This window comes from Streptomyces sp. NPDC051677 (assembly GCF_044453465.1).
Taxonomy (GTDB): Bacteria; Actinomycetota; Actinomycetes; order Streptomycetales; family Streptomycetaceae; genus Streptomyces.
This window is the reverse complement of record NZ_JBITCT010000065.1, coordinates 1-41,692: the sequence shown is the minus strand read 5'-3', so window position 1 is coordinate 41,692 and position 41,692 is coordinate 1. Positions and strand designations below refer to the sequence as shown.

The following is a 41,692-nucleotide window of genomic DNA, read 5'->3' as shown; positions in this document are numbered from 1 at the left end:
CAGGCGTGGGACGAGATCAAACTCGGCGGCCTGGGTCTGACGACGGCCGAGGTCAGCCGCCACCTCCCGAAGGAGAACCAGCCCGGTGCCGCCCCCGGCCCCCCCCCCCCCCCCCCCCCCCCCCCCCCCCCCCCCCCCCCCCCCCGCCCCTCCCCCTTTTCCTCCTCTTCCTTCCAGGTGCTTGCGTAAGTCAAGCAAGCTATTTATAGTTGCCTGAGTTAAGCAATCCAGCTCGCCCACCATGGAAGGACCCGCCGTGAAGTCGCTGACCTCCCCCACGCCGGACGCGGCGACCACCGGCCCCCTGGCCTCCTTCTTCCGCTTCGTGGTCTTCGGCGGCGGCACGGGCATCCTCTCCAGCCTGACCGTCCCCCTGCTGGCGACGCTCATGCCGTGGACCCTGTCGAACGCGCTGATCACCATCGCCTCGACCGTCCTGTGTACCGAGCTCCACGCCCGCTACACCTTCCGCACCGGCGGCCCCGCGGGCTGGCGCCGCCACTGGCAGTCCGCGGGTTCGGCGGCTGCGGCCTACGCCGCGACCTCCGTGGCGGTCATCGTCCTCCACGCGCTCCAGCCGTCCCCCAGCATGCTCACCGAGCAGCTCGTCTACCTCTCCGCCTCGGGCCTGGCCGGCATAGCCCGCTTCCTGATCCTGCGCCTGCACGTCTTCGCCAAGCCCTCGACCCCGACCCCGACCCCTCTGCGACTCCCCACCCCCACCGCCACCGCCACCGCCCTCACAGCCTGAGGCGTCAGAACCACTGCCCCCACCCGAAGGTGAAGAAATAGGCCCGGCGGCCCGCTTCTCGGCCTCGGATGCCCCGAAGGCGCATGACCGGCAGAGTCGCCAGGAAGAGGGCGGCGAAGGCTCCGGACACGAGGGCCCCGGCGACCGGCCCCGCAATCAGACCCACGAGGACACTCGCGAAGACGACGATCCCCAGGCCGAGGTGCGCGTCGAACGGGTCGGCCCTGAACACCTCGCGCAGCTCCCCACGCATCGCGCGCATGTCGGAGTCGTACCGCTCCCGCGCCAATTCCTGATCGGCCGCGGGCCCCTCGGGCCACTGTTCCGCCATCACCACCCCGTCCGTTCGAACCAGCTCCGACCTCCGCCGCTCCGCTGCACTGACACGACTGGCACGACCGGCGAGTCCGTCGCAGCGTTCACCCGGCAGCGGGCGGCGGCGGCGCCGGAGCGGTGCCCAGTGGGGTCTCCGCGTGTGTCACGAAGTCGTCGACCAGGCGGTCGAAGAGCGTCGCCAGTTGATGCAGGTCGTCCGGGGTCCAGTCCGCCAGGGCGGCCTGCATGCCCCGCAGGCCCGCGTCACGGATGCGGTCGACGGCGATCCGACCGGCCTCGGTGAGGCGGATGAGCTGGGCCCGGCGGTCCTCCGGGTCCGGGATCCGGGCCACGAAGCCGGACTTCTCCAGCTGCGTCAGCTGGCGGGTGACGTGGGACGCCTCGACGGAGAGGCGGACGGCGAGCATGCCGGGGCGCAACTGCTCGTCGGCTGAGAGGTGGCGCAGGATCGCCACGGCGGCCCGGTCCAGGGGAAAGCCGACGAGGGACATCAGCCGTTCGTGCTGACGGGCGCGTCCGGCCAGGTATGTGATGCGGGTGAGAGCCCGCTCGATGGCGATCACGTCTGCGGGGACCGGCGGTGACGGCGGCGGTGGCGGTGGCAGTGGCGGCATTACCGCACAGTACAGATACTTGCCTGACTCAAGCAAGATCCCGTCAGCATGAGGCGCAAACGAACGAGTCCCACCCCGCCTGACACGGGATGGGACTCGTTCTCGATGGAGCGCCGGGCAGGCCTTGCACCTGCATTTCCCCGCAGGAAGCGGGGCGTCTTTCCTTGGACCACCAACGCAGAGGTCGTTCACCGTTTTTCTTTCCGGTGACCGGCTCAAGATCAAGCTTACCCCATCCGGGGGGTCCGATTGACCATGTACACCGTCAGGTCTCCACCGTCAGGTCTACGTCGGCAGGTCCACTTCGTCAGGCGACCTCGTCGACCTTCAGGTCCTGCCCGACGACGAGGGTGACGACCCCCGCCGCAGCCGAACTGTCCGCCGTGGGCTTCAGGTTGGGCAGCCTGGAGGCGATGACGGCGGCCTTGCCGTCGAGGCCCGCCGGGTAGGTCAGAGACGATTTGGCCACCGTCTGGGGCGCGTTGCCCGTGCCGGTGACGGTGTAGCCGGCGTCCTTCAGCTTCTCCGCGACGGCTGCGGCGCGCCCGGGGACGCCCGTGCCGTTGAGCACCTGGACGCGCACGCTGGAGGCGTACACCACGTTCTTCTTCGCCGCCTCCAACTGCGGCTTGGTGACCTCCTTGTCCTTGGCCAGGGAGGTGAACAGGTCGGCCGCCTGCGGGTACTGCCACACGACGTTGGCCTTGTCGGACGGTTTGTCGGCCTCGCGCCCGTAGTTGGGCACGGTGAGGAAGCTGAGACGGTCGCTCGGGATGCCCTTGAGCTCGTCGGCGAGTCCGTACAGCGGCTGGATGCCGGCGATGTCGGGGTCGGTCGTGAGGGACTTGGTGATCGCCTGCAGGAAGCCGTACATCGCGTTCGGGCTCGTGAGCTTCGACTTGGCCTTCTTCGCCAGGGCGTCCATGAACTCCTGCTGGCGCCCGATGCGCCCGATGTCGGAGTTGTCGCCGACGCCGTAGCGGGCGCGGACGTAGCCGAGCGCCTTCTCGCCCTTGACGTTCTGGCAGCCGGCCTCCATGTCCAGGCGGGCCTTCTCGGAGTGGATGGCCTGCTTCGGGCAGACCTCGATGCCCTCCAGCGCGTCGACCATGCCCTTGAAGCCGGAGAAGTCGACCGACATGAAGTGGTCGATGCGCAGACCCGTGTTGGACTCGACGGTCTTTATGGTGCAGGCGGCGGCCTCGCCGACCTTGCCGTTGCTGCCGCCGATCGCGAACGCCTCGTTGATCTTGAAGTGGTGCGGGGAGGACGAACTGCCGTCGCCCTTCTGGCAACTGGGTATCTCCACATACGAGTCACGCGGGAAGGACACCACCGAGGCCCACTTACGGTCGGCCGGTATGTGCAGCACCATCAGCGTGTCCGACTGCATGGTGGTCAGATCCTTGCCGTACTTGGCGTTCGCGCCGTCACGGCTGTCGGAACCGACGATCATGATGTTCTTGGAGCCGGGACTCAGGTTGACCGGCCGGTTGCCGCCCAACTTGTCGTCCACATCAGCCGAGTTGATGTTGTTGTTGAGGTCGTTGTAGATCCACGCGCCGACCCCGCCGATCCCGAGGACGACGACGGCCGTCACCCCGGCCCCCCACGCGAGGATCCGCCCGCGCCGGGTCAATCGGATACCGCCGGACCTGCCCGGTCCGGCCCCCTTGCCCCGGCCCGCGGGGCCGTTCCCCCGCATGTTCCCCCGGCCGGTCGCCTCCATGGGAGTACGTCCACGCCTTCTCGTTCCGCTCACCGGCGCTCGCCCTCCGCCTCGGCCGTTGTCACCCCGTACACCGTGCTCGGATCGTCGGCGTTGGTCACCGCCGAACGTCGGAACCCTACACGCGAGTAGGAATACGTCCGAAAAGCACAGGCGACTCAGGAGACGAGCGAAGCCACACAAGGGTTGCCCCGGCACGGCACCCGAGGGTTGCCTCCGCGCGCCCCCGAACCGCTCTCTCACGCCCACCGTTCGCCCCGCGCCGAAGGGCAGGTCAGGCAGGCGGGACGGCCAGGATCGAAGGAACACAGACCCCCATCCTTCGTCGAAAGGTTCGGCCGTGTCCGCCCCCACCCCCCTCGACCACTACGTCGCCAGCCTGGAGAAGAACCTCGCCGACGATGTGACAGAGGCTCTGTCACATCGTCACGTCGAGACCAGGGGTCGAGGTCAGCCCCCGAACGCCCCGTCCTTGACCGCCCCGACGAATGCCGCCCAGCCGGCCACCGGGACGAGAAGGGCGGGGCCGTGCGGGGTCTTGGAGTCGCGGACGGGGACGGCGGCGGGGTAGTTGTCGATGACCTCGACGCAGCTGTCCCCTTCCGGCCCGCTATAGCTGGACTTACGCCAGCCGTCGAGTCCGGGGGTGCCGGGTACGTACTGCTCAGCCTTCATGGTGACCGTATTCCTTCGCGGTTTCCCTCAGGAGATCCAATGACTCTTTACGAGGCAGGGCATCCCCCAAGGCGAGATGGTATGCGTCCTCGTATCGCCGGACCAGGGACGGGGAGTCCTCGACTCTTCCGGTGAACAATCCTTCCGTGTAGGCCACCGGAGGCTGGTCGTCGAACCACATGAGCGTAAGCATGCCCTTGAGCAGCATGTATCCGCCTGCGCCGAAGGGCATCACATGTACGCGGACGCGCCCGCTGTCACCGAGGTCGGCAATGTGGGTGAGCTGTGCGGCCATGACTCCGGGGCCGCCAAAGGCCCTTCGGATGACCGCCTCATCCAGCAGGACCCAGTATGTGGGCGTCACGGGGTCCAAAAGGATTCGGGCACGCTCCAGCCGTGTGACAACGACTCTGTCACGCTCTGATTCCCTCAGAGGAGGGAAGCCCAGGCTCAAAACCGCATTCGCGTACGCCTTGGTCTGCAACAGACCGGGCACGTAGGCCGGTGCGTACTCGCGGAGCATGACAGCCTGTTTCTCCAACCGGTGGGCCGTCTCGAAGTGTTCGGCGACAGGTCCGTCGTGGTTCTTCGGAAGGAAGCTGAACAGGACGTTCCCCGTGTTCAGGACGCTGTCCAGCCGTTTGGCGTCTTCCTCGGACGGGACTCGGCGGCCCGCCTCGATGTGGGCGATGTGCGTGCGGGTCATCACGGCGCGGTCCGCGAGCGCCTGTTGGGTCAGACCGGCGGACTCGCGCTGTTGCTTGAGCCAGTCACCGAAAGCGTTGGCCATGAGCTAACTCCCCTGTGTGACAAGGAATTTGTCACGCTGCGTGTACTGGAACTGTACGTTCTGACACCCGACGCTTGCCTCATGTACCTCCGCATTCGCGTCCCCCGACTTCTCGCGCCGTTGCTGCGGCGCTTCTCCCGGACCACACCGGCCCCTCCGCCACCACTGACTGCCCCGACCCCGACCCCGACTGCGACCCCGGTCCCGCCCTCGCCCACGCCCACGCCCGCGCCGCCTCCGATGGTGCTGGGCTTCGGCGTCGGGGCGTGCCTCGGCTATCGTCCGGGAGAGGCGGAATGACCCACCCCGCTCCTCGTCTGCTCCCCTGGACGACGCCCGAGGGGCAGCCCGCGTACCTCGTCGGCGACGGCACGGGGTATGTCTCGCGCATCGCCGACGACATGGAGCGCGTCCAGCTCGCGATGGCGGGCGAACTCCTCTGCCACGCGGCCGACCTGCTCGCCGACGGCTCATCCACCTCGGCCCAGCTCCGCTATCTGCTGGCCAGGATGTGCGAGTCCCTGACGGCCGTGCACCGCATCGCGGAGAGCCGGGGCGCACGCTGCGGCGAGGGCGCATGACGTCGTCCGACAGCCGGTCCGTGTCCGTCGAGTGCGCGCTGGCGGCGAAGCCCGGATACGAGGACGTGCACGCGTGGTGCCGTCAGGACAGGGACGTGCCGTTGCCGCACTCCACCGGGCTGCTGCTGGTGGCCCGCTGCCGCTGCCCCTGCCACCGCCGGGCCGGGGCGGCGGTCACCCGGTGACCGGCGGGCACACGTGAACGTGAGGGTCGCCGAGTCGCCGAGGTCCGACCGTCTCGCGCCACGTCGGCACGCTCACCAGCCGCACCTCGCGGCACCGGCAGACGAACACCTCCAGGTCGCCGTACCCGAAGAGGCGGGGCCGGCGATGGCAGCGTGGGACGGGCTCGTGGGGACGCCCGTCCCGCGTGATCGCCACCGCCGACGTCCTACCTGTTCACAGCGGGTTACGGCGCGTTGACCAGGTCCACCGGCGGGACCTTCACCGTGCGGGCTCCCTGGGCGCCGCCCAGGACGACCTTGCGCAGGGAGACGTTGTTCTTGGTGTTGGTCTCCTGCAGGCGGTTCGCCGGGTTGGCGATGACCTGGATGTAGTAGGTGCCGTTGGGCAGGTCGGTGATGTCGAACGACTGGCCGGGACGGTACTGGGTGTACGTGTCACCGGAGCCGACGTCGAGGACCTCGCGCACGGAGATGGAGTTCTGCTCGCCGCAGGCGGTCGACAGATCGGTGTTGTTCGGGTGCCAGTTGGCGTTCTTCACCGTGTAGTCGATCGCGTCCGTGTTGGCGAGGCAGAACGCCTCCTTGCCGCTCTTGACGATCTCGTGCTGGTCGGCGGCGAGCAGGCGGTAGCTGGCGAAGTCCGTGAAGTGCCAGTGCTCGTGGCCGACGCGCGGGTCCCACTCCATGGTGCCGGCGGGCGCGTAGCCGACCTGCTTGCCCTTGGCGTCGTAGAAGTACTGGTAGGAGTCCATCAGTTCGGCGCCGGGCTTGCGGAAGCCGTCCACGACGAGCGGGGCGGGTCCGGCGTTCCAGACGTTGGCGCTGAAGGCGAGGTAGTCCTTGCCCGCGACGTCGCCGTCCTCGCCGTCGGTGACCGCGATGTCCCAGGCCGGCAGCGAACGCAGGTCGGGCTTGGGCACGTTGGCGGGAGCGCCCGCCCGTCCGGTGGGCCGCTTGGCGGCGGCCTTCAGCGCCGGCGCGATCCGGGAGCCGTCGGTGTGACCGGCGCCGTCGCCCAGGTGGGCGAGACCGCGGGCCTCCAGGGCGTGGGAGAGCGCGGAGGGGGTGGGGGCGTCGGCGCCACGGGGGCCGTAGTGGTGACCGGCGGCCATGCCCGGCATGCCCTCCATGCCGTCCATGCCGGCCATGTCGTGCCCGCCGCCGTGGGCGCCGTGGGACGACATCGAGGAACGCAGGCCGACGCCACCGCCCTCGCCGCCGCCGCTGTCCTCGCGCACCGTCACCTTGACGGTCGGCTGGTCGTTCGGGATGCCGAAGAGATCCCGGTACTTCTTGGCGACCGACACCTTGGCCGTGTACTCGCCGACGGGCAGGTCCACCGGCTTGTCGTAGTCGACGGTGCTGGAGTTGGACGCCCAGCCCTTCTCGACGCCCCACACGGAGCCGAGCGTGAAGGGGTTGGTGGAGCAGCTCTCCGGATAGTGCGAGGTGGCCGGGGCGTCCGGACGAAGTCGCCCGGAGGCGTTGTTGGGACAGAAGGCGCCCTGTGTCTTCTGCACCTCCACCCCGGCCGCGTTCTTGATGGACACCTCCAGGAAGCCGGGCAGCCCGCTGAAGTCCTTGACGGTGCCCGCGGGCAGCGTCTTCGTCGTCGTCTTCGTCCCGTTGCGCAGGATCTGCTGGGCGACGACCGGGTCCTTGTACGACTTGCGGGTCACCTTGAGCTCCAGCGGAGCGTTGTCGACGGTGACGTACGTGCCGAGGTCGAGGTAGACCCCGGCGTTCCCCTCGTACCGCTCAAGGGTCACGGCCTTCGACGCGGCGATCAGCTTGAGCTTCGGCGTGCCGGGCGTGCTCTGCGGCGCGGCGCCGGCGCCGGGAGCGGCCCCGGAGACGGCTACGACGGTGAGCACGGCCCCCGCGGCGAACGCCGCACGCTGCATGCCCTTGCGATGGTGCTGTCTGGTCATCGGTTCCTCGTCTGCGAGTGCCCTGGTCAGGGGCATCGGACTGGACAGCCCACGGGCCCGACCACAGGTGAACGGACGCACCCCCGCGCGTCCCGGCCGAGACCGTGAGCATCCTGTGAGAGAGGTAAAAGGCGTGTACGGGTTGCCTGTTGAGGAGGAAAAGAGAGCAGGGAAGGCAGCGAGGGCGGGTCAGTGGTTGCGGAGATCGCGAATGAGCAGGTCGGCCGCCTCCAGCTTCCGCGCGCTGTCGGCCAGCGCGGCGGTGAGCGCGGCGATCTCCCGTGACAGCGCCGTCCGCACGGCCGCCAGCTCCGCCTCGGCCCGCTCCCGGGCCCGCTCCTCGAAGCGGCCCCATTCGTAGTTGGAGCGGTACTGCCAGGTGAGGATTTCCTTTTCCTCGTTGACCAGATCCAGTTTCTCCGCCGTCATGTCGTGGAGTTGCTGGCGCAGTGCGACCACCTGACCGTCCAGCATGTCGTGCTGCTGCTGCAGGTCCGCGAGCTTCTGCTTCAACTCGGCGTTGTCGTTGCGTTCCTTCGCGAGTAACGCCTCGAGATCCCGAATCCCCGCCTTGACCTTGGACCGCTCGCCCAGGCGCTCGCGGAATTCCTCCCGCGTCTGCTCCTCGAGCACTTCGATGTCCGCGATGATGGTCCGCAGGCCTTCTTTCGCGCCCTCCAGCTCGTGGCGCGGGGCGTCCTGGGCCGGGAGCTCGAAGTCGACGGGGAGACGCGACGGCACCCGGTGCGACTGCGGTTGCGGCTTCAGCTTCAGCTTCGGCTGCGGGTACGGCTGCGAGTGCGTCTGCCTCTGTAGTTGCGACAGGCGGGCCCACTCGTCGGACCAGACGGTCAGCCGTGGGTCGCCCAAGCTGATCGCCCGGGTTTCCTTTCCGTCCCCGCAGGCGACCAGAACGCGCACCAGCGCGACCAGGAATTCGCGCTGCGGCAGCCGCATTCCGGTCAGCGCCTCACTGACGCCGCTTTTCGTCAGCTCGAAGGAATGCGCACGTCTGGTGATCTCCGTCAGACTGGGGCGGCCGCACGCGATATGAAGATCGCTGAGTTCCTGTGCGAAAGCCACGAGCTCGTCGTCGAATGAACCGGTCACGTTCCCCCCTGCCGACGCGTGGCCCCAATGCTAGGACCCCGCTGTGCGACTCCGTACGGGTTCGGGCGACTCCGTGGCGACTCCGTACGGTGCGTGCGGCTCGCCGCGATGTCGGCCAGGGGGGAACGTGCGGTCAGCGCGGATCGCGTATCGGGATCCGCATCAGGGTCAGCGGCCGTACCTCCCCTTCAGGTGGCGCCAGAAGTCGCGCAGCATCCACTTGTCGAACTCGGTGATCTGGGTGGCGCTGCCGGCGTTCATGATGAAGCAGCACTGGCCGGTGGGGGTCCAGTCGTAGAAGTCGTCCAGGCCGAAGGTATGGCCGACTTCATGCAGGTAGATGTGGATGTTCTCCTGGTTCAGGGCGGACGTGAAGTACTCCTGGCCGACGCGCTGGCCCCAGTCGCCGCCGGCGCCGCCGCCGAAGCCCTTGGTGAGCCAGAGGGACTGGTCGTAGTGGCGGGCGGTGCCGCCGGGGCACTTGGAGTAGTTGCCGTCCTGGTGGAAGAAGCGGCCGCAGTCGGGGGCGCACTGCGGGGCGCCGGCGCCGTCGAGGACGCCGGAGTAGATGTCGACGGAGTTGTCGGTCCACTGGAGGGTGGAGCGGTTCTTCACGGCCCAGCCAACGATGTTGACCGGGACGGTGGTGTACGGCCAGTTGTTGTAGGCGCGGCCGTTCTCCAGTTGCGCGGCCATCCACTTGGCGAACTGCTTCTTCAGGGCCGCGTGGATCTGGTCGCGCAGGGCGGTGCTGACGGGTGCGTCGGACTCCCAGCGGACGCAGTAGTTGATGCTGCCCTTGTTGGCCATGACCTGGTCCCAGCCGTAGTTACGGAAGCCGTAGAGGTCGGGGTAGGTCGTCGAGACGTGGTTCCAGACCTCGTTCAGCGGCTGCACGAGGTTGGCGGGCGGGTTCCACTCGTCGGCGGCCTGGGCGCGGGGGGCCGCGACGCCGGTCGCATGGAAGAGGAGTGCGGCGAGCGCCGCGAGAACGGTGAGCAGTCGTGCGAGGGGCCGTGCCGGATGCCGCGCCGGATGGCGGGCGGGGTGTCGTGCAGGGTGCCGTGCGGGATGGCTGCGCATGGTGAACTCCTCGTGTGGGGAACGGGATTCACGTACTCCGTGTGTCTGCGCTCCGTGCACGTGTGGGTTGCCGCAGCCCGGCGGAAGGTTGCCGCGCGGGACACAGTCGCTTGCCGTCCCCGGTCCGGGTGGTTCGTCGGTGAGTTCGGGGTGCGGGAGGGAGTGGGGCGTCATTCTGAGCCGGTGCTTCACCCCCTTCGCGTTCTTCACGCCCTTCGCGCCCTTCGATTCCTTCGGGCCCTGCGCGCTCTTCGCGCTCTTCGCGCTCTGCGCGCCCTTCGGGTGGTGCTCGGTCCGTTCCTCGCCGCCCTTGTCGTGCTCGTCGGGCCCGCCTGTGTTCCCGTGGGGAGGGGAGTCGGGGCGCCCGGTGGGGCGTTCGGGGCGTATGTGGGGTTCGACGGCGACGGGGTGCGGCGGATCGCGGGGCTGGACGGGTGGCTGGGGGCTGCGACGCCTCGGGTCGGGCACGCGTATCTGCCGGGGGACCGGTGGAGCAACATCGAGGGCGCGCCCGGGTATCTGGAGTACTGGGCGCAGTGGCGGAGGCAGCGCGCCGACCGGATGTTCGTGCTGAACGTGCCGATGCTGGAGCGGACCGAGGAGCACGTGTCCGACGCGGTCGTGCGGGAGGAGCTGCGCAGGGGGGCCCGCGGCGACTACGACGGGCACTTCCGTGCGCTGGCCCGGCGGCTCGTGGCGCTCGGGGTGCCCGATGCGGTGCTGGTGGTGGGCTGGGAGATGAACGGGATCACGTACACCCATCGGTGCGGGCCCGATCCGGCGGCCTGGCGGCGGTACTGGGCGCGGATCGTCGACGCCATGCGGTCCGTGGGCGGGTCCGTGGGCGGTGGGCGGCAGCGGTTTCGGTTCGAGTTCACGCCCAGTCGGGGCCGGGACGCCGTGCCGTGGACCGCGTGCTATCCCGGCGACCGGTACGTCGACGTCGTCGGCATGGACGCCTACGACCAGCCCCACGGCATGTCCTTCGAGGAGCAGGTCGCCGAGCCGTACGGCCTCGCCGCCCACGTGCGGTTCGCGCGGGCGCACGGAAAGCCGGTGTCGTATCCCGAGTGGGGGCTGTACCGCAACGGCGACGACCCCGACTACATGCGCGGCATGCTCACCTGGTTCGCCGAGCACCGGCCGCTGTACCAGACCATCAGCGACTACTGCCCGCACGGGGTGTGGAGATGCGCCGACAATCCGCGGTCGTCCGCCGTCTATCGCTCCCTGATGGGCTCCGGGACGGGCGGGGCCGCGGGGCCGGGCGGGTGAAAGCCGACCGCTCTCCGGGCGCGTAACGGGCCCGGCCGCCCCACCCGCGCCGATCATCGCACGATGGGACGAGAACACCACGCGCGCCTGCGTGCCGCGACCGGGGCGGCCGCCTTCCTCGCCCTCGCCCTCCTCCTGCTCACCGCCGTGCCCGCCGGGGCCGGAGGCGGAAGCGCAGGTGGAGGGGGACGCGGAGGGGGAAGCGGAGGCGACGGGTCGGGTACGGCCGCCGACCGTGCCGTCCGCGCGCACGAGGCGGCGCGCGAGCGGGTCGACCGGCTGCGGGAGGCCGACACCTTCCCCACGCGGATCAAGGACGCCGAACGCCGTCGCAAGGCCCTGCGCGCCGACCTGTGGGACATGCTGCGGGCGACGGCGAAGGAGGTCGGTGACCCGGTCGCCGTCGATCCCTCCGGGCGGTACGGCCACTGCCCGTTCGGCGAGCCCAGCCGCTCACCCTCGCCCCCGCCCCCGCCCTCGCCCTCGTTCCCGCCCTCGTCCTCACCCTCCCCCGCGTCCTCGCCCGGGTCCTCGCCCGAGCAGCGTGTGCAGGACTGGACGGCCCCCACCCGGCGTTACTGGCTCTCCGCCGGGTTCGCCGCCAAGGGCTCCCGCTGGGCCCACCGTCACACCGGCCAGGACTTCGCGGTGCACTCCGGCACACCCGTCTACGCCGTCGGGGCCGGCACCGTCCGCGCGACGACCTGCGGCGACGGCTTCGGCAACCAGGTCCTGATCCGGCACGGCGACGGCTACTTCACGCAGTACGCCCACCTGTCCCGCATCGACGTGCGCAAGGGCGCGCGTGTGGCGGCCGGGCAGCGGATCGGCCTCTCCGGCGCGTCCGGCAACGTCACCGGCCCGCACCTCCACTTCGAGGTGCGGATCACCCCCTACATCGGCTCCGCGGTACCGCCCCTGCCCTGGCTGCGCCGCAAGGCCGTGGACGTCGCCGCGGCCTCGCTGGCCTCAACGGCCTCCGGAGCGTCCGCCGCCCCCTGATCGTGGGCCGCCCCGCAGGCGTCGTCGCGCAGGTGCAACCGGCGCAGGTCCTGGACCAGGGCCACCGGATAGTCGTGCTGCCCCCAGCGCTCGCGGTAGCCGTCCTCGCCGTGCCGTGCGAGGACGGCCTCCGCCGCCTCCAGCACGGCGTGGGCGAAGACCGGGCGGGGCTGCGTGGAGCGCCAGACGACCGTGCCCGCGGAGTCGGGCAGGTCGAGGCTCACCGCGACGTCGGGGAAGCGGTACACGGTCACCTCGACGTCGTCTGCCTCCTCGCTCCCGCCTCGGCGCAGCACCCAGCGCAGTTCCGTCGGTTCGACGTCGAAGAAGAAGCGGATCTCCCGCGCCGGGCCGTACAGCCCGCCCGTGGCCGCCACCAGGTCGGCCAGCGCGTCCGTGAGGTAGCCGCAGACGAGGCCCGCTTCCTGTCCGTCGGCGGCCGACAACCGGCAGCTCGCCCAGCCGTGCCCCGTCAGCTCCCAGTCGATGATCACCTGCTCATGCTACGGAGGAGGCGGCCAGCGCCCAGATCACGAACACGTCGATGGCGATCTGGATGAGCGCCCAGACCGGCGCGTACGGCAGGAACAGGAACTGCAGGATCAGGCTCAGGGAGGCCAGCACGATGCCGCTGATCCGCGCCCACCCGGCGCTTGCGGCCCCCTTGAGCAGCCCCCAGCCGGTGACCGCCGCCACGACGCCCACGATCAGCAGGAGCCAGCCCCAGACGGTCAGGCTCATCTCGTAGGCGTAGTCGCCCACCCGGGCGTAGACGTCGTCCTCGGAGATCCCGGCGACGCCCTGGAAGACGGCGAGGACTCCGCTCACGAACATGAGCACGCCCGCGAAGACGACCCCGCCGGCGGCCAGCCCGCCGCCGGCCGACGGCGACGGGCTCCGGCCGGGCGTGCCGGTGCCCTGGTGGGAGGGGTCCCAGACCGGGGGTACGTGCGAGTTCGACGGCGACGGCGACGGGTTGGAGTGTGTCTGGTCGCTGCTCATGGCGCTGCCCGTTCCTGTAGACGGCTGTCCCCCTGTCCTTCTGTCCTTCGTCGACCTTCGGTCCGGGTGGGGGCGGTCACCACGGGGGTGCGCCGTACGGGTGAGCCGGCATGCGGACGGGGCCGGGGCCCCCTTCACTGGAGGAGCCCGGGAAAACCATCACGAGGAGGAACGATGCCGCGCATCAAGGGCGTGCTGTCGCTGACCGCGACGGCGATCTGCTGCGCCGTCGCACTCACCGGCTGCTCGGACGAGAACACCCCCTCGTCGGTGTCGTCGGCGGCCAGCAAGGCCGCCTCCGCCGCCGAGTCGCTGGGCAGGGAGGCTACCGCGGCCGCCTCCTCCATCGCCTCCGGCTTCGCGTCCGACCTCTCCTCCGAGGCCTCGTCGGCGTTCGCTTCGGCGACGGCGGAGGTGGGCCGCGAGCTCGACTCGATCAAGGGCGGGGTGGACGTCAAGGGCGATGTGAAGCTCGGCACGCCGGGCGCCGACGGCGACCGCAGCACGGTCGAGGTCACCGTCACCAACACGGCCGACTCGACGAAGTCCTTCGCCGTCCAGGTCGACTTCGACGACTCCTCGGGCAAGCGGCTCGACACGGTCCTCGTCACCGTCTCGGACGTCCCGGCCGGCAAGACCGGCAAGGCCACCGCCCGCAGCAACCGCACGCTCTCCGGCGCGGTGAAGACGGAGGTGGCCCGGGCGGTGCGGTACTGAGGCCGGCGGGGGCTGCGCCGATGGTGACGGGGCTGGTGGCTCAGGCCATCCAGAAGAAGACAGCCGTCATCCGCTTCTCCTCCAGCGTCGTACCGCAGTAACCGGTCGCGGTGTGGATGAGGTTGGCGTTGTAGAGGAGCAGCCGGTTGTACTTGTGGGGCACGCGTACGTCCTCCTCGAAGGCGTCCGGCGCGACGAACCGGGTGCCGAGGGCTTCGACGAGGTTGTTGTGCGGGGCCTGGACGACGTTGCCGCCGAGCCGTCCGCCGGGCAGGGACTGCCGGTAGAAGCTGGTCCCGCAGTCCTTGGGCACGGACGGGTTGAGGTACAGCACGGCGGCGTACCGGCACAGCGCACGCGAGTCGGAGTGCGGCCGGGGCGTGCTCTCGCCCTCGCCGACCACCTGGATGCAGTTGTGGTTGAGGGTGCCGCCGCCGGGGGCCTGCTGCACCCACAGCTTCTGCGCGCCCGTCTCCTTCCTCACCAGCCGCTCCACCCGCCCGAGTTCGGCCGGCTCCAGCCCCGGCATGGTGCGCAGTCCGGGCCAGCTCTCCGAGGTGTACGGGTGTCCCTTGACCCAGTCGTCCTTGGCGAGACAGCGCTCGCGGATCCCGGCGATGTCGGCCTCGGGGAAGACGTCGTCGATCACCCAGTAGTCGCGGCCCTTGGTGGGCTTGCGGTAGGGCAGGACGGGGAGTGGACGCGTGGCGGCAGCCCTTGCGGGCTGGTGGGGCCGCTGTGGCATGGACATGCGGCGAATCTAGGCCGGGGGTTCACCAGGACTCGCCCGCGATTTGGTCCGGACTCTTCCGTGAACTGGTCAACCTTCCGTCAACCGGCAAGGGGAGAGCCCCCGTCCGCTGAAGCCGAAGCAGCCGGACGGAGGCTCTCAGGTTCACGCTCTCGCCCGCACCCTCACGGGAGGAAGACGACCGAGCGCAGTTTGAGGCGGTCCGTGGCGGGGCGGCCGTGGGGGCGCAGCGTCCAGGAGTCGCCCGAGCAGTCCGGCTCGGTGAAGACGACCGCGGTCTGGTCGGTGTCGTTGTGCGGGGCGAAGGCGGGCTCGGAGGCGTCCGGGTCCGCGACTTCGGCGAGCGTGACGCACTCACCGGTGGCCGGGTCGTGGAGGACGGCCGAGATCGGTTCCCCGTTCAGGCCGACGACCTGGTACCCGAAGTCGCCGGTCGCGGCGTGGGCGGGGGCGGCGAGGACGGCCGTGAGGGCGAGGGCGCCGCAGGCGGCGGCGACGGAGTGCCGGAGACGCACGAGGTTTCTCATTTCGCGAGGAGAGGCAGTTTCACCTGCACCTTCACCTCCGACGACGTCCCGTACGCGCGGATCAGAAGCGGGAAGGTTTCTCTGTCATCCGTTCGGACCAACGCCCTGCGCCCTCCCGGGGTCGCATCACACGGGTCCCCGCCAACCCCGACCCTTCGCACACTTTCTCCACTTCATACGCACAGAAACTCCCGGAATTGTGGCCTCCACCACAGCGCGCCCAGGGCGCGCCTGCTGAAGTGACCGGATGATCGGTCCCCTGCTGCGTCTTCTGCCGTTCTGGGTGCGCGAGCCCCTGCTCACGGTCTTCGGCGTCCTCTTCAGCGGCTTCCTCTTCTACGCGTCCGTCCGGGACGACGAGTGGAAGATGGCCGCCCTCGGCGCCGCCGTCGTCCTGTTCACCGCGATCCGCGTCCACTCCATGAACCGCGCCCTGCGAGCCCGCCGCCTCCTCAAGGACGCCGAGGGCGCATAGGGGACACCGCATGCCCACCTGGAGTGATCCACGGGAACCTGCCCACCTCTCAGGACACACCAGCTCAGGCATCGAACCATTCGGCGAGCATGACACCAACGCCAGTGATGGATACGAGGGGTGTTCGAGGTAGAAGCCGAGCGATACGTCCGCGCCCGAACCGAGCCTTTCTGCCACGGAGTCGATCAGCGCCGACCGGCGGACGGGGTCGCGTTCCCTCGCTGAGGCGAACCGAGGCGCGTACTCGGCCAATCGCTCCCCGAGCCACGCCGCTGCCTCCTTCGCCTCGCCCCACGTCCCGCGTACCAGCGAACGCGGCTTGATGAGCCAGTACGCCGTTTCCAGAGGCGGAAGGTCAGAGATGCGAAACTTCGCCGCCACTGCGCGGTAGCGCTGGATCAGTTCCGGCCCGCTTCCAGCCGAGGGCGGATCGGGATGCGGCGGTCGACGTAGGACCCGTCCGAAAACGAAGCCAAGGGCACCATCGTCCCAGGTCCATGCCGACTCCGGACTATTCCCGATCCAGAATGAATGATCTTGGAAATCCTCCAGGACGTCGGCTCAGCCCGGCAGTGCCTCGTCCCCCACCGACACCCTGCCCTCGCGCCGTACCTCGAAGTACGCGCCGAAGACGACTCCGCCGTCGGCCGCGCGGCGGTAGTCCGCGAGGGTGCGCAGGGGTTCCGGGCCCGCTCGGCGGGCGGTGGTCTGGTCGATCATCGTGACCGCGCAGCGGATCGTTCCCTCCGTGAAGGCGAGTTCGGCGCCGGCGATGTGGAGACTCGCCGCGCTGTTCTCGGCGTGCGGGGCGGCCCAGCCGTCCACCACCAGGTTGGGGCGGAAGCGGGTCATGGGGACGGGCGCGGCTCCGCGTTCGCGGATGCGGTGGTTCAGGGCGTCCAGGCTGGAGCGGGAGACCACGTGCAGGCGGTTGCTGTTGCCCGCCGGCGAGCGGACCAGGGTGCTCGGAGCACCGAGCACGTCGGTCAGCCAGGCGTTCACGGCCCCGATGTCCTCCGCCGCCTTCACCGGGTGGCTGCCCCGCGCCTTCAGGATCAGTTCGCCCGAGTCCGTCAACTCCGGCGTGATCAGGGCCAGTCGGGGGTCGCCCCCCTGCCAGCGCAGGTCGCCCTTCTCGTCGGCGATCGCGTAAGTGCGGTCGTGCAGCAGCCCTGTGTGCGTCAGGGTCGCCTCCGTGAGCGCCGTTCCCGCGCAGCCCTTCACCGGGTAGTACGTGATACCGACCAACCTCGCTGCCATCCCCCACGCCCCCTCGTCACGCCGTCGTCCGTCCCTCGTCGGTGAAATTTTTGCCGGGGACGGTGAGTCCGAAGCGGCTCGTGTTCGTATTTCTCTCTGTCCGACCCGCCGAGTGACGACACAGCGACGACACATCCACGGCACTTCGGCGGATTCCCCGACCGGGCAGGAGGAACGGTGCAACTTTCGCGGAACGCGATGGGAACTCTCTTCGTGGGCGGCGCGTTGACACTGACGCTCGGCGCTCTCGCGTACCCATCGATGCTCGGCCTGGACACGGTGTCCACGTCGACCGACCGGATCATCGCCAACACCCAGTGGGGGCCGTTGACGGAAGGCGACCGGTCCTTCGTGGTGTCCGTGCGGGCAGCCGGTCTGTGGGAGTACCCGGTGGGGCAGATCGGACTGCAGAAGGGCCAGAGCAAGGCCGTCCTCATCGCCAGCCAGCACCTGATCGACGGGCACGCGGCGCTGGACGAGAGCTGCCGCAAGATCGCGCCGATGCTGAACATCACGATCCCCAACGTGGCCAGTCCGCAGCAGGAGGGGTTCGTGAACACCCTCAAGGCGGACCAGGGCAAGCAGTTCGACGTCGACTTCGCCAACATCCTGCGCATGACGCACGGTTCGATCTTCAACACGATCGCCAAGATCCGGTCCACCACCAAGAACACCCTGATCCGCTCCCTGGCCGACCAGGCCAACGACACGGTCCTGGACCACATCACGGTGATGGAGAACACCGGCCTGGTCGACTTCGACACCACGCTGTTCAACCAGACGACCCCGCCGAAGCTGCCCAAGTCGGACATGACCCCCCCGGTCCCGCCCGCCGGCCAGCCGCTGATCGTCCTCACCCCGCCGCCGAACGCCACCTCCACCCCGTTGGACCTCAGCAAGGCCGTCAGCGGCCAGTAGCCCCCCGGACAGAGGCATTCACCAGTGGAGCGGGCGGCCGACGGGTATGTCGGCCGGCCCGCTCCGTTGCCTTACGGGCTCACCTGTCTCTTGTGAGGAGGCCTCGGCGTTCACGCTGGGGAGGAATCGCGTCCGGGTGTCGCGGCGCGGAGCGTCGCCGCATCCGGTTCAGGGCGCGGAGTGCCCGTACCGCTGTCGACGTCGCCGGGGTGATGCGAACGCGTGTGCCTATGGTCGCTGGTCGGGGTGATGGCCGTGGGATCGGGGTGCGTTTGTGCGCCTGTCGTACGTATGGTCCTTCGCAGGGTTCGGGACGGCACAAGTGTCCCGGCCGGGGACGTGAGGGGGCGAGATGGCGCAGGTGACGGCAGCTGCGGAGGCCGGGCATGCCCGATACACGTACCGGCTGCGCGTGTCGTCCGCTGCCCGCACCGCCCTGGCGGCGGAGTGGGACCGATGCCGTTGGGTGTGGAACGAATGCCTGGCCAAGTCCAGGGCCGTACACCTGCGCAACAAGTCCACCGGCGACAGGGCCACGTGCGGCCCGGCTCAGCTCGACAGGATGCTGACCGAGGCCCGCGCCTGTACGCCGTGGCTGCGTGAGGGATCGTCGGTCCCGCAGCAGCAGGTCATCCGCGACTTCGGCCGCTCCCGCGCCAAGGCGCACAAGGACGTCAAAGAGCGCCTTCCCATGGCACGCCGGGCCGGGATGCCGAAGTGGAAGACCAAACGCGAGGCACTGCCGACCCTCAACTACACCAAGCGCGGGTTTCGGTTGAAGGATGGCCATCTGCACTTGGCAGGCTGCATCGTCCTGACAGTGGTGTGGTCGCGAGAACTGCCGACTGAGCCGTCCTCGGTGCGTGTGTACCAGGACAGCGTCGGGCATTGGTACTGCTCGTTCGTCGTCCCCGCCCACGTCCAGCCCCTGCTGGAGACCGGCCGCGCACTCGGCGTCGACTGGGGCGTGAAGGAGACCGCGACCACCACGTCCGACGCGTACGACCTGCCGCACGCCGAGCACGGCAAGAAGGCCCAGACGAAGCTGACCCGGTACGACCGGATGATGGCCCGCCGCAAGCCGAAGAGGGGACAGCCCGGATCGAAGGGCTACCGCGAGGCGAAGAGGCTTCGGGCGAAGGCACACAAAAAGGTCGCGAGGCAGCGTGAGGACACCGGCCGCAAGTGGGCCAAGAAGGTCGTCCGCGACCACGACGCCATCGCTGTCGAGGACTTCCGTCCGAAGTTCCTCGCCAAGACCACCATGGCCCGCAAGGCCGCTGACGCCGCCATCGGCGCCACCAAAGCCGCTCTGATCGAGATGGGCCGCAAGCACGGGCGGGACATCCGCCTGGTCCACCCCGCGCACACCACGATGGACTGCGCGCACTGCGATGCGAGAGCCAAGCACGCACTGCCGCTGGGTGAGCGCACCTACACCTGCACCGCGTGCGGAAACATGTCCCCACGGGACAAGAACTCCGCGCGCGTGATGCTCGTCCGGGCTGGTCTCAACCCGGCTGGTGCTGATGGCGGGAGACCTCCTGGAGCGCTGCTCCAGGAGGCGGCCTGAGCCAGGAATCCCCTCCCCTTCAGGGAGGGGAGGATTCAATACCAGTTCGCAACGTCCGCGGGACGCGGCCGAGACCGGCCCGGGGGCGGGACCCTTTCCTAGGCCAGCCAGGCCGTCGTGTCCGGCCCCAGTCGTCCGGCGGCGTCCAGCGGCGCGCTGCTCAGCAGCACCTCCCCCGGCGGCAACGGCACCGGCGTGTCCGACAGGTTGGTCACGCAGCGCCAGCCGTCGCAGCGCGCGAAGGACAGCACGCCCGGCGGGGTTTCGAGCGCCCAGGTGAGCTCCTCGCCCTCCAGCAGCTTGCGGCGCAGCCGCAGGGCCGTGCGGTAGAGCTCCAGCGTGGAGCCCGCCACGCCGTCCTGCGCCTGGACGGCGTACCGCGCGAAGTACGGCGGCTGCGGCAGCCACGCGCCGGCCGCGCCGAAGCCGTACGACGGGCCGGTCGTCGTCCACGGCAGCGGCACCCGGCACCCGTCGCGGCCCTTGCTCGCGCGGCCCGTCTGCTCCCACAGCGGATCCTGCAGGACCTCCACGGGCAGGTCGGCGACCTCGGGCAGGCCCAGCTCCTCGCCCTGGTAGACGTACGACGATCCCGGCAGCGCCAGCATCAGCAGCGTCGCCGCGCGGGCCCGGCGCAGGCCGGCCGTCTCGTCGACGTGCGGGGCGCGGCCGTCGCAGAGGAGCCAGGCGTTCTGGTCGGCGCCCGGCGGGAGCATGAGGCGGGAGGGGTGCCGGACGACGTCGTGGTTGGACAGGACCCAGGTCGCCGAGGCGCCGACGGCCCGGGCGGTGGCGAGGGAGTCGGCGATGACCGCGCGGATCTGCTCGGCGTCCCAACCAGCCTGCAAGTACTCGAAGTTGAAGGCCTGGTTGAGTTCGTCCGGGCGGGCGTACAGAGCGCGGCGCGCGCCCGGGACCCAGGCCTCGGCGACGGCCGTGCGGGGCGGGGTGTACGAGTCGAGGACGCGGCGCCAGTCGCGGTAGATCTCGTGGACCTCGTCGCGGTCGTAGAAGGGGTGGGTGCCGGGCGGGAGGTGCACGAGGGCCTGCTCGCCGCTGAGTTCCGGGTCGCCGAGGTCGCGGAGGGGGTCGGCGAGGTCCTTGACGAGGGCGTGCGCGACATCGACGCGGAAGCCGTCGACGCCCCGGTCGGACCAGAAGCGCAGTGTGGTGCGGAAGTCCTCACGGACCTCCTCGTGGCCCCAGTCGAGATCGGGCTGCTCGCGGGTGAAGAGGTGCAGGTACCACTGGCCGTCGGGGACGCGCTGCCAGGCGCTGCCGCCGAAGACCGACTGCCAGTCGGTGGGCGGGAGTTCGCCGCTCGGGCCGCGTCCGTCACGGAAGACGTAGCGCTCGCGGGCCGGGGAGCCGGGGCCGGCGGCCAGCGCCTCCCGGAACCAGACGTGCTGGTGGGAGGTGTGGTTCGGGACGAGGTCGACGATCACCTTCAGACCGAGCCGGTGGGCCTCGGCGGCGAGGGCGTCGAAGTCGGCGAGGGTGCCCAACCGCGGGTCGACGTCCCGGTAGTCGGCGACGTCGTAGCCGCCGTCGGCGAGCTCCGACGGATAGAACGGGGAGAGCCAGAGGGCGTCCACGCCGAGGGCGGCCAGGTGGGGCAGCCGGTCGGTGACGCCGCGCAGGTCACCGAGGCCGTCGCCGTCGGCGTCGGCGAAGCTGCGCGGATAGACCTGGTAGACGACGGCCTGACGCCACCAGTCGGGACTGTGGGAGGAGAAGTCGGTCATGGGGAGATGACTGTCCAGATTGCCGGGAAGGCGAACGCCCGGACCGTTCGGAACAGATCATTCCGTACGCGGGGAAAATGTGACGGAGATTTGAACTCCCCAGGGTTTGGCGCAGGTTGACAGCGATCTGGCGTCCCACGACGATGGGGCCACACCGTGGCGCCCGTGACCTACGGGCCCCGTGTTTCTTCTGATCTGACCAATCGGATCCGACCGATCAGCCCTGGCACTCGCCAAGATGGGAAACGCATGTCCATAGCGAGACGTGTCACCGTACGCCGCCTGCTGGGGACGGGCGCCGCTTCGCTCACCCTGTGCGCCGCCTCCGTCGCCGCCGCCTCCGGGGCCTTCGCCGGCACCGGGACGCCCGGCGGCGACGGCTGGAAGTCCGGCGGCCAGTACCAGCCGGGTACGGGCGCGGGCACCGAGACGGGGACCGACCGCTGCCAGTTCTCGCTCGACGGCACGAAGTTCTTCGACTCCGTCCGCGTCGACGACCAGAACCTCAAGCCCAGCAAGGACGGCAAGGTCCACGTCACGGTCCGCGCCGCCGGCGACGCCACCACCTGCACCGCGTCCCTCGCCTCCTACCTCGCCCACGGCGCCAGCTTCCGCACCTCCGGCGAGCAGGTCTTCGTCGACTTCGACAGCGTGACGGTCAAGCCGGGGCAGACCGACACCCTCGACATCGCCGTGCCCGACGCCGGCTGCTACGCGCAGATCGACCTCTACCGGGGCGCGGTCAAGTTCGACGGCAAGCTCGACGCGAAGGACGGCTTCGTCCACGGGGACCTGCCCAAGGGGCCGGACCGCCCGGTCATCAAGGACAAGCTGATCGCGGCCTGGAACGGCGGCACGAAGGACTGCACGGCCACCGAGCAGCCGCCGTCGTCCCCGCCGGCCGGCGGTGGCGGGACGCCGTCGACGCCGTCCTCGCCGTCGCCGTCGCAGCCGTCGTCGCCGTCGTCGCCGTCGTCGTCCGCGAGCACGTCTGCGTCGCCGTCGCCGTCCGCGTCGGAGTCTGAGTCGGGCACGCCGTCGCCGTCCGCGTCCGCCTCCGAGTCGACCGCCCCGCCGGCCGCCACGCCCAACGGCGGCGGCGGCGACCTCGCGGAGACCGGCGCGAGCAGCAACACTCCGTTGATCGCGGGTGGGGCCGCCGCCCTGCTGGCGGGCGGCGCGGCCATCGTCGTCGCGACCCGCCGCCGGAAGGCGCTGCGCGGCTGACACGCACGTCGGGGGTCTGGGGGCAGCTGCACCCAGACCCCCGTTCGGCCCTTGCCCCCGTTCGGCCCTTGCCCCCGTTCGGCCCTCAAGGGGCCTCAACAGGCTGGAATTCCCTGACCGGCGCTACGGTTGCCACATGAGGGACACTCACGGCATTCCGGGCGAGCCGAAAGACGTCGTCGAGGCCGCGTTCCGGCACTACAGGGCCCAGGACCGCGACGCGGCCCTGCCGCTCTACGCCGACGACTTCACCTTCACCAGCCCCCAGGACGACCACATCGACAAGGCGGCGTTCTTCGAGCGCTGCTTCCCGACGGCCGACCGGATGACGGAGCAGCGGCTGCTGCAGGTCACCCCGGCGGACGCGGAGCTCGTCTTCGCGTACTACGAGTACGAGCTCACCACGGGCGCCAGACACCGCAACGTCGAGGCGATCACCGTACGGGACGGCCTCATCCGGGAGGTGCAGGTCTTCTTCGGCGGCCGGGTGTGAGAGCCGGCGGCCGGGTGTGAGAGCCGGCGGCCGGGTGTGAGAGCCGGCGGCCGGGTGTGAGAGCCGGTGGGCGGGTGTGAGCCGGGGCGCCGGCCTCAGGCCCAGGACGTGTCCTAGGGGCCCTCGACCGTCGTCAGCCACAGCTTGACGTACCGCTCCACGTCCACGTCCAACGCCACGTCCACGCGGGGCTGTTCGCGTACGCCCTCGTGGATCTCGGCCTCGCCGGGGCGCGGGCGGCGGTCGACGATCGTCTGGCCGCGGGCCGGGCCGGGGGCGAGGGAGACCTCGACCGGGAGGAGCTCGGTGGTCAGGCCCGCCGGGTCGGCCACCGCGCAGACCGCGCCCGCGTCGCCGAGACCGCCGGTCGGGGTGGGGTCGCCGGAGACAGCCGGGTCCCGGTGGGCGAGGAGTTCGCCGGCGAGACGGAGCCGGGGCTCGCCGCTCGCCCGCAGCCGTGCCACGTCCGCCGCCGGGACCAGGACCCGCTTGAAGACGTCCAGGCCGTACATCGTGATCGGCACCCCGGTGGTGAGCAGGACCGCCGCCGCCTCCGGGTCGTGCCACACGTTGAACTCCGCGACCGGCGTGGCGTTCCCGGTCGTCACCGCGCCGCCCATGAACACGATCCGCTCGATGTTGCGGACCACGTCCGGGTGCGTGCGCAGAAGCAGCGCGATGTTCGTCAGCGGCGCGGTCGGGATCAGGGTCACCGGGCGCGGGGAGGCGAGGATCTCGCGGCGCAGCAACGTCACCGCGTCGACGTCCACCGGCCTGCGGGTCGGGGCGGGCAGGCCCAGGTCGCCCATGCCGTCCTCCCCGTGCACATGCCGGGCCACGCGGACCGGCTCGATCAGCGGGCGCTCGGCGCCCCGGGCGACCGGGATGTCCCCGGCGCCCGCCTGCTCCAGCACGGTCAGCGTGTTGCGGACCACGCCGTCCACGTCCGTGTTCCCGGCCACACAGGTCACCGCCCGCACGTCCAGGCCGGGATGGCGGACGGCGAACAGCAGGGCGAGGGCGTCGTCGACGCCCGTGTCGCAGTCGATGATCACAGGGATGGGCTGCTCGGTCACCGGACGACTCCTTCCGCACCACCACGGCCGTTCCCGACCCTATGCGGGCACGTCCCCTTCCCACACCCCGGCACCACGGGCCGCTACCCGCTCCCCGATCCGCAGAAGCAGTTCCCCGGCCGGCATCGCCCCGGGGCGACGGCCGTCGCGCAGACGGACGGCGGCCAGGTCGTCCCTCGCCTCCCGCTCCCCGATCACCGCCTGGTACGGCGCCAGCCGCGCCGCCCGGATCCGGGCCCCGAGGCTGCCCTGTTCCGGGCCCGCGAGCTCCGCGCGGAGTCCGGCCGCCACCGCCCGCCGCACCAGCTCCGCCGCCGCTTGCGCCTGCGCCTGCGACACCGGCAGCACGACCAGCTGGACGGGGGCCAGCCAGACCGGGAACGCGCCGCCGTGCTCCTCGACGAGGTGCGCGACGGCCCGTTCCACACTGCCGATGACACTGCGGTGCACCATCACCGGGCGGTGCTTCGCCCCGTCCGCGCCGATGTAGTGCAGGTCGAAGCGTTCGGGCTGGTGGAAGTCGATCTGGACGGTGGACAGGGTCGCCTCACGGCCGGCGCCGTCGACGATCTGCACGTCGATCTTCGGGCCGTAGAACGCGGCCTCGCCCTCGACGGCGTCGTAGGCGAGGCCCGCCTCGTCCAGGACCTGCCGGAGCAGTGCGGTGGCCCGCCGCCAGAGCTCGGGATCGGCGACGTACTTGCCGCCCTCGCCCGGCAGCGAGAGCCGGTACCGGGAGGCGCGGATGCCCAGGTCCGCGTAGGCGCGGCCGATGAGGCCGAGGGCCGCGCGGGCCTCGTCGACCACCTGCTCCAGGGTGCAGAAGACGTGCGCGTCGTTGAGCTGGATGGCCCGCACCCGGGTCAGACCGCCGAGCACGCCGGACAGCTCCGAGCGGTACATGCCGCCCACCTCGGCGATACGGAGCGGCAGTTCGCGGTAGCTGTGGGAGCGGGAGCGGTAGATGAGCGCGTGGTGGGGGCAGAGGCTGGGACGCAGCACGACCTGCTCGGCCCCGAGTCGCATGGGCGGGAACATGTCCTCGCTGTAGTGGTCCCAGTGGCCGGAGATCTCGTACAGCTCGCGTTTGCCGAGGACCGGCGAGTACACGTGCCGGTAGCCGGCGGCGCGCTCGGCCTCGCGTACGTACTCCTCCAGGGTGTGGCGCACGACCGCGCCGTCGGGCAGCCAGTACGGCAGACCCGCGCCCATCAGAGGGTCGGTGTCGAACAGGTCCAGTTCGCGGCCGAGACGACGGTGGTCGTGAGGCAGGTGAGGCGGGTGAGGCAGCTGGGGCATGTGGGTTCCTTCGCTCGGGCGGGGCGAGGGAACCGGGGCACGGAACGGCGAAGCCCCGGGGCACTCGCCCCGGGGCTTCGGCATCCAGTCGTGGATCAGCGCGCCGGGACGAGGTCCGGCGTCGTCGTCAGGGACGGCTGGGCGCGCTTCATGCCGTGACCGTAGCAACGGGACCCGACGGGCCGCGATCCGTTTTCCGCCGCCGGCCGCCCGCGCCCGCCACCTGCCACCCGCCACCCGCCACCCGCCCGCAGCAACGCCGGTAACCCGTACGGCCCGCCGCGCTGGTCGTGCCGCGGCGGCGGTGTTGCCGTGAAGGGAGGCACCCCCGCGCCGCGGCATTCCCGCGCGTACTCCTGGAGGCACCCCCGATGGCCCGTCGTACCCGTGGTCGTACCGTCCTGGCCTCCGCCCTTCTCCTGGGCACTGTCGCCGCCGTCGCCGCCGGCTGCGCCACCCTCGGTCTGGAGCACCCGCCGACCGCCGCACCGGCCACCCCCACCGTCGCGCGGACCTCGGCCAAGCCCACCGCGCCGAGCGCCTCCTCCGGTCTCACCGAGGCGCAGGCGCACGCCGCTCTCATCACCGACGCCGACCTCGGCGCGCCCTGGGTCCCCACGCGCGGCGCGGCGACCTGGCGGGACGGGATGCTCAAGGCGACCACCTCCACCCCTGCCTGCCAGAAGCTCCTGGACGCCCTCTACGCCGACGAGCTGTTCGGCGGCCCCGCCCGAGCGGTCGTCGGACTCGACGACCCCGACACCGGGGCCCAGCTCCGCTACCAGCTCACCGGCGACCGTCCGGCGGCCGTGGACCGCACGCTGGCCTGGCTGAAGACGATGCCGCAGACATGCGCCCGGTTCGCCGCCGAGGCCACCGGCGACACCGTGCTGGACGTGCAGGTCTCCGAGCTGGCGCTGCCGGAGGTGGGCGACGTCCGCCAGGGCCTGCGCGTGACCCTGACGGTCTGGGCGACGGCCGAGGAGAACCCCGGCGGCGATCCGACCGTCCTGGCCCTGGACGTGGCCGCCGTCCGCGCCGGCGAGGACGCCTTCGCCCTCACCAACGGCGGCCTCGCCGACGTCCCGAACGAGGCGACGCAGGCGGCGGTCCAGCTCGGCGTACGGCGACTGGCGGACGTCAGGAAACAGGGAAGGGTGCAGGTCTAAACGACGTGCAGGTCGAGGGGAACGCGCAGACCGAGGGGAACGCGCAGACCGAGGGGAACGTGCAGGTCGAGGAAACGGTGCAGGTCTGAGGAGCGCGGCTCAGACGGTCGAGTCGTCGTCGAAGCGGGTGCGCTGGGCGACCACCTCGTGGGCCAGCTCCAGCACCGACCGGCCCTTCGCGAAGGCCTGGCCCCGCAGCCGGGCCAGCGCCTCGTCCGCGGCGACGCCGAGCTGCGCCATGACCATGCCGACGGCCCGGTACACCTCGCCGTGATCGGTGGCCAGCGGGCTCAGCCAGAAGCCCGCGCCGTCCACCCCGTCGACCCCGTCCACCCCGTCCACACCTTCCGAGCCGTCCGCGCCTCCCTCGCCGCTCCGCCCGGCCCTCGGCAGGGCCACCAGCGCCGCCGTCACCACGTCCGCCACCATCCGCGCCGTGCGCACGTCGTCCCCGGCGAGCTCGCCGGGGACGTCCCGGTACAGGTCGAGGGTGCCCACGCACACCGCGCTGTCGCCCAGGGGCAGCGCGTACACCGACCGCACCCCGGCGGCAGCCGCCTGCTGGGCGTACACCGGCCAGCGGACGGCGTCCCGGTCCGAGGTCAGGTCCGGGGCGACGACCACCGAACCGGTCTCCGCGGCCTCCAGACAGGGGCCGTCCCCGAGGCTCACCTGCATCTCCATCACATACGCGGCCCGTCCGCCGCTCGCCCCCAGCGGTACGGGCATCCCGTCGCCGACCAGCGACACGCTCGCCCCGCTCACCGGCAGCAACTTCAGCACCGCGTCGCACAGCCGCTGCGGCACGTCCTGCGGGCCGGCTCCACGCAGCTCCACGGCGATGACGTCGGCGACCCGTTCCCGCTCCTGGTCGCCCACGGCCATCGCCTCCGTCCAGGGCCCTGCTCCCGTCCCGTGGCCGCCGGGTACCCCCCGCCCACCGGGGAAACCGGTATCCGCCACGGCTTCTACGGCTTCTCGCACGGGTCCACGGGCTGCTTCACCTGCGCGAACGTTCAGGCTTTCGCCTTGTTGAAGGAGTGGCAGCCGCAGGAGCAGCGAGGCATCAGCACAATGCCCGTCCCGCCCGGCAGCGGAATGTCCTCGATCCGGCGGCAGTCGCGGTGCAGGCTCTTGTACTCCGGACGCTGCGCGAGCGCGCATTCCGGAGACATGGCGGACGGGTCGGCGACGGACTTGACGCTCGAACGCATCACAATTCTCCCCTGCTCCGGCGGTTCACTTCGGCCAATTTGGCGCGCAGCAATTCCGTACGCCCCTCACAGCGCGCGCACATGCATGGCGGGTATTTCTGGCCGACTTCCACCATCTCCACTGGCTTTACCGCGTGCTTTCGGCGCACGGTGGTGCGGACGCCGGTTTCCGGATTGATCCGGTACACCTCGATGGTCATGGTCACCCGGCATCCCTCCACGGGTCTGCCTGGGCGTTTGTGTCGGCTTTCCTGGGCGGGTCGGCCAGGCGGTCCACGTACAGCCGGACGAGAGCGGCCGTGTGCTCCCGCGGTTCGGGCAGCAACGGCTCGGCGCGCGGCTGCGGACCCTGAGAGTGCGGCGCATGCCGCTCTCTGCGACACCTGCGGGCGACGACCATCCGCGCGTGCCAAGCGTCCGTCGAGAGGCGGGCAGCAGGTGCTGGGGGTGCCATGGCGGCTGTAGCGGGTCGGCTGTGTCTGCCGAGGGTGCGTGCCCCGAACAGGGCCGCTCTCACCCGTTCGAGCAGTCGAGATGGGTACATGGGGACTGCCTGTCTCCTTCAGGTGTCCACGCCCGGGCAGTGGGAGGCCCCGGCCATCCCCTACGAGGGAGGAGACGACCGGGGCTGGTTCAGGGCCGTTCAGCGGTCGTCGGGATGCTGGTACCGGCCCCGCGGCTTGACCAGCGGAGGTCCGCCCGGCGGATCAGGGCCCGGCGTCGTCGCCGGACCGTCTACCCTCATGAACATGTTCCCTTCATCTGATGGTGGTTGGGAGCCGGACGCCTCGGCCACGTGACCTCGGCCAGGGTGAGTGTGGTCGGGGCGTCATCCCGCGCATTGCGGGTAGTAGGTGTGCTTCGGGGCGATCTGCTCAGCGGTGAGGTCCGGCACCGTGAGGTTGCCAGTGACCAATACGTCCTGGTTGGACCAGGAGCCGCCAAGCTCCACGACCCAGCCGCCAGGGTCCATCTCCCAATCTGCGTTGAAGAGCTTCACGACAACGTCACTGCCGCAAATGAACGCGCGGGACGCCTGCGAGACGATCCACTGCGCCTTTCTGGACTCCGAGGCCCCGCCGTTGTGGTTCCACTCGGCCAGCTGCCAGAGCTTGCGCCAATCGATGCCCGGAGTGAGCGGACCGATGTAGGCGACCTGTTGGTCATCCACGATCGTGCTTGCGTAGCCGAAGACAGATCCGAACAAGGAGAAGACGGTCACCCTTCCCCGGCCCTTGGTTCCTTCGGCGGTCGCCATGAAAACTCCCTGTTCGCACTTGGAGTCCCGAACCGTGAGGGCCGGACTCCAACGGCTGCCACTGACGGCGACCGGCGTCAGCAGCCGCCGTCCCCGCAGCACGCCGGCTCGTTGCACTCGGCCTTGGTGCCCCACAGCGACTCGTCGACCGCGAAACCGTGGGCGCGGATCTTGCCCACCACGTCCGCCATCGTGACCCGATCGCGGTACCGACTCTTCGGCGCGTGGTGAATGAACCGGCCGTACCGCTCCACGCACCACTTCTCGTACTCCTCGGTGTGGAGCATGAACGTGTGCCATCCGGGGTCCACGTTCTTGGCGGGCGACAGGCCCTCGCCTGTCTGGCCCATCACGTCCAGGAAGGCCAGAGCCTCGTTCATGACCCGCTCGGCCATGGAGTTCTCGTGCCCGTACTCCTCGGCGCAGAAGTCCACCAGGCGCTGGAACAGCTCGGGCGACACGAGGTCGCGTCCCTGTTGCAGAGCGACCGGCCTTTCAGGTGCCACAGTCATTCGGGAGTCCTCTCTTCCTCTGATCCGATGGGCACTTGCTGACCCACTCCCGGCCCGCAATGTCGTAGGCCGGTGGCGGGCGTCTGGGCCTGCCCGCCCGCCGCCGGGGGAAAGGCGAACGGACAGGGCGGTAAGGGTGTGTGTCACTGCTTCGGTTCTACGAAGCGGAATACTCATGTGACAGTCACTGCCTATGCCTCGTTCTTCGCCACATAGATTGCTGTGTGGCGATACCCAGTCAACGACGGCTGCGGCATCCGGGACAGGTGGAACGAGGGGAAACGACCTCGCATGACCCCGGTGATTTTTACCTTCCCCCGTGTCCCTGGAGTCGCCCAGAACTACCGTGGAGTCATGCCACAGGTGAACCAGAAGCTCGAAGGCCGGATGACGGAACTCGGCTTCAGCCAGGCCGAGTTAGCACGTCAGGTCAATGCTGAGATCGAACTTCTGACCGGGAAACCGGGTAACGTCACTGACGCGGATGTACGCCGATGGCTACGCGGTGCGACGAAGTGGCCGCAAGATCGCATCCGGTTGTCTCTGGAACGGGTTCTCTCCGCCCCAGCCAAGGATCTAGGGTTCGAACCCCGCAAAAGGAGCAGTGCACCACCGGAGGACGATCCCGTGCACCGTCGTACGTTCCTCACCGCAACGAGCGGCTCACTCTTGACTGTTGGGACCCCAGGCACTGGCGACCATGGACGACTCGGCGTCAATGACGTCCGTCGCTTCCATCAGGAGTACGTGGCCATCCTTCGGTACGACGATGCGGGACGAGGTCCACGAAAGGTGGAGAACCTTGCGGTGGAACTAGCTTCTCGAATCCACTCCTCTCTAGCCCTGTCCACAGCCTCAACTCGCGTAACGGACATGCTTCATCGACTCGCAGCGGAGGTCATCAGCTCGGCTGCCTTCGCCTCGATCGACGCCAGCGCACCGCAGCGGGCACGCGCGCATCTTGACAAGGCCCTGACCTTCGCGGGTCTGTCTCGGGACAGTGAAGCGACGTATCACGTCTGGAACTACATCTTCATGACGTCCAGTCAGCGGGAGAACCACGCTGAAGCAGTCGCAGGAGCAGAGGTCATGAAGCGCTCGTCAATCGCACGACGGGACCCGTTGTATGCCTCTCTCGGGCACATGCGCAACGCCAACGGACTAGCGCGCTTGCGGCGGGAATCTGAAGCTCTGCGTGCCCTCAAGGATGCCGAGAGGTCCTTTGCGCGCACCAGTGGGCAACAACAGCGCCCCGAGTGGATCAGGTTCTACGACAGCAGCGAGGTCGACGCTCTGTCCTCGTTTGTATGGGCGGCACTCGGCGATCACGGAAGGGCCGAATACTGCCTACATCGCACACTTGCGACCATTCCAGACAGCATGGTTCGAAATCGTGCCTTGTATACCGCACACTTGGCCCTCACTCAGGCTCGGCAAGAGGAGTTGGAGCTTGCCTGTGAGACCAGTCGGCAGGCGTACACAATGCTGCCCTCGTCCTACGGATCACAACGCACGGCCAAGACCCTGGCTGCGACGCGCCAGGTGCTCGTAGCCTCTGGATCGAAGGCACCCGAGATCACCGCCTGGATTGAGGAGTCTGGCCAATGGATCTGAAGCGCTACACGCACGCCGACGCGCGGGACGTACGTTCTCTGCTGCTGGACATCCACGACGAGGCATACGCCGACGACCCGGACCCGTTTCACTCGCGTGAGCGCTTCTCCTACTTCGTTGATCTCTGGTCTTCCCGAGAAGACTGGCAGTGCTTTTCGGGCTGGGAGGAGGGCGGCCCGGTTGGCTATGCGTACGGCTCGATGCTCAAGCCGGGTGGCTGGTGGAAAGGGCACCGGCGCCCTTCCGACCTCAGAGGCTCCGTGTTCGCATTGTCCGAACTCATGGTGATCCCCAAGTGGCGTGGCACGGGGCGAGCCCAGCAGATCCATGACGCGCTGCTCAAAGAAGTGACGGCCGACATGGTCACGCTCCAGGTGGAGGCCGGACATCCCAGGGTCCAGGCCCTGTACGAGCGTTGGGGCTACAGCAAGGCAGGCGAGTCGAAGCCCTCCGACGACTCCCCGCTGTATGCCGTCATGGTCCGGAAGCTCCAAGCGGCTCCAACGAAATGACCTGCTGGCGCTAGCACTACCCTTCCCGCGTCCAAGGGCGCAGCTTTTCCGGGTTGCGGACTGCCCAGATGCGGGTGACGTGTCCGTCGCAGATGCCGAACGAGGCGACCTTCACGACGACGCCGGCACGTTGGGCCACCAGGGGCCGGTGCGCCGTTGACCGAGCGTTCCGGGAGTTCGAGTCCCGGGCCCTGTCGTGCCTTCGGGGGACAGAGCCGCGAACTCGCCTCCCGCTATCGGGCCTGCTGACCGCGTTGTTGTGCCACCTTGTCTGTCTCGACTGGGCGTCCCGCAGGCAACGGACCCGCGTGAGATCATCCGTTGATGAGCAGCGACCTGGAAATAAGCGCTCTGGCGATCAACGTCACGATCCCGCAGGCGCTCCGCTGGACGGACACTCGACGCGGTGAGACGTTCATGCTGACCACGCTCAACGTCCGGCTTCTGCCGGATGGTCGCCTCGCCGCGAAGGCCTACGGCCGGCCGGTCAACGGCGGTCGGGGCGCATACGTCTCGTTCCCCGTCCCCGACGAACCCGAACTGACGGCCCTGGTCGCCGAAGCGGCCGACCGCGCCGGGGGGCTGTGGGCCGCCCATCGCGGTCTCGGCTAGCCCGTCCGCCTACGACGCGTTCTCGTGCAGCGCTGCGATGAGGCGGTCGAGGTCTCCGCGTGCCGTGTACGTGCGGATCGGGTCGATGTAGTCGCGGGACTCGATGATCCGGCCGTCTCGGACCCGCATGACGAACACGCAGGGCACCTTGGCCGTGGAGCCGTCCGGCTGGGTGAACTCGTAGGCGAACTCGGCGACGATCACCTCAGGGTCGGCCATCTCGTGGACGACGACGTCGACGACCCGTCTCTTCGGGACGGCCGCCCGAGCCCCGGGCGGCACCGTGAAGTGCTCCTGGAGCGCGCGCCGGCTCGTCAAGGGCTCGGACTGCGGCGTCGCCATCGGGTGGCGGACGTCGGTGGCCTCGCCGTACAGGTCGGGCAAGTCGTCGAAGTCGCCGTCGGCGACCCCATGAACAAGCCGGAGAAACACCTCGCGCGGACTCGGACCCACAAAACCTCCCAGGTGATCCCATGCAACAGGTACAGACGGCACGGCTACAGCGGGGGTTGGGCCGGGGCCGGGCCCAGGGTCGTCGTGCCGGGGGCCGTGCGGTGGCCGAGGCCGGTGCGGTAGGCGTCCAGGGCGGCCTCGACGCGGCCCGTGCGGCGCAGCAGATCGCCGAGCAGGCGGCACAGGTCGGCCAGGTCGCCCGCCGCGCCCGCACGCTCCAGCAGGCTGAGCGCCCGCACGTAGTGCTCCTCCGCCGCGTCCGTGTCCCGCGCGTCCTCGGCGATGATGCCGAGCAGCCGGTGCGCTCCCGCGGCGTGCACCGCGCCGCGGTCCGGCGACAGGTCCCCGAGGACGCCGTGCAGCAGTTCCGCGGCCTCCTGCGACCTGCCCCTGCGGTGCAGGACGTCGGCCAGCTCTACGGCGACCTGGCTGGTGTAGAGGGCGGCGCGCTGCGCGGACAGCATGGCCTGGGCCGCCTTCAACTCGTCCTCCGCGCGCTCCAGTTCGCCGTTCTGCGCATAGACGTAGCCGCGCATCCAGTGGCAGTTGGCGAGCTCGGTGCGCAGGTGGAGCTGACGGTAGAGCTCGGCGGCCTTGGCCAGTGAGGCGTCGGCCTCCGCGAGGCGGCCCTCGGCGAGGAGGGTGCGGGCGACGGACCGGTGCATGCGGGCGACCAGCGCGGGGTCGCCGACCTGGGGCGCGAGGGCGAGGGCGAACTCGGCGGCCTGCGCGGCGCGGGCCTGCGCGCCCATGTCCATGTACGGGCCGATGACGGAGGCGTAGAGCAGCAGCAGCGCGTCGGGGTCGTGCAGGCCGCCCCGGTTGAGCTCGTCGAGGGTGGACTCCAACAGGTAGACCGCGTAACGGAGTTCACCGGCGAGGTAGTGCGCGACGGCGCGTCCGCGCAGGGCGGGGACGCGGGCGGGCAGCGGGGCGTCGGCGAGCGCGCCCTCGGCGCGTTCGAAGAAGCGGCGGGCGGCGTCCAGGTCGCCCGTGTCGATCCCGCACTCCCCGAGCCCGAGCAGCGCGGTGGCCTGCTCCTCGGCGAGCCCGTGCTCCTCCGCCTCCGCGAGCAGGTCCGTGTACTGCCGGGCCGCGTCCTCGGCGTCCCCGGTGGCCAGCGCCCGCTGGGCCTCGGTGAGCCGGAGCCGCAGATCGGTGACCAGGCGGGCGGGCCGGCCGGTGGCCAGCTCCTCGAAGTCGACGCCGAGCCGTTCGGCGATGTGCTTGAGCGCCTCGTCGGAGGGCCGCACCCGGCCGGCCTCCAGCGTGGAGACGTAGGCAGGGGTGTACGTCGGCTCGGCCAACTGCCGCTGTGTCAGCCCCCGTTCGATGCGCAGCCGCTGCACCCGGCGCCCGACGACCTCGGGCTCGTCCCGCTCTGCCACGCCCCGGCTCCCCCAACTCACCTTGACCCTCTTGCCGTTGGACTATCTCAGGCCCTAGGTTAAACAGCGAGTTAAGCACGCTTAACAGCTGGCTGACGTGAGTTTCGCAGTCGCCGACATTGCGAGGTCGCCGTGCCCGGAAGCACATCCGCACGCCCTTCCGTGCCCTATGCCAGGGCCGTGGCGGCAGCCCTGCTCGCCATCGCCGCCCTGATCACCGCGGCCCACGCGGGCCCGGCGCGGACCGCCGACGCGGGGCAGGTCGGCCACGTGCAGCAGGTCCACGACGCGGACCGCTGAACCCGGGGCACCCCGCGGCGTCCGGCTCCACCACTACTGACCTGCGCGACCGCGGCGGCCGCCCGTCAGCCCTCGCACACGTTCCGGTACGGCACACCGGGCGCGTAGGTCCGCCACTGGGCCCGCGTCAGCCCGGCCCCCGAGGTCCGTGCGCACACCGCCTCGACCGCCCGCGCCGGATCGATCGGGTACCGCTGCAACGGCACGTGCGCGCCGCCCGCGTACACCGTGCGGCCGTCGGCGCTGAAGGCGAGCGTGTCGATCTGCTCGCCGGACGTCGTCAGGGGAGAGCCCAGCGGCTCCTGGGCGGCGATGTCCCACAGCTGCAGGCTGCCCGCCTCGCCGCCGACCGCGAGCGTCTTGCCGTCGGGGCTGATCGCGAGGGCGCTGACCGCTTCCGAGGTGTCGCCGAAGGCCCCGTCGCCGATGTCGTCCGGCAGGGCGCGGAAGACGTTGCGCAGGACGCCGACGCGTTCCCGCAGCCGGCCGTCCCACAGCGCGACCCGTCCCGTCTGGTCGCCCGCTGCCAGCAGCGAGCCGTCGGAGGCGAAGGCGAGGGCGCCGATCCCGTCGCCCTGAACGAGGGCCCGGCCGCTGACCCTGCCCGCGGGCAGGACGGCGATCCGGTTGTCGCCGACCAGGATCCCGCCGTCGGGGCGGGCGGCCAGGTGGCTGCTGGACAGCGCGGGCAGGACCGCCGTTCTGCGGCCCCGGGCCGTGTCCCAGCTCTCGTTGACGAGCATGCCGACGCCCCCGGCGCCGATGGTGGAGAGACTGGCGCGGGTGAGGTGGAGGGTGCGGGCGTCCGGGCCGAGGGCGATGGTCACCACCGCCCCGGTCGACGTCTTCGTGGCCAGGTCCACAGTCGTGCGGGTGCGGCCCCCGGCGACGTCCCAGATCGTCAGGGGCTGCCGGGACGTCTCACTGCTGGGGGCCGAGACGCCGTACGCGAGCGCCTTGCCGTCGGGGCTGAACGCCAGCAGCGCGGAGGTGTACTCCGCGTCCACGGGGGAGGAGGGGTCGGTGGAGACGGGGAGCCGCGGGGAGGGCAGCGTGCGCAGGCGACGTCCGTCCCCGGTGTCGCGCAGTTCGACGCGGTAGTGGTCGCCGGTGCGGCTCGCGGTGGCGAGGGTGCGGCCGTCCGGGCTGAGCAGCACCTGGTCCATCGGGGCGTCCAGCCAGGCGGAGGCAACGGCCGCCGAGACGTCCAGCGTGTGCACCGTGCCGCCCTCCAGATAGCGCAGCAGCGGGCGCGAGGCGTCCCAGGCCAGGCCGCCGTACAGGTGCTGGTTGTTCAGGGAGTGCCGGAACACCGGGGCCTCGACGCCCGGCCGCCACACCCTGACCTCCTGCGCGTCGGCGGTCGCCAGGAACCTCCCGTCCGCGCTGAGGGAGACGTACGACACCCCGGCGTCGTGGAGGCCGGCCAGCTGGTTCCCGGACCGGAGGTCCCAGACGAGCACCCCGGTCGGGGTCACCGCGGCGAGCTGCTGCCGGCCGCCGAGCACCAGCGTCGACCGTTCCTCGCCGCAGATCGCGGCCGTACGCTCCCAGCGGCCGTGCACCGTGCGCTGCGTGCGCAGGTTCCGTACCCGCAGCGGGCCGTCCCCGTTCGGGCAGGCCGCGACCACGGAGCCGTCCGGGCTCGCCGCCACCACCGCCGAATCCTTCGCCTGCGTCCGGAACAGCAGCCTGCCGTCCGCGACCGAGCGCACCTGCACGTCGGGGTCGTCCGTCTCGGACACGAGGTAGCTGCTCCCGGAGAAATCCACCGTGGACGACTCCGGCAGCGGGTCGCCGCGCCACCGCCCGGCGACCGTGTCCCACAGCCGCACCCCGTCGTCTTCGAGGAGCGCGATCAGCCGCCCGTCGGGGCTCGCCGCCTGCGCCTGACGGTTCTGCGGCAGCCGTCCGGACGCGATCCGCCGGTGCGATGCCACGTCCCAGGTCCGCCACTCGCGTCCCCCGACGCTGAGCAGGGCACGCCCGGAGTCCGTCAGAAACCGCGAGAGGCCGTCGCCCGACGCCGGGTCGCCGAAGGCGTCCAGCTCCGGCTGGCCCAGCGAGCCCAGCAGCGCGCCGCGCGTCTCCGGCAGGTGGGCTGCCCGCCAGGCGGCGACGCCGAGGAGCTGTGCGGTGCGGGGGTCGGTGGTGCGCAGGCCGTCCGCGACGGAGGCCAGACGGCGGGCCGCGTCCTCGGTGGCGCGCCGCTCGTTGTCCCGTCTCTGCGTCCACGCGGACAGCCCCGCCACCAGCGCCACCACGAGGACGGCCGACAGCACGCCCAGCGCGGTGCGCGCCCGGCGTGCGGCTCGGACGGCGGCCCGGCGTTCCGCCTCGCGGGCCTCGAACGCGGCGATCAGGAACGCCCGTTCCGTCGCCGTCAGCGCGGGGTCCCGCCCCGGTTCCGGGAAGTGCTCCTCGGCGTGGTCGAGCCGGGCGCCCCGGTACAGGCTGCCGGGGTCGCGGTCGTGCTCCACCCAGGTGCGGGCCGCCTCGGTCAGGGCCCGGTGCCGGCGCAGGCGTTCGCGGTCCTGGTCGACCCAGCGCCGCAGCCGGGGCCAGCAGGTGATCAGCGCCTCATGGGCGAGATGGACGCCCTCCTCGTCGGCGGTCACCAGCCGGGCGCGGGCAAGCCGCTCCACCACCACCCGGACGTCGGGGTCGGCCCACTCGTCGAGTTCGGCGCTGGTGACGGGGCGGCGGGTGTCGGGGGCGCCCCGGCCCGGCTCGACCATCCGCAGCAGCAGCTGCCGGGCGGCCCGCCGACGGGGCGTGGTCAGCTGCCCGTACACGTCCTCGGCGCTGGCCGCGATCGCGCCGCGCACCCCGCCCGCCGCCTCGTACGCGGCCAGCGTCAGCATGCGGCCCCTGCGCCGGCGCCAGGTCTCCAGCAGGGCGTGCGAGAGCATCGGCAGGCCGCCGGGCTCGTCGAGGACCTCCTCGACGATCTTCGCGGTCAGCTCCCGCTCCACCAGGTGCCCCACCGTCTGCGCCGGTTTGACCACCGCGTCCCGCAGCTCGTCGGCGGTCATCGCGCCGACCAGGAGTCCGGCGCCGTTCAGGGCGTCCGCCAGGTCGCGGTGCTCGGCGCAGCGGGCGTAGAAGTCGGCGCGCACGGCGATGAGGACCTTCAGCCGGCTGTCCGGGTCGCGGGCGGCGAGCAGCAGATCGAGGAAGCGGGCCCGCTCGGCGCGGTCCCGGCAGAGGGTGAACAGCTCCTCGAACTGGTCGACCACCACCCAGCTCTCCGGCTCCCCCTCGGCGGGCGCGAGCAGCGGGCCGTACGTCTGCGCGGGCCGGTCTCCCGGGGTGAGGACGCGCAGGACCGCCGGTCGCCCCCGGGTCGCGATCTCGTCCCTGAGCCGCGGGATGAGCCCGGCCCGCAGCAGCGACGACTTGCCGCTCCCGGACGCGCCGAACAGCACCGCGAACCGGTGGTCGCAGACCAGCCGGTTCAGCTGCTCGACCAGCCGGTCCCGGCCGAAGAACAGCTCGCGGTCGTCCGGCTCGAAGCGGGCCAGCCCCCGGTACGGCGGCGGCACGGCCTCGTCCGCCACGCGCGCCGTTCCCGCCGCCTCGGCCTCGGCCTCCTTCCAGCGGGCCTCCCACTCCCCGACGTCCGCCCCGCACGCGCACACGTATCCGCGGACCACGGCGAGGGACGGCAGGCGTTCTCCCGCGGCGGCCTGGGACAGGGTGGTCGCGGAGAAGCCCGCCGTCTTCTCCATCGCGCGGTACGAGGGGCTGCCGGCCTCCTTGCGCAGCTCGCGCAGTTGATGGGCGAGGCGCTGGACGGGGCCGCCTTGCGGGTCCACCGGTCTCTCGGGACGTCCCATGCGCTCGTACCTCCGTACACCTGGCGAAAGCGACATCGAGCGCCATGACCATACGAGTCGCTTGGCAACGGACAGGTTGCCATCAGGCGTCGGAGGGGTGACGTGGTGCGGGTCACTGTCACCCGGGCGGAGTTGATTTCAGCCACTGGCCGAGTGCCCAGCAGCACGAGCCGCCCCCGGCGGGACACTCCCACGCTCCCGTCTCGCCGGGGGCTTCGTCATGCCCGGGGCTGTACGGCGCCCGGGATTCGTCATGCCCGGCGGCTTCGCCCTGTCGGTCGGCGGCTCACAGATTCTCGCGATCAGTTCGGCGAAAAGCCCACGCGAGTTCGTAGAAAAGCCTTTCTCCAGCGCTTTCGGACTGCCAGTCTTCGGACGCCTGGATGTCATGTCCAGGTCGAATCCGCCGTCGACTGGAGCCCCCCGTGCCCCACCGCCTCGCCCGAGCCGCCGCCGTCGCAGGCAGCGCCGCCGCCCTCGCCGTCGGCCTGACCGGCAGCGCCTCCGCCGGCGTGCTGCAGAACCTGCCCGAGAACGCGACCGCGTTCCAGAAGAACTTCGAGCCGGTCTACGACTACGACTCGGACAGTTGCTACCCGGCCGCCGCGATCGACCCGAGCGGCAACCTCAACGGCGGCCTCAAGCCGACCGGCCCCGTCACCGGCGAGTGCCGCAGCGGCCACCTCGGCAAGGCCAACACCTACTCGCGGGCCAAGTGCGACAACGGCTGGTGCGGGATCGTCTACGCCAGCTACTTCGAGAAGGACGAGGCCTCCCCTGGCATCGGCCACCGCCACGACTGGGAGTGCATGGTCGTCTGGGTCAAGCAGGGCGCGGACACCCCGTCCTACCTGTCCGCCTCCGCACACGGCGGCTTCAGCACCCACCCGATCGCCGACGTCCCGATGAGCGGGCAGCGCGTCGAGGCCGTCTACCACAAGGACGGCGCGAGCACCCACGCCTTCCGCTTCGCCAAGTGGGGCGAGACGCCGGAGAACGACACCGGCGCCTGGCACCAGGAGAACCTGCTCACCTGGGACAACATGGCGGCCGGACTGCGCGACAAGCTGAACGCCTCCGACTGGGGCGACGCGAACCTCCCGCTCCAGGACTCCAAGTTCGCCGACCACCTCAACAAGGCCAAGCCGAGCGGCATCACGTTCGACCCCTATGCCTGAGACACCGCTACGCCTGAGACACCGTTACGCCTGAGACACCGCTGCGCCTGAGACACCGCAGAAACTCCGACCGCCCTGAAAAACATTGATTGCCCTGATGGAGAGGGCTGTCAATCAACTCTCCCGTTGCGAATCTCGGTGTCGTCACGCCGGATCCCCTGGTGTGCGAACGAACCCCACTTTCGCAACGGGAGAGACCAAGCATGTCCAAGGCCCCCAAGAAGAAGACGATGTCCCGGCTCGGCAAGATCGCCGTGGTCGCGGGCAGCGTCACCGCCCTCGCCGTCGGTCTGGCGGGCAGCGCCGACGCCGCCATCCTGAACCCGCTGACGCAGAAGGCCGGCACCTTCGAGCTCAAGTACATGCCGGAGTTCGACTACGACTCCGACAGCTGCTTCCCCGCCGCCGCCGTCGACGCGAGCGGACACCTCAACGGCGGCCTGAAGAACAGCGGGTCGATCACCGGCGGCTGCCGGACGAACCACCTCGGCAAGGCCAACACGTACACGCAGTCCTGGTGCAAGAACGGCTGGTGCGCCTACATCTACGCCCTGTACTTCGAGAAGGACCAGACCCTCAACGGCGCCGACGCCTTCGGTCACCGCAACGACTGGGAGTCCGTCATCGTCTTCCAGAAGCAGGGCGAGGAGAAGCCCCGCTACCTGGCCGCCTCCCGGCACGGCGGCTACAGCACCCACGCGATCAAGGACGTGCCGATGGACGGCAACCACGTCCAGATCGTCTACCACAAGGACGGCGCGAGCACGCACGCCTTCCGCTTCGCCAAGTGGGGCGAGCGGCCGGAGGCCTGGGGCGACGGCGGCTGGGACAAGCCGGCCCTGGTCGACATCCACCAGATGGACGACACACCGCGCAACGCCCTGTGGAACTCCAAGTGGGGCAAGGCCAACTTCCCCCTGACCGGCAACTTCCAGGACAACATCAACAAGGCCCGCCCGTCCGAGGTCCCCGCCTTCTGACGCCGGGCCCCGCAGGGCCCCGCAGCCGCGGTCGCCGACGCACCCTTCCCCTCGCGTCGGCGGCCGCTTCCCGTCGCCGGGACGACTCACCTCACCCGTGGGTCTGCAACTGCCGCAACTGCTGCTGGACGTGGTCCAGCGCACCCTCCCGCCGACCGGGCACCCGGGCCCGCAGCTCAGCGAGGGCGGGCCCCAGCTCACGGGCGCGATCCGCGGCGCCGATCCGCCCCCACTGGTGGTGCGCCCGGTCCACGGCCGCCTCCACGGCAGGCGCGTCGACCGGCTGCCCGGCCTCCAGCCGAGCCACGGCCACCGCCATCCACGTACGGCAACTGCGCTCGGCGTCCCCCGCGAACATCGCCAGATCCGCCCGCACCTCGGCCCAGTGCAACGCCTCCTGCGACCCGCCCCCGTGCTCGGCGGCGGCGGCCTGCTCCCACCGCGCGGCGATCGCATCGGCGTCGACGTGCCGCCCGGCCTGAACAGCGGCGGAGATACGGGCGTGCGGGTCACCCTCCGGCCCGTCCGGGGGAGTGTGAGGGCGAGGCCCTTCGGGCCGAAGCGAGGGGTCGGGGACGGGAGCCCCCGGGGGACGGGACCAGACAAAGGCGGCAGGTGCGGGGGCGGCAGGTGCGGCGGGAGCAACGGGGGCGGCAGGTGCAGCGGAGGCAGGCGCGGCGGGAGCAGCGGGGGCGGCAGGTGCAGCGGGAGCAACGGGGGCGGCAGGAGCAGCGGGGGCGGACAACATCAGGTCGCCGGTCTCCCCCTCGCGCCCGATCCGGGCCAACGCCATCTGGTGCAGCTGCTCCGGCGCAGGCCGTCCGCCGCTGCGCAATATCGTCGCGACGGCCTTCATGTAGGACGGAGCGGCGACAGCTCGCCGGCCCCGCGCAGGCGGCTGCGCGACCCGCCCGTACAGGGCGACCCCGACGCCGCAGTCCAGCACGTTTCCGCGCAGCCACTCCCACACCTCCGCGTCCGCCCGCAGATCGAGCACGACCGTCGTCGTGCCGGCCGGCCGCAGCCGCAGCTCCTCCCGCAACCAGTGCCACGGCAACGCCGTGTACCGGACGGTCGAGGCCGTCGTACGGGCCAGCGCCAGATGCGGCAGCCGCTGCCGCCGGTCGAGTTGCAGCTGCCCGGCGACGAACAAGGTCAGCGGCCCGGGCGCGGCCGCGGCGGCTCGCAGCCGCGTCAGCACGGCCTGCGGCTCCAGCGGATCGGCGAGCTCGACGACGTTCGCGGTGTCGGTGCCGGCGAGCACCGAAGGCGGCACGGCCGCCAGCACGGGGAGCACGGAGGCCGCGTCCACCAGACACCCCTTGCCCGCGGGCGAGGCCGCCAGCAGCAGCACGGTTCCGGGCATGGTCCCCTCCTGCACGGTCCCCACCCCTCCCCTGTCGATCACGTACCTCAGCACCTTGACGTGCTCCCTGGCCTAAAGTCCAGGGATTCCGGCCTGGGTCGGCTGACCCTTCCGGGGGCTTCCTGCTTCACCGCGCTGCGCGGGCACGTGTGCCCGTCTTACCGGCGCTCCA

The 41,692-nt window shown here is 70.7% G+C and carries 42 protein-coding genes and 3 pseudogenes; 18 read left to right on the top strand and 27 right to left on the bottom strand.

Annotated features, from left to right (window positions below):
* Positions 1-189, top strand: a pseudogene (locus ACIBAF_RS43655) (hypothetical protein); the annotation flags it as partial.
* Positions 190-241: 52 nt separating this feature from the next.
* The gene (locus ACIBAF_RS43650) at positions 242-751 is read left to right on the top strand and encodes a GtrA family protein (protein ID WP_399471410.1); all 510 of its coding nucleotides are present in this window, start codon (positions 242-244) and stop codon (positions 749-751) included.
* A 4-nt stretch (positions 752-755) separates the two neighbouring features.
* On the opposite strand, the gene ACIBAF_RS43645 is transcribed toward ACIBAF_RS43650, so the two are convergent.
* The 5 genes from ACIBAF_RS43645 to ACIBAF_RS43625 form a co-directional block, all read right to left on the bottom strand.
* Positions 756-1,082, bottom strand: coding sequence for a hypothetical protein (locus ACIBAF_RS43645; protein WP_399471408.1), 327 nt, complete (start codon positions 1,080-1,082; stop codon positions 756-758).
* 88 nt (positions 1,083-1,170) lie between these two features.
* Complete coding sequence (locus ACIBAF_RS43640) at positions 1,171-1,692, bottom strand: MarR family winged helix-turn-helix transcriptional regulator (RefSeq protein ID WP_399471414.1); 522 nt, start codon at positions 1,690-1,692, stop codon at positions 1,171-1,173.
* A 316-nt stretch (positions 1,693-2,008) separates the two neighbouring features.
* Positions 2,009-3,430, bottom strand: a complete 1,422-nt coding sequence (locus tag ACIBAF_RS43635; protein ID WP_399471406.1) for an LCP family protein — start codon at positions 3,428-3,430, stop codon at positions 2,009-2,011.
* 450 nt (positions 3,431-3,880) lie between these two features.
* The gene (locus tag ACIBAF_RS43630) at positions 3,881-4,105 is read right to left on the bottom strand and encodes a DUF397 domain-containing protein (protein ID WP_399471404.1); all 225 of its coding nucleotides are present in this window, start codon (positions 4,103-4,105) and stop codon (positions 3,881-3,883) included.
* On the bottom strand, positions 4,095-4,895 hold the full coding sequence (locus tag ACIBAF_RS43625) for a Scr1 family TA system antitoxin-like transcriptional regulator (protein ID WP_399471402.1): 801 nt from the start codon (positions 4,893-4,895) through the stop codon (positions 4,095-4,097). Before ACIBAF_RS43625 ends, ACIBAF_RS43630 begins: the two co-directional genes overlap by 11 nt.
* 296 nt (positions 4,896-5,191) lie before the next feature.
* On the opposite strand from ACIBAF_RS43625, the gene ACIBAF_RS43620 reads away from it, so the two are divergent.
* Positions 5,192-5,476 (top strand): hypothetical protein, encoded by a 285-nt coding sequence (locus ACIBAF_RS43620; RefSeq protein WP_399471399.1) that lies wholly within the window; start codon positions 5,192-5,194, stop codon positions 5,474-5,476.
* On the top strand, positions 5,473-5,661 hold the full coding sequence (locus ACIBAF_RS43615; protein ID WP_399471397.1) for a hypothetical protein: 189 nt from the start codon (positions 5,473-5,475) through the stop codon (positions 5,659-5,661). Before ACIBAF_RS43620 ends, ACIBAF_RS43615 begins: the two co-directional genes overlap by 4 nt.
* Before the next feature lie 224 nt (positions 5,662-5,885).
* Here ACIBAF_RS43615 and ACIBAF_RS43610 read toward each other — a convergent pair whose 3' ends face one another.
* The 3 genes from ACIBAF_RS43610 to ACIBAF_RS43600 all read right to left on the bottom strand — a co-directional run bounded on the left by ACIBAF_RS43610 (position 5,886) and on the right by ACIBAF_RS43600 (position 9,785).
* Positions 5,886-7,592 carry a lysyl oxidase family protein gene (locus ACIBAF_RS43610; RefSeq protein WP_399471395.1) on the bottom strand — a complete coding sequence of 569 codons (1,707 nt, stop codon included), beginning with the start codon at positions 7,590-7,592 and terminating at the stop codon, positions 5,886-5,888.
* A gap of 189 nt (positions 7,593-7,781) precedes the next feature.
* On the bottom strand, positions 7,782-8,702 hold the full coding sequence (locus tag ACIBAF_RS43605) for a hypothetical protein (protein WP_399471393.1): 921 nt from the start codon (positions 8,700-8,702) through the stop codon (positions 7,782-7,784).
* Positions 8,703-8,870: 168 nt separating this feature from the next.
* Positions 8,871-9,785 (bottom strand): hypothetical protein, encoded by a 915-nt coding sequence (locus tag ACIBAF_RS43600; RefSeq protein ID WP_399471391.1) that lies wholly within the window; start codon positions 9,783-9,785, stop codon positions 8,871-8,873.
* A 285-nt stretch (positions 9,786-10,070) separates the two neighbouring features.
* On the opposite strand from ACIBAF_RS43600, the gene ACIBAF_RS43595 reads away from it, so the two are divergent.
* Complete coding sequence (locus ACIBAF_RS43595) at positions 10,071-11,060, top strand: glycoside hydrolase family 26 protein (protein WP_399471389.1); 990 nt, start codon at positions 10,071-10,073, stop codon at positions 11,058-11,060.
* Positions 11,061-11,123: 63 nt separating this feature from the next.
* Positions 11,124-12,062 carry a M23 family metallopeptidase gene (locus ACIBAF_RS43590; RefSeq protein WP_399471387.1) on the top strand — a complete coding sequence of 313 codons (939 nt, stop codon included), beginning with the start codon at positions 11,124-11,126 and terminating at the stop codon, positions 12,060-12,062.
* Here ACIBAF_RS43590 and ACIBAF_RS43585 read toward each other — a convergent pair.
* Both ACIBAF_RS43585 and ACIBAF_RS43580 read right to left on the bottom strand, forming a co-directional pair.
* A complete protein-coding gene (locus ACIBAF_RS43585) occupies positions 11,954-12,556 on the bottom strand; it encodes a hypothetical protein (RefSeq protein ID WP_399471385.1) in 603 nt (200 codons plus the stop codon). The two genes, ACIBAF_RS43590 and ACIBAF_RS43585, sit on opposite strands and share 109 nt — an antisense overlap.
* A 4-nt stretch (positions 12,557-12,560) precedes the next feature.
* Entirely contained in the window at positions 12,561-13,064 is a 504-nt protein-coding gene (locus tag ACIBAF_RS43580; RefSeq protein ID WP_399471383.1) for a hypothetical protein, read from the bottom strand.
* Positions 13,065-13,238: 174 nt separating this feature from the next.
* Here ACIBAF_RS43580 and ACIBAF_RS43575 point away from each other — a divergent pair, with 174 nt between their 5' ends.
* Entirely contained in the window at positions 13,239-13,781 is a 543-nt protein-coding gene (locus tag ACIBAF_RS43575) for an FxLYD domain-containing protein (RefSeq protein ID WP_399471381.1), read from the top strand.
* A 40-nt stretch (positions 13,782-13,821) separates the two neighbouring features.
* On the opposite strand, the gene ACIBAF_RS43570 is transcribed toward ACIBAF_RS43575, so the two are convergent.
* Both ACIBAF_RS43570 and ACIBAF_RS43565 read right to left on the bottom strand, forming a co-directional pair.
* Positions 13,822-14,532 (bottom strand): DUF6445 family protein, encoded by a 711-nt coding sequence (locus ACIBAF_RS43570; protein WP_399471379.1) that lies wholly within the window; start codon positions 14,530-14,532, stop codon positions 13,822-13,824.
* 164 nt (positions 14,533-14,696) lie between these two features.
* Positions 14,697-15,047, bottom strand: coding sequence for a hypothetical protein (locus ACIBAF_RS43565; RefSeq protein ID WP_399471377.1), 351 nt, complete (start codon positions 15,045-15,047; stop codon positions 14,697-14,699).
* A 259-nt stretch (positions 15,048-15,306) separates the two neighbouring features.
* On the opposite strand from ACIBAF_RS43565, the gene ACIBAF_RS43560 reads away from it, so the two are divergent.
* Positions 15,307-15,534 carry a hypothetical protein gene (locus ACIBAF_RS43560; protein WP_399471375.1) on the top strand — a complete coding sequence of 76 codons (228 nt, stop codon included), beginning with the start codon at positions 15,307-15,309 and terminating at the stop codon, positions 15,532-15,534.
* Positions 15,535-15,585: 51 nt separating this feature from the next.
* Here ACIBAF_RS43560 and ACIBAF_RS43555 read toward each other — a convergent pair.
* Both ACIBAF_RS43555 and ACIBAF_RS43550 read right to left on the bottom strand, forming a co-directional pair.
* Positions 15,586-15,987, bottom strand: a pseudogene (locus tag ACIBAF_RS43555) (hypothetical protein); the annotation flags it as partial.
* Between the two features lie 108 nt (positions 15,988-16,095).
* On the bottom strand, positions 16,096-16,794 hold the full coding sequence (locus tag ACIBAF_RS43550) for an MOSC domain-containing protein (protein WP_399471373.1): 699 nt from the start codon (positions 16,792-16,794) through the stop codon (positions 16,096-16,098).
* A 213-nt stretch (positions 16,795-17,007) separates the two neighbouring features.
* Between ACIBAF_RS43550 and ACIBAF_RS43545 the strand changes: the two genes are divergently transcribed.
* Positions 17,008-17,712 carry a DUF4142 domain-containing protein gene (locus ACIBAF_RS43545; RefSeq protein ID WP_399471412.1) on the top strand — a complete coding sequence of 235 codons (705 nt, stop codon included), beginning with the start codon at positions 17,008-17,010 and terminating at the stop codon, positions 17,710-17,712.
* 352 nt (positions 17,713-18,064) lie between these two features.
* The gene (locus ACIBAF_RS43540) at positions 18,065-19,285 is read left to right on the top strand and encodes an RNA-guided endonuclease InsQ/TnpB family protein (RefSeq protein WP_399471371.1); all 1,221 of its coding nucleotides are present in this window, start codon (positions 18,065-18,067) and stop codon (positions 19,283-19,285) included.
* A gap of 98 nt (positions 19,286-19,383) precedes the next feature.
* Here the strand turns inward: ACIBAF_RS43540 and ACIBAF_RS43535 are convergent, their stop codons facing one another.
* Positions 19,384-21,030, bottom strand: coding sequence for a glycoside hydrolase family 13 protein (locus ACIBAF_RS43535; protein WP_399471369.1), 1,647 nt, complete (start codon positions 21,028-21,030; stop codon positions 19,384-19,386).
* 249 nt (positions 21,031-21,279) lie between these two features.
* Between ACIBAF_RS43535 and ACIBAF_RS43530 the strand changes: the two genes are divergently transcribed.
* Positions 21,280-22,257 carry an LAETG motif-containing sortase-dependent surface protein gene (locus ACIBAF_RS43530; protein ID WP_399471367.1) on the top strand — a complete coding sequence of 326 codons (978 nt, stop codon included), beginning with the start codon at positions 21,280-21,282 and terminating at the stop codon, positions 22,255-22,257.
* Positions 22,258-22,393: 136 nt separating this feature from the next.
* On the top strand, positions 22,394-22,750 hold the full coding sequence (locus ACIBAF_RS43525) for a nuclear transport factor 2 family protein (RefSeq protein WP_399471365.1): 357 nt from the start codon (positions 22,394-22,396) through the stop codon (positions 22,748-22,750).
* 113 nt (positions 22,751-22,863) lie between these two features.
* Here the strand turns inward: ACIBAF_RS43525 and ACIBAF_RS43520 are convergent, their stop codons facing one another.
* Both ACIBAF_RS43520 and thrS read right to left on the bottom strand, forming a co-directional pair.
* Positions 22,864-23,826 carry a nucleoside hydrolase gene (locus tag ACIBAF_RS43520; RefSeq protein WP_399471362.1) on the bottom strand — a complete coding sequence of 321 codons (963 nt, stop codon included), beginning with the start codon at positions 23,824-23,826 and terminating at the stop codon, positions 22,864-22,866.
* Between the two features lie 39 nt (positions 23,827-23,865).
* Positions 23,866-25,125 carry a threonine--tRNA ligase gene (gene thrS, locus ACIBAF_RS43515; RefSeq protein WP_399471360.1) on the bottom strand — a complete coding sequence of 420 codons (1,260 nt, stop codon included), beginning with the start codon at positions 25,123-25,125 and terminating at the stop codon, positions 23,866-23,868.
* A gap of 371 nt (positions 25,126-25,496) precedes the next feature.
* On the opposite strand from thrS, the gene ACIBAF_RS43510 reads away from it, so the two are divergent.
* Entirely contained in the window at positions 25,497-26,294 is a 798-nt protein-coding gene (locus ACIBAF_RS43510; RefSeq protein WP_399471358.1) for a hypothetical protein, read from the top strand.
* A gap of 99 nt (positions 26,295-26,393) precedes the next feature.
* Here the strand turns inward: ACIBAF_RS43510 and ACIBAF_RS43505 are convergent, their stop codons facing one another.
* The 5 genes from ACIBAF_RS43505 to ACIBAF_RS43485 all read right to left on the bottom strand — a co-directional run bounded on the left by ACIBAF_RS43505 (position 26,394) and on the right by ACIBAF_RS43485 (position 29,278).
* The gene (locus ACIBAF_RS43505; RefSeq protein ID WP_399471356.1) at positions 26,394-27,179 is read right to left on the bottom strand and encodes a GAF and ANTAR domain-containing protein; all 786 of its coding nucleotides are present in this window, start codon (positions 27,177-27,179) and stop codon (positions 26,394-26,396) included.
* Positions 27,180-27,310: 131 nt separating this feature from the next.
* The gene (locus tag ACIBAF_RS43500) at positions 27,311-27,508 is read right to left on the bottom strand and encodes a hypothetical protein (protein ID WP_399471354.1); all 198 of its coding nucleotides are present in this window, start codon (positions 27,506-27,508) and stop codon (positions 27,311-27,313) included.
* Complete coding sequence (locus tag ACIBAF_RS43495; protein WP_399471352.1) at positions 27,508-27,708, bottom strand: hypothetical protein; 201 nt, start codon at positions 27,706-27,708, stop codon at positions 27,508-27,510. The genes ACIBAF_RS43500 and ACIBAF_RS43495 overlap by 1 nt, the downstream gene beginning before the upstream one ends.
* A 629-nt stretch (positions 27,709-28,337) precedes the next feature.
* Complete coding sequence (locus tag ACIBAF_RS43490; protein ID WP_399471350.1) at positions 28,338-28,766, bottom strand: hypothetical protein; 429 nt, start codon at positions 28,764-28,766, stop codon at positions 28,338-28,340.
* Positions 28,767-28,843: 77 nt separating this feature from the next.
* Positions 28,844-29,278: a hypothetical protein gene (locus ACIBAF_RS43485; RefSeq protein WP_399471348.1), complete on the bottom strand. Its 435-nt coding sequence runs from the start codon at positions 29,276-29,278 to the stop codon at positions 28,844-28,846.
* A gap of 354 nt (positions 29,279-29,632) precedes the next feature.
* Here ACIBAF_RS43485 and ACIBAF_RS43480 point away from each other — a divergent pair, with 354 nt between their 5' ends.
* Positions 29,633-30,892 carry an XRE family transcriptional regulator gene (locus ACIBAF_RS43480; RefSeq protein ID WP_399471346.1) on the top strand — a complete coding sequence of 420 codons (1,260 nt, stop codon included), beginning with the start codon at positions 29,633-29,635 and terminating at the stop codon, positions 30,890-30,892.
* Positions 30,883-31,404: a GNAT family N-acetyltransferase gene (locus tag ACIBAF_RS43475; protein WP_399471344.1), complete on the top strand. Its 522-nt coding sequence runs from the start codon at positions 30,883-30,885 to the stop codon at positions 31,402-31,404. Before ACIBAF_RS43480 ends, ACIBAF_RS43475 begins: the two co-directional genes overlap by 10 nt.
* Before the next feature lie 16 nt (positions 31,405-31,420).
* Here ACIBAF_RS43475 and ACIBAF_RS43470 read toward each other — a convergent pair.
* A pseudogene (locus tag ACIBAF_RS43470) lies at positions 31,421-31,604 on the bottom strand (RNA polymerase subunit sigma-24); the annotation flags it as partial.
* A 124-nt stretch (positions 31,605-31,728) separates the two neighbouring features.
* On the opposite strand from ACIBAF_RS43470, the gene ACIBAF_RS43465 reads away from it, so the two are divergent.
* Entirely contained in the window at positions 31,729-32,016 is a 288-nt protein-coding gene (locus tag ACIBAF_RS43465; protein ID WP_399471342.1) for a hypothetical protein, read from the top strand.
* 9 nt (positions 32,017-32,025) lie between these two features.
* On the opposite strand, the gene ACIBAF_RS43460 is transcribed toward ACIBAF_RS43465, so the two are convergent.
* The 3 genes from ACIBAF_RS43460 to ACIBAF_RS43450 all read right to left on the bottom strand — a co-directional run bounded on the left by ACIBAF_RS43460 (position 32,026) and on the right by ACIBAF_RS43450 (position 37,996).
* Positions 32,026-32,469 carry a nuclear transport factor 2 family protein gene (locus tag ACIBAF_RS43460; protein ID WP_399471339.1) on the bottom strand — a complete coding sequence of 148 codons (444 nt, stop codon included), beginning with the start codon at positions 32,467-32,469 and terminating at the stop codon, positions 32,026-32,028.
* 44 nt (positions 32,470-32,513) lie between these two features.
* The gene (locus tag ACIBAF_RS43455) at positions 32,514-33,857 is read right to left on the bottom strand and encodes a helix-turn-helix domain-containing protein (protein ID WP_399471337.1); all 1,344 of its coding nucleotides are present in this window, start codon (positions 33,855-33,857) and stop codon (positions 32,514-32,516) included.
* Positions 33,858-34,222: 365 nt separating this feature from the next.
* On the bottom strand, positions 34,223-37,996 hold the full coding sequence (locus ACIBAF_RS43450; RefSeq protein ID WP_399471335.1) for a hypothetical protein: 3,774 nt from the start codon (positions 37,994-37,996) through the stop codon (positions 34,223-34,225).
* A 383-nt stretch (positions 37,997-38,379) separates the two neighbouring features.
* Between ACIBAF_RS43450 and ACIBAF_RS43445 the strand changes: the two genes are divergently transcribed.
* On the top strand, positions 38,380-39,174 hold the full coding sequence (locus ACIBAF_RS43445) for an NPP1 family protein (RefSeq protein ID WP_399471333.1): 795 nt from the start codon (positions 38,380-38,382) through the stop codon (positions 39,172-39,174).
* 203 nt (positions 39,175-39,377) lie between these two features.
* Positions 39,378-40,154, top strand: coding sequence for an NPP1 family protein (locus ACIBAF_RS43440; protein WP_399471331.1), 777 nt, complete (start codon positions 39,378-39,380; stop codon positions 40,152-40,154).
* A gap of 91 nt (positions 40,155-40,245) precedes the next feature.
* Here the strand turns inward: ACIBAF_RS43440 and ACIBAF_RS43435 are convergent, their stop codons facing one another.
* Complete coding sequence (locus tag ACIBAF_RS43435) at positions 40,246-41,520, bottom strand: hypothetical protein (RefSeq protein WP_399471329.1); 1,275 nt, start codon at positions 41,518-41,520, stop codon at positions 40,246-40,248.
* Positions 41,521-41,692 lie beyond the last annotated feature (172 nt).

Bases quoted from the DNA above. Each gene is read 5' to 3' on its own strand.
- ACIBAF_RS43650 (WP_399471410.1), top strand. From the start codon at position 242: ATGGAAGGACCCGCCGTGAAGTCGCTGACCTCCCCCACGCCGGACGCG.
- ACIBAF_RS43645 (WP_399471408.1), bottom strand. From the start codon at position 1,082: ATGGCGGAACAGTGGCCCGAGGGGCCCGCGGCCGATCAGGAATTGGCG.
- ACIBAF_RS43635 (WP_399471406.1), bottom strand. From the start codon at position 3,430: ATGGAGGCGACCGGCCGGGGGAACATGCGGGGGAACGGCCCCGCGGGC.
- ACIBAF_RS43630 (WP_399471404.1), bottom strand. From the start codon at position 4,105: ATGAAGGCTGAGCAGTACGTACCCGGCACCCCCGGACTCGACGGCTGG.
- ACIBAF_RS43625 (WP_399471402.1), bottom strand. From the start codon at position 4,895: ATGGCCAACGCTTTCGGTGACTGGCTCAAGCAACAGCGCGAGTCCGCC.
- ACIBAF_RS43620 (WP_399471399.1), top strand. From the start codon at position 5,192: ATGACCCACCCCGCTCCTCGTCTGCTCCCCTGGACGACGCCCGAGGGG.
- ACIBAF_RS43615 (WP_399471397.1), top strand. From the start codon at position 5,473: ATGACGTCGTCCGACAGCCGGTCCGTGTCCGTCGAGTGCGCGCTGGCG.
- ACIBAF_RS43610 (WP_399471395.1), bottom strand. From the start codon at position 7,592: ATGACCAGACAGCACCATCGCAAGGGCATGCAGCGTGCGGCGTTCGCC.
- ACIBAF_RS43600 (WP_399471391.1), bottom strand. From the start codon at position 9,785: ATGCGCAGCCATCCCGCACGGCACCCTGCACGACACCCCGCCCGCCAT.
- ACIBAF_RS43590 (WP_399471387.1), top strand. From the start codon at position 11,124: ATGGGACGAGAACACCACGCGCGCCTGCGTGCCGCGACCGGGGCGGCC.
- ACIBAF_RS43580 (WP_399471383.1), bottom strand. From the start codon at position 13,064: ATGAGCAGCGACCAGACACACTCCAACCCGTCGCCGTCGCCGTCGAAC.
- ACIBAF_RS43575 (WP_399471381.1), top strand. From the start codon at position 13,239: ATGCCGCGCATCAAGGGCGTGCTGTCGCTGACCGCGACGGCGATCTGC.
- ACIBAF_RS43570 (WP_399471379.1), bottom strand. From the start codon at position 14,532: ATGTCCATGCCACAGCGGCCCCACCAGCCCGCAAGGGCTGCCGCCACG.
- ACIBAF_RS43560 (WP_399471375.1), top strand. From the start codon at position 15,307: ATGATCGGTCCCCTGCTGCGTCTTCTGCCGTTCTGGGTGCGCGAGCCC.
- ACIBAF_RS43550 (WP_399471373.1), bottom strand. From the start codon at position 16,794: ATGGCAGCGAGGTTGGTCGGTATCACGTACTACCCGGTGAAGGGCTGC.
- ACIBAF_RS43540 (WP_399471371.1), top strand. From the start codon at position 18,065: ATGGCGCAGGTGACGGCAGCTGCGGAGGCCGGGCATGCCCGATACACG.
- ACIBAF_RS43535 (WP_399471369.1), bottom strand. From the start codon at position 21,030: ATGACCGACTTCTCCTCCCACAGTCCCGACTGGTGGCGTCAGGCCGTC.
- ACIBAF_RS43530 (WP_399471367.1), top strand. From the start codon at position 21,280: ATGTCCATAGCGAGACGTGTCACCGTACGCCGCCTGCTGGGGACGGGC.
- ACIBAF_RS43525 (WP_399471365.1), top strand. From the start codon at position 22,394: ATGAGGGACACTCACGGCATTCCGGGCGAGCCGAAAGACGTCGTCGAG.
- thrS (WP_399471360.1), bottom strand. From the start codon at position 25,125: ATGCCCCAGCTGCCTCACCCGCCTCACCTGCCTCACGACCACCGTCGT.
- ACIBAF_RS43510 (WP_399471358.1), top strand. From the start codon at position 25,497: ATGGCCCGTCGTACCCGTGGTCGTACCGTCCTGGCCTCCGCCCTTCTC.
- ACIBAF_RS43505 (WP_399471356.1), bottom strand. From the start codon at position 27,179: ATGGCCGTGGGCGACCAGGAGCGGGAACGGGTCGCCGACGTCATCGCC.
- ACIBAF_RS43500 (WP_399471354.1), bottom strand. From the start codon at position 27,508: ATGCGTTCGAGCGTCAAGTCCGTCGCCGACCCGTCCGCCATGTCTCCG.
- ACIBAF_RS43495 (WP_399471352.1), bottom strand. From the start codon at position 27,708: ATGACCATCGAGGTGTACCGGATCAATCCGGAAACCGGCGTCCGCACC.
- ACIBAF_RS43490 (WP_399471350.1), bottom strand. From the start codon at position 28,766: ATGGCGACCGCCGAAGGAACCAAGGGCCGGGGAAGGGTGACCGTCTTC.
- ACIBAF_RS43485 (WP_399471348.1), bottom strand. From the start codon at position 29,278: ATGACTGTGGCACCTGAAAGGCCGGTCGCTCTGCAACAGGGACGCGAC.
- ACIBAF_RS43480 (WP_399471346.1), top strand. From the start codon at position 29,633: ATGCCACAGGTGAACCAGAAGCTCGAAGGCCGGATGACGGAACTCGGC.
- ACIBAF_RS43475 (WP_399471344.1), top strand. From the start codon at position 30,883: ATGGATCTGAAGCGCTACACGCACGCCGACGCGCGGGACGTACGTTCT.
- ACIBAF_RS43465 (WP_399471342.1), top strand. From the start codon at position 31,729: ATGAGCAGCGACCTGGAAATAAGCGCTCTGGCGATCAACGTCACGATC.
- ACIBAF_RS43450 (WP_399471335.1), bottom strand. From the start codon at position 37,996: ATGGGACGTCCCGAGAGACCGGTGGACCCGCAAGGCGGCCCCGTCCAG.
- ACIBAF_RS43445 (WP_399471333.1), top strand. From the start codon at position 38,380: ATGTCATGTCCAGGTCGAATCCGCCGTCGACTGGAGCCCCCCGTGCCC.
- ACIBAF_RS43440 (WP_399471331.1), top strand. From the start codon at position 39,378: ATGTCCAAGGCCCCCAAGAAGAAGACGATGTCCCGGCTCGGCAAGATC.
- ACIBAF_RS43435 (WP_399471329.1), bottom strand. From the start codon at position 41,520: ATGCCCGGAACCGTGCTGCTGCTGGCGGCCTCGCCCGCGGGCAAGGGG.